This is a genomic window from Flavitalea sp., from assembly GCF_035489435.1.
Taxonomy (GTDB): domain Bacteria; phylum Bacteroidota; class Bacteroidia; order Chitinophagales; family Chitinophagaceae; genus DATHKG01.
Window position 1 is genome coordinate 1 of record NZ_DATHKG010000151.1, and the last position, 57671, is coordinate 57671.

44 protein-coding genes (1 of these 44 running past the window's edge) are annotated in these 57671 nt (G+C 41.7%); 20 read left to right on the forward strand and 24 right to left on the reverse strand.

The features are described 5' to 3' along the window. The 8 genes from VK664_RS23265 to VK664_RS23300 form a co-directional block, all read left to right on the forward strand. Positions 1-1678 (forward strand): SusC/RagA family TonB-linked outer membrane protein (locus VK664_RS23265; protein ID WP_461401109.1); only part of this gene is annotated, 1678 nt, incomplete at its 5' end. 12 nt (positions 1679-1690) lie between these two features. Further along, a complete protein-coding gene (locus VK664_RS23270) occupies positions 1691-3436 on the forward strand; it encodes a RagB/SusD family nutrient uptake outer membrane protein (protein WP_461401110.1) in 1746 nt (581 codons plus the stop codon). 51 nt (positions 3437-3487) lie between these two features. Next, complete coding sequence (locus tag VK664_RS23275) at positions 3488-4426, forward strand: sugar phosphate isomerase/epimerase family protein (RefSeq protein ID WP_461401111.1); 939 nt, start codon at positions 3488-3490, stop codon at positions 4424-4426. 51 nt (positions 4427-4477) lie between these two features. Beyond that, positions 4478-6025 (forward strand): TolB family protein, encoded by a 1548-nt coding sequence (locus VK664_RS23280; protein WP_461401112.1) that lies wholly within the window; start codon positions 4478-4480, stop codon positions 6023-6025. Positions 6026-6067: 42 nt separating this feature from the next. Next, positions 6068-7249: a Gfo/Idh/MocA family protein gene (locus tag VK664_RS23285; protein WP_461401113.1), complete on the forward strand. Its 1182-nt coding sequence runs from the start codon at positions 6068-6070 to the stop codon at positions 7247-7249. A 57-nt stretch (positions 7250-7306) separates the two neighbouring features. Then, on the forward strand, positions 7307-8644 hold the full coding sequence (locus tag VK664_RS23290; RefSeq protein ID WP_461401114.1) for an MFS transporter: 1338 nt from the start codon (positions 7307-7309) through the stop codon (positions 8642-8644). A 2-nt stretch (positions 8645-8646) separates the two neighbouring features. Beyond that, positions 8647-10389 (forward strand): GMC oxidoreductase, encoded by a 1743-nt coding sequence (locus VK664_RS23295; protein WP_461401115.1) that lies wholly within the window; start codon positions 8647-8649, stop codon positions 10387-10389. A 13-nt stretch (positions 10390-10402) separates the two neighbouring features. Further along, positions 10403-10954, forward strand: coding sequence for a gluconate 2-dehydrogenase subunit 3 family protein (locus tag VK664_RS23300; protein WP_461401116.1), 552 nt, complete (start codon positions 10403-10405; stop codon positions 10952-10954). 619 nt (positions 10955-11573) lie between these two features. On the opposite strand, the gene VK664_RS23305 is transcribed toward VK664_RS23300, so the two are convergent. Further along, a complete protein-coding gene (locus tag VK664_RS23305; protein ID WP_461401117.1) occupies positions 11574-11933 on the reverse strand; it encodes an iron chaperone in 360 nt (119 codons plus the stop codon). Positions 11934-12067: 134 nt separating this feature from the next. Beyond that, entirely contained in the window at positions 12068-13036 is a 969-nt protein-coding gene (locus VK664_RS23310; protein ID WP_461401118.1) for an alpha/beta fold hydrolase, read from the reverse strand. A gap of 325 nt (positions 13037-13361) precedes the next feature. On the opposite strand from VK664_RS23310, the gene VK664_RS23315 reads away from it, so the two are divergent. From VK664_RS23315 to VK664_RS23340, 6 genes are all read left to right on the forward strand, one after another. Continuing rightward, on the forward strand, positions 13362-13970 hold the full coding sequence (locus VK664_RS23315; protein ID WP_461401119.1) for an RNA polymerase sigma-70 factor: 609 nt from the start codon (positions 13362-13364) through the stop codon (positions 13968-13970). Positions 13971-14437: 467 nt separating this feature from the next. Beyond that, positions 14438-15484 carry a FecR family protein gene (locus VK664_RS23320; RefSeq protein ID WP_461401120.1) on the forward strand — a complete coding sequence of 349 codons (1047 nt, stop codon included), beginning with the start codon at positions 14438-14440 and terminating at the stop codon, positions 15482-15484. A 63-nt stretch (positions 15485-15547) separates the two neighbouring features. Then, positions 15548-19048, forward strand: a complete 3501-nt coding sequence (locus VK664_RS23325) for a TonB-dependent receptor (protein ID WP_461401121.1) — start codon at positions 15548-15550, stop codon at positions 19046-19048. 5 nt (positions 19049-19053) lie between these two features. Continuing rightward, entirely contained in the window at positions 19054-21111 is a 2058-nt protein-coding gene (locus VK664_RS23330; RefSeq protein ID WP_461401122.1) for a RagB/SusD family nutrient uptake outer membrane protein, read from the forward strand. Positions 21112-21186: 75 nt separating this feature from the next. Next, positions 21187-21993 carry a DUF3823 domain-containing protein gene (locus VK664_RS23335; protein ID WP_461401123.1) on the forward strand — a complete coding sequence of 269 codons (807 nt, stop codon included), beginning with the start codon at positions 21187-21189 and terminating at the stop codon, positions 21991-21993. Positions 21994-22087: 94 nt separating this feature from the next. Beyond that, positions 22088-24277: a hypothetical protein gene (locus VK664_RS23340; RefSeq protein WP_461401124.1), complete on the forward strand. Its 2190-nt coding sequence runs from the start codon at positions 22088-22090 to the stop codon at positions 24275-24277. 22 nt (positions 24278-24299) lie between these two features. Here the strand turns inward: VK664_RS23340 and VK664_RS23345 are convergent, their stop codons facing one another. The 6 genes from VK664_RS23345 to VK664_RS23370 all read right to left on the reverse strand — a co-directional run bounded on the left by VK664_RS23345 (position 24300) and on the right by VK664_RS23370 (position 28264). Next, entirely contained in the window at positions 24300-25229 is a 930-nt protein-coding gene (locus tag VK664_RS23345) for a DUF3828 domain-containing protein (RefSeq protein ID WP_461401125.1), read from the reverse strand. Positions 25230-25720: 491 nt separating this feature from the next. Next, entirely contained in the window at positions 25721-26296 is a 576-nt protein-coding gene (locus VK664_RS23350) for a DUF4256 domain-containing protein (RefSeq protein WP_461401126.1), read from the reverse strand. Between the two features lie 59 nt (positions 26297-26355). Then, a complete protein-coding gene (locus VK664_RS23355) occupies positions 26356-26934 on the reverse strand; it encodes a YdeI/OmpD-associated family protein (protein WP_461401127.1) in 579 nt (192 codons plus the stop codon). A gap of 134 nt (positions 26935-27068) precedes the next feature. Beyond that, positions 27069-27461: a DoxX family protein gene (locus tag VK664_RS23360; protein ID WP_461401128.1), complete on the reverse strand. Its 393-nt coding sequence runs from the start codon at positions 27459-27461 to the stop codon at positions 27069-27071. Positions 27462-27467: 6 nt separating this feature from the next. Further along, a complete protein-coding gene (locus VK664_RS23365) occupies positions 27468-27935 on the reverse strand; it encodes an SRPBCC domain-containing protein (protein WP_461401129.1) in 468 nt (155 codons plus the stop codon). A 5-nt stretch (positions 27936-27940) separates the two neighbouring features. Next, complete coding sequence (locus VK664_RS23370; RefSeq protein ID WP_461401130.1) at positions 27941-28264, reverse strand: ArsR/SmtB family transcription factor; 324 nt, start codon at positions 28262-28264, stop codon at positions 27941-27943. Between the two features lie 180 nt (positions 28265-28444). Between VK664_RS23370 and VK664_RS23375 the strand changes: the two genes are divergently transcribed. The 5 genes from VK664_RS23375 (at position 28445) to VK664_RS23395 (ending at position 35358) form a co-directional block, all read left to right on the forward strand. After that, the gene (locus tag VK664_RS23375) at positions 28445-29455 is read left to right on the forward strand and encodes a methyltransferase (protein WP_461401131.1); all 1011 of its coding nucleotides are present in this window, start codon (positions 28445-28447) and stop codon (positions 29453-29455) included. 147 nt (positions 29456-29602) lie between these two features. After that, positions 29603-29917, forward strand: coding sequence for a hypothetical protein (locus tag VK664_RS23380; RefSeq protein ID WP_461401132.1), 315 nt, complete (start codon positions 29603-29605; stop codon positions 29915-29917). Between the two features lie 109 nt (positions 29918-30026). Continuing rightward, on the forward strand, positions 30027-32414 hold the full coding sequence (locus tag VK664_RS23385) for a TonB-dependent receptor (protein WP_461401133.1): 2388 nt from the start codon (positions 30027-30029) through the stop codon (positions 32412-32414). Beyond that, positions 32411-33646: a sialidase family protein gene (locus tag VK664_RS23390; protein WP_461401134.1), complete on the forward strand. Its 1236-nt coding sequence runs from the start codon at positions 32411-32413 to the stop codon at positions 33644-33646. Before VK664_RS23385 ends, VK664_RS23390 begins: the two co-directional genes overlap by 4 nt. Positions 33647-33783: 137 nt before the next feature. Then, the gene (locus VK664_RS23395) at positions 33784-35358 is read left to right on the forward strand and encodes a peptide ligase PGM1-related protein (RefSeq protein ID WP_461401135.1); all 1575 of its coding nucleotides are present in this window, start codon (positions 33784-33786) and stop codon (positions 35356-35358) included. A gap of 60 nt (positions 35359-35418) precedes the next feature. On the opposite strand, the gene VK664_RS23400 is transcribed toward VK664_RS23395, so the two are convergent. After that, complete coding sequence (locus tag VK664_RS23400; RefSeq protein WP_461401136.1) at positions 35419-37359, reverse strand: adenylate/guanylate cyclase domain-containing protein; 1941 nt, start codon at positions 37357-37359, stop codon at positions 35419-35421. A 79-nt stretch (positions 37360-37438) separates the two neighbouring features. Then, complete coding sequence (locus tag VK664_RS23405) at positions 37439-43741, reverse strand: MBG domain-containing protein (RefSeq protein ID WP_461401137.1); 6303 nt, start codon at positions 43739-43741, stop codon at positions 37439-37441. Between the two features lie 640 nt (positions 43742-44381). On the opposite strand from VK664_RS23405, the gene VK664_RS23410 reads away from it, so the two are divergent. Next, a complete protein-coding gene (locus VK664_RS23410) occupies positions 44382-44639 on the forward strand; it encodes a hypothetical protein (protein ID WP_461401138.1) in 258 nt (85 codons plus the stop codon). 125 nt (positions 44640-44764) lie between these two features. On the opposite strand, the gene VK664_RS23415 is transcribed toward VK664_RS23410, so the two are convergent. The 14 genes from VK664_RS23415 to VK664_RS23480 all read right to left on the reverse strand — a co-directional run. Continuing rightward, positions 44765-46753 carry an ATP-binding protein gene (locus tag VK664_RS23415; protein WP_461401139.1) on the reverse strand — a complete coding sequence of 663 codons (1989 nt, stop codon included), beginning with the start codon at positions 46751-46753 and terminating at the stop codon, positions 44765-44767. Positions 46754-46756: 3 nt separating this feature from the next. After that, positions 46757-47476 (reverse strand): LytR/AlgR family response regulator transcription factor, encoded by a 720-nt coding sequence (locus tag VK664_RS23420; protein WP_461401140.1) that lies wholly within the window; start codon positions 47474-47476, stop codon positions 46757-46759. A 137-nt stretch (positions 47477-47613) separates the two neighbouring features. Beyond that, positions 47614-47916, reverse strand: a complete 303-nt coding sequence (locus VK664_RS23425; RefSeq protein ID WP_461401141.1) for a PAAR domain-containing protein — start codon at positions 47914-47916, stop codon at positions 47614-47616. 14 nt (positions 47917-47930) lie between these two features. Further along, positions 47931-49109, reverse strand: coding sequence for a hypothetical protein (locus tag VK664_RS23430; protein ID WP_461401142.1), 1179 nt, complete (start codon positions 49107-49109; stop codon positions 47931-47933). An 11-nt stretch (positions 49110-49120) separates the two neighbouring features. Further along, on the reverse strand, positions 49121-50056 hold the full coding sequence (locus VK664_RS23435) for a hypothetical protein (RefSeq protein WP_461401143.1): 936 nt from the start codon (positions 50054-50056) through the stop codon (positions 49121-49123). Continuing rightward, the gene (locus tag VK664_RS23440; protein ID WP_461401144.1) at positions 50053-51912 is read right to left on the reverse strand and encodes a hypothetical protein; all 1860 of its coding nucleotides are present in this window, start codon (positions 51910-51912) and stop codon (positions 50053-50055) included. The genes VK664_RS23435 and VK664_RS23440 overlap by 4 nt, the downstream gene beginning before the upstream one ends. A gap of 14 nt (positions 51913-51926) precedes the next feature. Continuing rightward, positions 51927-52436, reverse strand: coding sequence for a hypothetical protein (locus VK664_RS23445; RefSeq protein ID WP_461401145.1), 510 nt, complete (start codon positions 52434-52436; stop codon positions 51927-51929). A gap of 46 nt (positions 52437-52482) precedes the next feature. Continuing rightward, positions 52483-52878 carry a type VI secretion system tube protein TssD gene (tssD, locus tag VK664_RS23450; RefSeq protein ID WP_461401146.1) on the reverse strand — a complete coding sequence of 132 codons (396 nt, stop codon included), beginning with the start codon at positions 52876-52878 and terminating at the stop codon, positions 52483-52485. Positions 52879-52917: 39 nt separating this feature from the next. Further along, the gene (gene tssD, locus VK664_RS23455) at positions 52918-53322 is read right to left on the reverse strand and encodes a type VI secretion system tube protein TssD (protein ID WP_461401147.1); all 405 of its coding nucleotides are present in this window, start codon (positions 53320-53322) and stop codon (positions 52918-52920) included. A gap of 28 nt (positions 53323-53350) precedes the next feature. Further along, on the reverse strand, positions 53351-55135 hold the full coding sequence (locus tag VK664_RS23460; protein WP_461401148.1) for a type VI secretion system Vgr family protein: 1785 nt from the start codon (positions 55133-55135) through the stop codon (positions 53351-53353). A gap of 18 nt (positions 55136-55153) precedes the next feature. Next, positions 55154-55624, reverse strand: a complete 471-nt coding sequence (gene tssD, locus VK664_RS23465; RefSeq protein ID WP_461401149.1) for a type VI secretion system tube protein TssD — start codon at positions 55622-55624, stop codon at positions 55154-55156. A gap of 18 nt (positions 55625-55642) precedes the next feature. Continuing rightward, positions 55643-56020: a type VI secretion system tube protein TssD gene (gene tssD, locus VK664_RS23470; RefSeq protein ID WP_461401150.1), complete on the reverse strand. Its 378-nt coding sequence runs from the start codon at positions 56018-56020 to the stop codon at positions 55643-55645. An 11-nt stretch (positions 56021-56031) separates the two neighbouring features. Further along, a complete protein-coding gene (locus VK664_RS23475; protein ID WP_461401151.1) occupies positions 56032-57405 on the reverse strand; it encodes a DUF5458 family protein in 1374 nt (457 codons plus the stop codon). Positions 57406-57425: 20 nt separating this feature from the next. After that, positions 57426-57671: the 3' portion of a hypothetical protein gene (locus VK664_RS23480; RefSeq protein ID WP_461401152.1), read on the reverse strand. It continues 201 nt past the right edge of the window; only the last 246 of its 447 coding nucleotides appear in the window; its start codon lies beyond the right edge, outside the window; its stop codon occupies positions 57426-57428.

Sequence of the window (57671 nt, forward strand, 5' to 3'; positions counted from 1 at the left end):
CACAAGCTTCTATGTTAACAACATAGATAAAACAGCACAATCCATGCAGCAGGGTACGAAATGGATTTTTGACAACACGCTTAACTACCAGTTTTCTCTGAACAAGCAACATAACTTTGATGTGTTGATAGGGACCTCGGCAGAAAAATCAGGCATTGGCGAGTCACTCAGTGCTGATAATGGCAACTCTCTCTTCTCAGGGTTTGATTACGCTTATCTTGTAAACAATAAAACGATAGATCCTTCCTATACCCACGTAAGCGGCGCGCCCCTTGAAGCGAACCGCATCCTGTCTGGCTTTGGACGAGTTACTTATGATTATAAGCAGACTTATTTACTGACCGGTGTTTTCAGGGCAGATGGTTCTTCTAATTTTGCACCTGGAAAACGTGTCGGATATTTTCCCTCTATTTCTGCAGGCTGGGTAATGTCGAATGAAAACTTTATGAGCGGGCAAGGATGGTTAAATTTCTTAAAGCTTCGTGCAAGTTGGGGCACAAACGGCAATCAGTCAATAACGCCTTTCCAATACCTGTCTACCGTTTCATTTACCAATGCACCGTTCTTCAGGTACAGCGACAGAACAAGGTTTGATAATGGCGGATATCCAAATATTCTACCCAATCCGGATGTAACCTGGGAAACTTCGGTACAAACCGATATAGGAATTGATGCCCGGTTTTTTAACAACAGGCTCGGTCTTACATTAGACTGGTACGATAAACTCACCAAAGATTGGTTGGTTCAGGCACCTGTATTAGCGACCGATGGCACTGGCGCACCCTTCATTAATGGTGGAGACGTACAAAACAGGGGATATGAAATCGCCTTAACATGGAACGACAACGTCGGAAAATTTAATTATGGCTTGTCAGCGAATTTTGCTCAACAAAAAAACAAAGTCACCAGTATCGCTAACCGCGAGGGTATAATACATGGTGCGAATGGCACCCTGGATTCTGATCAAAAGGAAGCTTATCGGGCAGAGGTGGGACAGCCCATTGGATATTTCTGGGGGCTCCGGTCCAACGGCATCTTTCAGAATACCCAGGAAGTGATCGATTATAAAAACAAGTCTGGCACAGTTATTCAGCCTGGCGCCAAACCGGGGGACATACGTTATGTGGATCAGAATGAGGATGGTGTGATAGATCAGCGCGATAACATAAAACTCGGTGATCCCAATCCTGATTTTATTTTCGGATTTGCATTAAACTTCGCATATAAAGGTTTCGACCTGAGTGCTATCGCCAATGGTGTTGCAGGCAACCAGGTGATCTGGAATTACTTTAACAATGGTAACCATGGAACTTTTAATTGGACTACCGCGGCATTAGGCAGGTGGCATGGCGAAGGTACTTCCAATACGATGCCCAAAATAAATATCGGCAGTACCCAAGACATCAACTTGTCTGATCGGTTTGTAGCCGATGCCAGCTTTTTGCGGATGAGCAACCTCACATTAGGTTATGATCTGAAAACCATGTTTAAGAGCTTACCATTGCAACAGCTTCGTATATACGCTTCTGCTCAAAACTTGTTTACAATAACATCTTACGGGGGTTTTAATCCTGAAGTGGGAAGTGGCGGCGTTACCGGTAACTGGGCAGGCGGGGTTGATTCATCACCATACCCGGTGGCCCGTACCATTCTTTTTGGAGCTTCCATTAAATTTTAAAAACGTATCAACATGAAAAAAATATTTATCATTATAGCAATCGCTTCATGCAGCTTTGGCATGAGTTGCAAAAAGTTCCTTGATACTCAGGACTTAACTGAAAAAACAAATGCATCTTTTCCACTCACGGCAAAAGACTATGACCAGGCAATCGCAGCAGTGTATTCTGCACAAAGGGACTGCTATTTCGACCAGATAAATAGTTTTATTGGCATCTCGTCTTATATGGACGATGATTATGTTGCAAACGGCAGGTCCTTATTTGATGATCCTATGATAAGGGCTTTTGAAAGATACCAGGTAAAAAATCTGGATCAGTACATTATTCCCTGGCAAAATTATTACAAAGGAATATTCAGAGCCAACTTTGTACTTGAAAGCATTGAGAAGAATGGGGCGGCCTTATCTGAAGCTCAAAAGGCAAGTTACAAGGGACAGGCTTACTATTTAAGGGCAGCGTTGTATTTTGATATTTGTCGGTTGTTTGGCGGTGTGCCGTTAAAAATGTCGACAGAATCCAGCAACCAACCGAGAGCATCTGCCGATTCATGCTTTGCCTTAATAGCAAATGATCTCAAAAATGCGATTGAATTATTGCCAGCGGTGAAATTTCAACAAGTCAATAAGTCCACTGAACTATTTAATGCCGGTAAATATGCGGCAGAAGCGATGATGGGCAGAGTTTATCTTTTTTATACCGGCACTTACGGAAAAAGCGAATTGCCTTTATTCGAGGGAAATTCAATTTCTAAAGCAAAAGCACTTGAGTACCAGGAAGATGTTATTGCCAACAGTGGGTATGGCCTGGTGGATGATTTCCGAAACCTCTGGTTGTATGCTTATGCCAAAGCTGATTATAAGTTTGCGCTTGATAATAACCTGAACTGGGTTGGCGAAAAAGGTAATAATAACGAAGCCCTATATACGATTTCATTTTCAGCTCTTGGAACCAATAATCAGTGGGATCGTTTTCAACACAGTGTAAGTATGTCGGTACCCGGTATTTATCCTTTCGGTGCCGGAAGTGGTATGAGTGCGGTCAATCCAAAAGTGTATGCCGAGTGGGATAATGCCGACCTTAGAAAGGCAGGTTCGATCTGGAATGTAATGGATTTTGCAACTGAAGGTATTGCCTTTAGCAGCACACCAGCGGCCAATTCCGGCAAATTTTATTTCAACTCCCAGTCTAATGTGGAAGAAACCGGTTTCATACAAAAGAAGTACGCCCAGATTTACGTAAAGGTGAATGGCGTAAGAACCGCTGCTAACACCGTCATTAACGGGGTCGCCACAAAAAATGGTACAGGTGATGCATTTGTAGGTCAGTACATCATGCGTTTTTCAGATGTGTTGCTGATGGCGGCGGAACTGGGCAGTGTCAATGCACAGGTTTATTTTGATAGAGTGAGGTCGCGTGCCTATCTTAAAAATTCAGGAAATACTCCGCTTATGGCAACGCCTTATTTTAAACCAGTAACACTTGAAAATATCCAGGACGAACGAAGGCACGAATTTGCGTTTGAGGGTATCCGTTGGTATGATTTACTGAGGTGGAAAATCGTAGACCATCAAATTGCAAAATATAAAACTGTAATACCGGTTTATAAATTCGGAGTTTTAGAAAATATTACGATCAATTACAGGCCAGAGACCAAGGGCTTACTGCCGATTCCGCAATCAGAAATAAACTTAAGCAACGGCGTGCTGAAACAGAACGATGGATGGGGCGCAACTGAAGGAATATATTCGGGTTTATGAGTATTGCCAACGAAACGATATAGTTAAATACACAAATAAAAAAATATGAAAATGGCTAAACGATTCATTCTTGTCATACAGGCAGCATTTTTAATAATAAGTTGCCCGGCAATATCTTTTGCGCAAAATTCCACAAGTCCGAAGTTAGGTGCTAATATCAAACTTGCATTAAACGCTTTTTCCTTTAACGACCTGTTAACCGGCAACCGCCAGCCTGGTAACAAACCAGCTTTAACATTAATGGAATTGGTTGACTGGTGTGCGGCTCAAAACATTCCGGCCATCGACGTAACCGGGTACTATTTTCCCGGCTACCCCGAGGTACCAACAGATGAATATATTTATGACCTCAAACGCAAAGCTTTTAAGCTTGGCGTGGACATCAGTGGTACAGGCATCAGAAATAATTTCGCGTCTCCTGATCCCGCAGCCAGGGCTGCGGATGTGGAAAGAGCAAAAAAGTGGATCATTGTCGCTGAAAAGCTTGGTGCTCCGGTACTGAGGTTATTTGCAGGTGAAATACCGAAAGGATATGAAGATAAATGGGAAGAAGTGGCTGGCTGGATGATCGCCTGTTATAAAGAATGCGCTGCTTTTGGAGCCCAACATGGCGTTATTATCGGCATTCAAAACCATGGCGATATGCTGAAGACTGCAGAGCAATGCCTATATGTGGTTAAGGCTGTTAACTCACCATGGGCCGGTATTATTCTCGACACGGGAAATTTTAAAGTAACAGATCCGTATAAAGACATTGCAGCAGTTATACCTTATACTGTGAACTGGCAGGTTAAAGAAAGCGTATTCGGACTCGGCAGTCCTGTTAAGACCGACCTTCCACGGCTGATGAAAATTTTAAAAACCAGTGGCTACCGCGGTTATATCCCTGTCGAGACTCTTTTTGTTAAGGATAAACCGTACGATCCATATGCACTTGTAACGGCTTTATTAAAGGAAATTACTATTGCTAAGAATGCCGAATTTAAGTAAGCGTACAATCAACCCGGTGCAGAAAAATATACACCTGAAAATGGATCTATTATGAAGTTCTTTTTTGTTTTAATGCTCATCTGCTGTTGTTCAACCGTTTTCTCACAAAACCCTGTCGGTGTTTTTGATAATCATGCTGATATTGGTCATCCAAAAAAAACAGGTTCTGCACAATATGATCAGGCGACACAAACATACGATATCAAAGGTGGTGGCTCCAATATCTGGTTCAACCGCGACGAGTTTCATTTTCTTTATAAGAAAATAAAAGGAGATTTTATTCTTACTGCAGACTTTGAATTCACAGGCGATACGTCAAACTCTGTAGGGCATCGAAAAATTGGATGGATGGTGCGTGAGTCAACCGACGAAGGCGCAGCCAGCATGAATGCCGTGATACATATCGATGGACATTTTGCATTGCAATGGCGAACATACCGTGGCATGTTTATGCGCGATCCGGAAGATGAGTTTTATTACACCAAAAAAGGCGGACAAACCATACAGCTGGAACGCATCGGAAATACCATGTCCATGTACGTTGCACACTGGGGCGAACCATTACAGTTTGTTGGCAGCCATGAAATGAAAGAAATGAGAGATAGTGTGCTGGCAGGTTTATTCATCTGCTCGCATGATTCAAATAAGGTGGTGGATGCAAAGGTCTGGAACGTACGTATCGACAAACCAGTTCCCAGTGCTTATCATCCAATGCCAACTGTACAGCGATATCTGAAACCAATGATCGGCGAACTCGGGTCAAGGTTAGAAACGATGAATGTGTTTGACGGTAAAAGAACAGTTATCCGCGAATCGAAAGGCAGATTTGAAGCACCGAACTGGATGCCCGATGGTAAAAAATTGCTGTACAACGAGGGTGGTTCGTTATTTACCATCCCGGTAGATGGCGGCACCCCCGAAAAGGTGAGTACCGGCTCCATCGATAAGAACAATAACGATCACGGGATTTCTTTTGATGGCAAGATGCTTGCTATCAGCAGTGCCAGCGAAGGCGTTGGTTCCAGGGTGTATGTGCTGCCGTTGCAGGGAGGTACCCCCAAACAGGTAACGTCACAAGCGCCATCATACTGGCATGGATGGGCGCCAGGCGGAAAAGAAGTTGCGGTTGTTGGTCAGCGTAATGGCAGCAAAATCTACAATCTGTATAAAGTAAACGTAAATACGGGAACGGAAACCGCCTTAACCAACAATACCAAAGGACATGTAGACGGATGTGAATATTCTCCTGATGGCAAATTCATTTATTATAATGCCAGTGAAACCGGTACCATGCAAATCTGGCGGATGAAGCCCGACGGCTCAGCTAAAGAGCAACTTACTTATGATGAATACCATAACTGGTTTCCGCATATATCGCCTGATGGCAAATGGATCGCATTCATTTCCTTTCCGACAGATATAGAACCCGTTTCGCATCCGTCGTATAAAAAGGTGATGCTTCGGTTAATGCCGACAGCAGGCGGAGCACCGAGGGTCATTGCATTTCTTTATGGAGGGCAAGGAACAATTAATGTAAATTCATGGTCTCCCGACAGCAGGTCAATTGCTTTTGTAAGCAATTCCGAAAAGGCTGAATAGCTTACTCACCGGGCTACTCACGTCATTTAAACAGGTTTGATTATGGACAAGAAAGTTATCAGGGCAGGCATTGTAGGATCAGGATTTGCCGCGCGTTTTCACTACGGTGCCTTGCAACATGTTTTCAGCGCGAAAGTTGAATTAATGGGTGTGTATTCGGTTACCAGATCAAAGTTGCTGGAATTTTCAGAAGCAAGAAACCTCACCGCATACGACAATCTTGATGCCTTAATAGCAGATTCAGATGTAATACATGTTTGTACTCCAACCATTACACATGAGCCAATAGTTATAGCTGCCCTCAGGCAAAATAAACATGTTATAATTGAAAAGCCGCTTACTGGATATTTTGGCGATGGCAGCGATCAATTTAACGGCGACACTTTTTCGCGTGAAGAAGGATTAAGACATGCGCTCGAAAGCATACAAAGAATGCTTGCTGCTGAAAAGGCGGGCGGAGGTAAAATAATGTATGCAGAGAACTGGGTATATGCGCCAGCCATTCAGAAAGAACGGGAGTTGCTGGAGAAATCAAAGGCGCAGATTCTATGGATGCACGGCGAACAATCGCACTCTGGCTCTCATTCGCTGGCTTATGGACAATGGAAGTTATCAGGCGGAGGTTCAATGATAGGAAAAGGATGCCATCCGTTGTCGGTCGCGCTTTATTTTAAACAGGTTGAAGGGCGGGCCCGCGATGGTAAGCCCATCAGGCCAAAAACAATAACTGCACGCACGCATGTTATAACAAGAATGCCAGGATATAACAATCAAGGGTACCTGCAAACAACTTACAAAGATATTGAAGACTTTGCCCTGATGCATATTGAATTCGAAGATGGGACCATAGCAAGTTTGTTCGCAAGTGAACTGGTGCTTGGAGGAGTTAATAACTGGATTGAAGTGAATACAAATAATCACAGAACAAAATGCCAGATGAGTCAGAACGATGCGATGAAAACATATACACCTGATGAAAAACATTTCAAAGAAGTATACGTAGTGGAAAAAACAGAAACCAAACAGGGATGGTCATTCATTTCTCCGGATGAAGGGTGGTTCCATGGTTATCAGCACGAAATGAATGCATTTTATAGATCTGCGGCAGACGACGAACCCATAGAAAGTAACAGCAGCCTTGCTGCAGACACAATAGCCACTATTTATGCAGGCTATGTTTCAAGTGAAAGAAAAGGAGTTGAAGTACCAGTTACACTTTTATAAAAAAAAAGCCTCTTGTAAGCAGTTATGATAGCTACCGCAAATAAACCAGTTTTAGATTTGCAAACGACAATTGGCAATTACAGGTGGACAATTTGTTCGCTCGTGTTTTTTGCTACAACCATCAACTATCTTGACAGGCAGGTAATCAGCCTGCTTAAACCAACACTCGAAAAAGAATTTTCCTGGAAAGAGTCAGACTATTCCAACATCGTTGTCGCCTTCCAGTTTGCTTATGCCCTGGGCATGATTGGCGCAGGGCGACTCATAGATAAGGTCGGAACAAAGATTGGTTATGCTGTTACCCTGATCTTATGGAGCATTGCCAGTATTCTACATGCATTTGCTACCGGGGCTGTCAGCTTTATGATATATCGTGCATTCCTGGGTGTTACTGAGGCTGGTAATTTTCCGGCTGCCTTCAAAACGGTGGCAGAATGGTTCCCAAGAAAGGAAAGAGCCCTGGCCGGCGGTATTTTTAATTCAGGAACCAATGTCGGAGCTATCATCGCGCCCATTGTTGTGCCATACATTGCCATTCACTATAGTTGGAAAATTGCGTTTATTGCCATAGGTGCGATCGGTTTTATTTGGTTAGCTTTTTGGTTCCTGTTGTATGAAATTCCTGCAAAGCATAAGAAACTTTCAAAGGCTGAATTTAATTATATTAATAGCGACATAACTCCCGGCGATTCAGTTATTGGCGAAGAACAACCAAAAATTTCGTGGACTGCCTTGTTAAGGTTTAAACAAACATGGGCATTTGTTGCAGGCAAATTTTTAACGGACGGAGTATGGTGGTTTTTCTTATTTTGGTTGCCCGCTTTTCTTGCATCAGAATATAAGTTAGTTGGTATGCAGGTGAGTTTGCCCATCGCATTCGTTTATACCCTGGCAGGGGTAGCCAGCATATTTGGTGGATGGCTGCCCGCCTGGTTTGTTGAAAACAAGCGCTGGGATATTGTAAAGGCAAGAAAAACTTCTATGCTCATCTATGCCTTTTTCCCATTGCTGGTGATGGTGTCACAGGCTGCGGGAAGTTTTGGAATGTGGTATGCTGTTATTATCATCGGTATCGCTGCTTCTGCACACCAGGCATGGTCCGCCAACCTGTTTACTACCGTCTCAGATATGTTTCCTAAAAGTTCGGTTGCGTCGGTTGTCGGTATCGGCGGCATGGCAGGCGCTTTAGGTGGGATGGGCGTTGCTAAAATTGCCGGCCTGTTGTTTGATCATTATAAAAATCTTGGTCATATTCAAACCGGGTATTACTTGTTGTTCCTGTACTGCGGATTAGCATACCTCGTTGCATGGTTTATAATGTTCAGGATATTGGTGCCTGATATGAAACCTGTTATTGCAGGCAATCACGAAACAAAAAAAAGTAAAAGTATTTGATCATGGGTAATCAAAACGATTCTACAGGCAAAAGCTCACTACTGAAAGGGAATATATCAGCTGATTTCGACGCCATTGTAATAGGTTCGGGTATCAGCGGTGGCTGGGCAGTCAAAGAATTGACTGAAAAAGGTCTTAAAACTTTACTGGTAGAACGCGGAAGAAATGTAGTGCACCTGAAAGATTATCCCACTACTAACTATAACCCCTGGGATCTTCCACACAGGGGCGCTGTTCCTCTGGTATTACAGGAAGAATATAACACCGTTCGCAACCATTATTCATTTAAGGAAGATACTATACAATTTTTTTTAAAGGATGCGCAACAGGAGTATGTTGCTGATAAACCGTTCGACTGGATCAGGGGCAACCAGGTAGGCGGCCGGTCTTTATTGTGGGCAAGGTTTACGCAACGATGGAGTGATTTCGATTTTGAAGGACCGTTGCGGGATGGATTTGCGGTTGACTGGCCGATAAGGTACAAGGACATAGCACCATGGTACAGCTATGTAGAAAAGTTCGCAGGCATCAGTGGCAACCGGGATGGGCTCGATACGCTGCCTGATGGAGAATTTTTGCCGGCTTTTGAGATGACCTGTATTGAAAAACACTTTAAGGAAAAAATGGATCAACGTTATAAAGACAGGCATGTGATCGTGGGCCGCTCTGCTAACCTGACTCAACCCCAGCCAATCCATTTTGAACAGGGCCGGGGGAAATGTCAGAATCGTGACCTGTGTAGCCGGGGTTGTCCCTTTGGTGGATATTTCAGCAGCAACTCTTCCACTATTCCCTGGGCACAAAAAACAGGTAATCTCACCTTACTCACAGACAGTGTTGTGCAGTCCGTTTTGTTCGATGAACGCTTAAATAAAGCAACAGGTATAAGGGTAATCGATACCAAAACAAAACAGCAAACTGAATATACCGCAAAGATAATTTTTGTAAACGCCGGCGCTATCAATACCAACCTTCTACTTCTAAATTCTACTTCAGGTCGTTTCCCTAACGGGCTGGGAAATGATAATGGAATATTGGGCACACATATAGGATTTCATAATTACCGCGGCCGCGTGGAAGGAACTTATGATGGATTGAAAGAATTTACAACCGATGGCAGACGCCCGGGATCGGGATACATGCCACGTTTCAGAAATGTTTATAAACAGGAAACAGATTTTTTACGGGGTTATTCAGTTTCGATTCATTCCAACAGGTCGCAAAAAACCAACCAGGAAGGAATCGGTAAGGCACTTAAAACGCAATTGGAAACTCCTGCGACATTAGGTAACTGGTCAATAGCTGTTCAAATGATGGGAGAAACAATACCCAAAAAAGAGAACCAGGTAAAGCTGGATGATACCAAAAAAGATGTAAATGGCTTGCCTGTACTACATATATCTGTTGACTACGACGACAATGATATAAAAATGCTGGAAGACTTTCATGAGCAGTTTTCTGTGATGTTTAAAGAGGCCGGCTTTGACAATATCAAAACAACCGACAACCACCGCAGACCCGGTAATGAAAATCATGAAATGGGAGGCGTCAGAATGGGTCATGACGCCGCCACTTCTCTACTGAATAAATGGAACCAATTACACCATTGTAAAAATGTTTTTGTTACGGATGGTGGTTGCATGACGTCAACGTCAACACAAAACCCATCACTCACCTATATGGCTCTCACTGCCAGGGCGGTTGATTATGCTGTTACCCATTTAAAGAACGGTGAGATAAAATGATCAAATACCTGCTATGAATACAACACGCCGGAATGCGATAAAGCAATGTTTCATAATTACCGTTGGTACGGCCTTGGTGCCTGCTTGTATGCAGGACAAAACAAAGCCGTCCATCGTTTTAAAGAATGTAAACCTGCAAGGTAAAGAAGAGGAACTGTTGGCGGAGATCAGTGAAACCATTATACCTCCCACTGCAACGCCTGGTGCAATAAACGCGCTGGTTCCAATTTTTATACTGCGAGTGGTGGATGACTTATATACCCCAGAGGAACAACAACAGTTTGTGAAAGGAATGAAAGCATTTGACAAATTTGCCAGAGATAAACTGGAAATATCTTTTATTGCTGCCGGCCTCCCACAAAGAGAAGAATTGTTAACTGGTATCCTGGATAGTAATGGTAAAGATATACCGGAAAACATTAAGTCTTTTTTAAAAACAATGAAGAAGCTCACGGTGCAGGGTTATATGAGTTCCAAACACTATCTCACAAAAGTAAGAGTATATGAATTGGTCCCGGGCAGGTTTCACGGTTGCATTCCTGTGGCTACGTCAATAAGAAAATAACCTAGCCCTCTCTTCCTTTTCATATTTCCTCTGAATTCCTTCCCGTAAATTACCATTCAAAATGATATTACTTTTCCTCGAAATAGTTTGAAGCGATGCAAAGGGAATAATACTGACAATGAACGAACCCTTGAGTTCGTATTTGTTGGCAGTGCCCGTAAAATCTACATCTTCCTCACATGAAGTAAAAAAATAAGAATCAACCTTTATCACTTACTGTATTGGAAAGCAATGTTTGCCTGACATTGATCTATCACAGGATCTGTTATGCAGTTTTGTTTATTTCTGTTTATAAGTGGAGTCCATTGTTTCCTTTATTACCGCAATTGTAGCTCATTCAGTTCCTTTATTTCTTGCGAGTTTAGTGGTAAGCCCACAAGACAATGTATCTGCCCCGGAAAACATTTACTCCAGACTTTTTACGCAGGAAGGCATTCCTGCGATGATACCTGCGGAGATGTGCTATTTAGGTTGGCAGATTCGCTGGATAAGTTAATTAAGCTCGCGGAGCCTGAAATACCAGATGCCTGATATATAAATGTATACCGGCATAATCTAAAAAGCCATAAGGAAATAGCTCTTGATGGCTTTTGTCATTAAATGAGGTTATTCATGATCATCAGCCTTTATTTTCTTTCTTCCTGAACTCAATGATTCGTTTTATCAGATCTGTTGGTAAAGGTATGTTGTTAGGAATTTGAATAGCCGATTTGCTCACCTTATACCCATTCAGGTCTTTTTCAAAAGTCTTAAGAAAAGTCTCGCTATAAGGATGCGAAAGTGATATATGTTTTGCATAAGCTGAATAGTAGATCAGGTAGCCATGATATTTGAAACAGGGAATCTGGTAGCTGATGGTTTCCTCTACATCAGGTACTACCTTGTGTATAATATTGCGAATAGCCTGCATCCTTTCCTGGGCTTCTATTGGCTGTGCATCATGATATTCCTGAATTGTTTTGTAATCTGTTTTTGCCATGTTATTATTGTTTTGGTAAGTTTTGAATTGAAGTGGAGCCTGAAATGCCCGATGCGTGATTTTTCAAAAGATGCCGGCTTAATGCTAAGAAGCCATCAAGAGCTATTTCCTGATGGCTTTTTCCTGCCCGCGTTCTAAAATGCAGGTGGTGCCGCATTGAGATCGGAATCCAGGAAATCAGTGATCATGGGTATCAGCCAATCGGTTCGCTGCATCATACCGATATGAGTCGTACCCGGTATAATGGCCAGCCGGGATTGAGGCAGGCCATGTAAATCGCCCATTTTTCCGCCTCCTTTCGCACGAAATAACTCCAGTGCGTGCTCGTATCGTAAACCGTCAGCATCGCCAATTGCCATGAATATCGGGGCTTTAATGTTTTTTACATCCTTCGACCAATCATATGGCTTCAGGTCTATACTGATAACTTTTTTCACAAATTCAGGGAAATGGGCCGGATCGTTTCCCAGACTATCGTATTGTTTTTGTACAGGTGTGCCCTTAAACATATCTGGTGTGAAAGTGGCAAAACTGGCTTCTACATCGGGCCACCACCCATCGTGAGCATAGGCACCTGATAACACCACGAGCCTGCGTACCTGCTCAGGATGGCGCACAGCTACCTGGAATGCTACACCACCTCCCATGCTATATCCCAATATATCAGCACTATCTATTTTGAGATGCTTAAGCAGACCCGATACATCATCAGCCATCCCTTCATAACTAATTTCGCGGGATATATCCCTGGTGCGGCCGTGCCCTTGCATTTCAGCAACTATTATTTTCCGGTCTTTGGCCAGGAGAGGGATGATATGCGACCAATTTAAAGGTATATTCATATAAGAGCCATGCAGCAGTACGAGGGGTTTGCCATTGCCGTAGACCTCATAGTACATTTTAAGACCGTTTACGTTTGCATAGCCGCTGTCTGTAGCTTTTGTCTTCTGGCTGAAAATGCTGTCCCCGGAAGCAGCTGAAGCTGCCTGGTTTTCTTTCGGTTGAGGTTGGCAGGATGTCATTGACGCTCCAACGATTATCGCTCCAACGATTACCACTATAACGATGACAACCCGGAAAAAGGTCATAATACGCGTGTTCATGTCCTATCGATTTGTTTTAATACAAAGCTCGGCAACAATGCTTTGTCACTCACAGGGCGTATGCGACAATTAACGGGCTACGGGCGACATACTTTGATCAGCCCTGTGGCATTCTCTACCCGGCGGTAGGTATAAATTTAAAGTTTGCACATAGAATTTTCAAACTTACCTAAACTCCCAACCGGCCTGTCATCCATCAAAATCCACCTGGATTTTACAATCCAATTCACCCGGGTGCAAAAATAAATTTCATATGTAGGTACATTTTTGTAGGGAACTTTCTCAATTTTACTGTCCTATTACCACAACGCTTGTATAACTGTATATGAAAAGAGCCTTGCCCGGAAAGATGGATGCAGCCGTAATCGGCCAACTACAATGGCAGATCGGGAAAAACAGCCAGAAGGCCTTAAAGGAACTCTACGGCCTGTTTTTTACCCGACTCTTTAATTTTGCCCTTTTATATGTTCATACAAAGGAGGTCGCGGAAGAACTGGTGAACGATATAATGGTCAAGATCTGGAGTAACCGAAAAACCATCAGTGATATCCGCAATCTCGAAACTTATCTGTTCGTGGCAGTACGAAATCACGCTTTCAACTATCTCTCCTCTTACTCCAGTTATCATATAGCTATAGAATCAGAAGGATCCCAGGCAAGGGTTATAAATATGACTGACCCTTCAAAAGATTTGGAATGGAAGGAGATTTCTTTTCAACTCGAAAAAGCTGTTGACACACTTCCCGATCAGTGCCGCACTGTTTTCAAACTGATCAGGGAAGAAGGTTTCAGGTATAAACAGGTTGCAGAAATTCTGAACATTTCTCCGCGCACAGTGGAAACTCAATTGTTCCGCGCTATCAAAAAACTCGACAAAATAATTCAAACATACCAGGCAAAATGCACCACTAAAACGGGCAAAACAAAACTTTAAATTGTCGAATCGCCAATTGAACATTTTGTAAGATCGCATACCGAACATTGCGAAAATTAATTCAAGAGCAATGTTAGCTATCAGAGTCGTTCGCCTGCCTTCATAATTGCATAACATTCGCTTAACCAAGTACGTTAAGTCGCAATCAAATTTATTTCACCGGCTTCATCAACTTGATTGAACTGAATTTCAAGTATTCAAACATCGCCTCTGTATATCAACCATCTTAATTTTTCGATAAGCTATACCAGCTATCCGATAAGTTCTACCTACTATCCGATAAGCTCTGCCTACTATCAATAAATCAATTTACCAATTACAACAACAAATAGCAACACACTCACCACTCACCACTAACTCATCACTCATCACTCATAACTCATCACTCATCACTAATAATTATCTAAACAGTGTAAGTAATAAACCTCGTTCTCCTGTCTTAATAAAAGTCAACGTTAATTTTTCAAATGAGCAATAACCGTTTCTTAGAATTGATAAGTCGAAAGCTCAGCGGCGAAGCAACAACCGAAGAACTCGGGGAGATCGAAGAAATTTTATCAGCCGACGCTGAAGCTTCTGCAAGATTTAAATTACTTCATCAATATTGGAACCAACGCACCAACGCCAACCAACTTTCTGTTGAAGAAGCTTTTGAAAAACTGAAAGCCAAACTGGATGCACCGATAAACGAAACACCTGAAAAATCAAACAGACCTGATAAGAATTTATTGTTTGGTGTGGCCGCTGCGGCTTCTGTTATCCTGATAACGGGCTCGTTGCTGTTCATAAAAAAAAATACCGGCAAAGATGAATCAACAGTTCAACAATCAGCACTCATCGAAAAAAAGAATATAAAAGGAGTTAAAAGCACTATGGCGTTACCTGATGGAACAAAGATCTGGCTCAACGCTGATACTAAGATCCAGTATCCGAAAAAGTTCAGTGGCAGTACAAGGGAAGTATACCTGAGCGGAGAGGCTTTTTTTGAAGTGGCTAAAAATCCCGGGAAGCCATTCATTATTCATCTTGCTAACGGAACAGTGAAAGTGCTGGGTACTTCATTCAACATCAGGGCTTACGAGAATGAAAAATTTATAGAAACATCTGTTGCTACTGGCAAGGTTGCCTTCATTCCAAAACCTGCAATTGGCAGAAAGCAAGACACTGTTTTTTTAACCGGGGATAAAAAACTGCGTTACTTATTTACGAAAGAACAAGCGATTGTGGAATCTACCATCAGCAAGGAAGACATGGCATGGATAGGTGGAAAATTGGTATTCAGGGGGATGTCCTTTGATGAAATCGGTGTGGAACTGGAAAGAACTTTTGGAAAGAAAATAGTTTTCCTCTCTGAAAGTGCACGCCAGTTCCGTCTTACAGGGTCTTTCCAAAATAATTCTCTGGAGGAGATTCTCTTTTATCTGAGTAAATCGACGGAATTCAGCTATAAGATCAATAATGAGGAAGTGTTGATCAGTGACGGTTCAAAAGAACTTCCCCAGCGAGTACCCTAGCGAGGATATTAAGAGGCTATTTATAAGAAGCTATTTAATTAAATGCTTAAATCAATTTCTTTTATGAAAAGAATACCTGCTGCTTTGCTGTGCGGCATCGCCAGATGTACAGCAATTTTTTTCCTGCCGCTGCTAACTACCTGGTCAGCACAGGCCCAACTGGCATATTCTTCCCCTCCCAAAGTTTTTGTTGAGAATCATCAGATCGATATGAAAATAACGCTGCGGGTACGAAATGAAAAACTTGGTTCAGTACTTGAGAAGATCGAAAATCAAAGCAATTATGTGTTTGTATTTTCAAATGATGAAGTCAATGTGAACCGGAAAGTAACACTCGATGTAAAGCAGAAGATTTTACCAGATGTTTTGAAAGAATTACTTTCTCCTCTTGGCGCCACTTATGAAATTCTGGATGATAAGATCATTCTGAAGCAGGTAAAAACATCAAACACTTTACCCACAGGCAGTAATCAGCAAATAAATAATGCACCAGGCGTTGTTGCTGCTGTCAGGGCTGATACAGTAATTAACGGGAAAGTTGTCGGTACCGATGGTTCTCCGTTAAGCAATGCAAGTGTGAGTCTTAAAGGAACTTCGGTTGGAACTACCACCAATGAACAGGGCGAGTTCGTTTTAAGTATCCCTGAAGGAATGGGCAACGGCACCCTGGTGATCTCAACAGTTGGCTATGCAACGCTGGAAACGAAGCTTGATAGCAAAACTCAATATATCGTGAAGATGGTATCCCAATCAAAAGATCTGGGTGAAGTAGTAGTAGTGGGATATGGCACTCAAAGGAAAGCTAATCTTACAGGTGCGGTATCTTCAATCAAAGGCGAAGACATTATCACTACTAAGAACGAGAACGTACAAAACATGATCACCGGAAAAATTCCAGGCGTTCGCGTTACTCAAAGAACATCTGAACCTGGCTCCTTCAATAATAACTTCGACATTCGCGCCATGGGAACACCGCTCGTAGTGATCGATGGTATCCCCCGTACCGCTGATGATTTTCAACGTCTCGATCCAAATGACATTGAAAATATTTCTGTATTGAAAGACGCTTCTGCTGCAATTTATGGGGTACGTGCTGCGAATGGTGTTGTGTTGGTGACTACAAAAAGAGGCGCAGGTAACAAACTCGAATTGAATTATTCCGGTACTTATGGATGGCAGATCCCATCTGGCTTACCGGCAACCGTTAATGCGGAAGAATATATGACCCTCCGTAATGAGCAGGCCATGCACAATGTGAACGGCGGATCTCCTATATTTAATGATCAGCAATTTGAAGATTACAGATCAGGAAAAAAACAGAGTACAGATTGGTACCCTTTGGTATTCTCTGATCATGCTCCGCAAACAATGCACAATCTCAATGCATCAGGAGGCAATGACAAAACCAATTATTATATTGGCCTTGGTTACGAATACCAGGAGAGCTTCTTTAAATCAAACGATCTGAACTATGAGAAGTATAACGTTCGTTCAAATATCACTACGAAACTTGCGGATCGTCTCACCCTCGATCTTAACCTGAGTGGTGTTACTGATCAGCAGGATCGTCCATTCCAGGATTCATGGTGGATCGTTCGAAGCTTCTGGAGACAAGGTCCCCAGATTCCGGCTTATGCAAACAATGATCCCACCAAGCCTTACCATGGATTAATTGAAGGCGATAACCCTGTATCATTTATGGATGCAGATTTAACCGGTTGGAAGAAATACAATAAGAAATTCTTTCAATCATCTGCCAGCCTGAAATACGATATACCCGGAGTTACAGGATTGTCTATAAAAGGACTGTTCAGCTACGACTATTTTGTATCAAACGCAGATTTGTACCAGAGAGAGTATATCCAATACAGATATGACGAAGCTTCACAAAGCTATCCTAAGTTTACCCGTCAGTCCCCCAACAGAATTCGCAGGGAATCATACTTCAAACAACAAACGCTGGGGCAGGTTTCTCTGAATTATGATACAAGAATAAAAAAACATTCTATCAATGCCCTTGTGCTAGGGGAAGCGCAAAAAAGAAATGGCGATAACTTCTTCGCACAAAGAGACATGGTGCTGCAGCTACCTTATATTTTTGCAGGTATAGCTGAAGGACAACTGGCTACCATGAATTCGGATTCCAGTGCACTCTATGAATCCACCAACATGGCATTGGTTGGAAAACTGAACTATAACTTCAACAATAAGTATCTGGCTGAATTCCTGTTCCGTTACGATGGTTCATCAAGGTTTGCTCCCGGATCACAGTGGGGCTTCTTCCCGGCGGCATCTATAGGTTGGAGAGTTTCAGAAGAAAGTTTCTTCAGAAATATTGACGCGTTTTCATTCATCACCAATTTGAAATTCCGTGGCTCTTACGGCAAAACCGGTGATGACCAGGCCTCAAGCTATCAGTTTATTTCTGGTTATAACTACCCAACCAGTACAGACAGGCGAAATTTTACCGGCGGTTACCTTTTTGATGGCAGCTTTAATGCAAGCGCCGATCACAAAGGTTTTCCTAATCCGAACATCACCTGGTTTACCGCTAAAACATTTGATTTAGGCCTTGACATTGAACTATGGAATGGGCTTCTGGGGTTAAGTGCGGACTATTTCAGCCGCCACCGTGAAGGCCTTCTGACTCAGAGAGCCGGGGGTATTCCTACAGTAGTAGGGGCTGCTTTACCATTTGAGAATATCAACAGCGACCGCACCTATGGATTCGATATGGAGGTCACGCACAGAAACCGCCTGGGTAATCTCAGTTACAATGCCAAAGCAATATTTTCTTTGGCACGTGTTAAACGTTTGTATGTAGAGCGTGGGGCAATCGGTAGCTCATGGAGTAACTGGAAGAACAATCAGAACGATCGTTTACAGGGTGTTCACAATGGTCTTGAAGGTGCAGGACAGTTTACTTCATGGGAAGACATTTATAACAATCCATTCTATATCGGTAGGGGAACTCTTATCGGCGACTATAAATATGAAGACTGGAACGGTGACGGTGAGATCAATGGAAATGATGTCCATCCGATTCATTACAACCAATTCCCCTGGATGAACTTCAGCTTTATGTTTGATGCTGCTTACAAAGGTTTTGACATAAACTTTTTATTCCAGGGTTCGGCGATGGGTTCACTTATTTATGGTGAACAACTTCGCATACCGCTGTGGGGTAACGGGGAGTCGGGAGCGATGGAGCAGTTTATGGACAGATGGCATCCTGCAGATCCCAAAGCAGATCCGTATAGTCCTTCAACTCAATGGGTACCTGGCCGTTTTGCCAACACAGGCATAACACCGGACGAAAACTCTTCGTTCAATGTGGAGGACGGCGCATATCTGCGTTTGAAATCTATTGAGCTTGGTTACACAATTTCAACTGATATACTGAAGAAGATTAAAATGAAAAACTTCCGCGTTTTTGTGAACGCATATAACCTGGTAACCTTTACCAAGGTGAAGTTTGTGGACCCTGAGCATCCGCTTGACAACTTTGGATACCTGTATCCATTGAATAAAACTGTATCTGTGGGATTAAATATTAAACTCTGATTGTCATGAAATTCAAACATTCTATATTTATTATAATCTCCCTTAGCAGCATCTTTATATCCTGCAAAAAATATCTTGACGTACCCCCCATGAACGTGGTGCAGGACAAAGATCTTTTTTCAAGCGCAGCGGGTCTCACTGTGTACATGTCGCGGCTTTACAGCCAGATGCCATTTGAAGACTTCAAATATTCACCCGGGCGACAATTTTTTGATGACTGGTTAGTATCTCCCGGAGCTAACGAAGGTGCTTCCATCGGTCGTGATGCTGGTGAAGCGATGACATCGGAAGGATTTTTCCGTAATGGTGCTTATTGGGTCCGTGCCTACAACCTGCTTCGGGATGCAAATAGACTGATCGAAATTTTGCCTGAATACAAAGCCAATTTTACGGCAGATGAATATAAGCACTTCATCGGCGAAGGTTATTTTACGAGAGCAATGGTGTTCTACTCGCTTGCAAAGCGCTATGGTGGAATCCCATTGGTTAAGTCTGTACTTAACTATCCGGAAATGCCTGCTGCTCAACTTGAGGTGGCACGTTCAACAGAAGAGGAAACCTGGAACCAGGTGTTAGCAGATTATGACTCAGCCATCGTAATGCTTAACGCTACAAGCCCTAAAAGAGGTTATGCCAACAAATTTGTTGCTTATGGATTTAAATCTGAAGCAATGTTGTTTGCAGGTTCTGTAGCTAAATACAATAAGATTACAGGCTTTGGCGACAAATCAAAAGTTCGCGTTATTGGATTCGACCCTGGTACCGCCGCTGCAGCTTCTGCAAAATATTTCAAAGAAGCGTATACTGCTGCACGTGAGGTGATCAAGAGTAATAAATACTCACTGTATAAAAAGAAATGGTCCCCTGTTGATAAAGAAGGTCAATACCAGAACATGGTAGATATGTTTTCAGATCCCTCAAGTGTTGAGAATATTTATATAAAAGAATACAAATTCCCTGACCTGGCACATGGATATGATGCTTACAATATCCCACGTCAGCTGATGGGAGGGAATGGTTATTCAGCTGGTAACTGTCCAACGCTGGATTTTGTGGAGTTGTTTGATGGGTTCAATAAAAATCCTGATGGTACCATCAAAGTGCTTGATAATTCCGGCAAGTACCTGATGTTTGATAAGATCACTGACCTTTTTGCCAATGCTGAGCCCCGTCTTCGTGCATATGTTATCCTTCCCGGCGATGTATTCAAGGGAGAGGTGATTGAGATCCGGAGAGGAATTTATACAGGCGATGCTGCTGGCGGTATAACTCCCCTGAGAGTGGTTAATGGTGGCTTACCTAATTACACAGTTTCAGGTCCTGTTAACTATAACCAGGTGGATGCATATACAGCGAAAGGTGCATTTACCAGTGGAAAAAAATTATTCCTTTCGCAGAGTGGTACAACACACGAAGTTGTGCCGATTCCCGGCGGAGGTAATATGAATGCGAGTGGCAAGAGTGGTCCTTTCACGGCGGATAATACAGCTGCTATGACAGGATTTGTGGTTCGTAAATGGCTCAATCCAAATATGTCCCAGGCATTGGTATTGGAAGCACGCTCCGAACAGCATTTTGTGTTGTTGCGTTATGCCGAAATACTGCTGAACGCCGCAGAAGCTGCCAATGAATTATTGTCTGCCGGCCAGACCATCTCCGGCGAAAATCTGCAGCAGACTGCGTTCGAGTCGATCAGGGACATCCGTGAAAGAGCAGGTGCCAGTCCTTTAATTGGTGCAGGTGAAGTGGTTGGATCCAACGGTCTCACTATTATCCGCAAGGAACGCAGAAAGGAGCTTGCTTTCGAAAATAAGGTCCTTTGGGATATCAGGCGCTGGAGAACCCAACACTCAGATATGTTAAATGGATTCACCCAATCAGATGGTGCATTCTACAAAGGTCTGTATCCTTTCTATTCTACCACAACAGGTAAGTATTTCTTCGATGCCGGGTTGGAGGAAAGCAGAAAACGTTTCCGCATCATTGAACAGGAATATTACCTGGCAATACCAGCCGCTGAAGTTGCCAAGAGCCCTGTTATTGATCAGCAGCCAGGTCGTTAACTTCTAAAGAAAGAAACTACATTATCAAATTGAAAAAAGTAAGAAATGAAACGGAGCAAATCAAAAAATATACTGATGAAAAAGATATTCAACGGCATATTAATATTAATTGCTGTTACCGGGTTCTCTTCCTGTGAGAAGGATAATTACGAGCTGCCTGCAGAGACTCTCAAAGGAAGGGTAGTTGATGCTGCTACGGGGGAGCCGGTCTTAACAGATCAGGGTGCTGAAGGTACCCGTATAAGGCTGCGTGAGCTGAGTTGGAAAGAGACACCTGTTCCGGATAATTTTGATTTCTTCTGTATGAAGGAAGGTAATTTTCAAAATACCAAAGTTTTTGCAGGAAACTACAATGTAAGAGTGGACGGTGCATTTATTCCTATGGTAAGAAGAAAGGCTAACGGAGATACTATTGCAAATGAATCAATCAATACAGATATTAAAGGTATTACTGAGATTGAGTTTAAAGTTCAGCCTTTTCTGAAAGTTGAATGGGTTGGTGACCCGGTAATCGCTGGCGGCAAGATCATCGCCAGGGTAAGGGTTACAAGAGCTGTCAGTCCCGCCGAATTCAAATCGAAGATCGAACCTATGGGTGGTTACAGTGATAATATGCAGAATGTAACAGATTTGCGCTTATTTGTAAGCCAGGTACCTTTTGTTGGCTATCGCGAATGGGACAATAGGTACTCCACAGAAATAGGTTATACCGGAAATGCATTTGACGCATTGTTAGGGCAGACTATCACTATCACTTCAAATGGTAGCATTCCGGCTGGAAGCACCGTCTTTATCCGTGCAGCTGCGAGAATTAATTATGCAACAGAAAATATCCGTCGTCACAATTATAATGCAGCTATGAGAGTAGATTTGCCAAAATAATTGTTCGCAGTAATTGGTTTGAATAAATCCCAATTTGTAGCGGAATTATAAAATTGTATATTTTTTTGCAGAACAATTATCTCAAAATTCCAAGATGATAAGAAAAGCATTCGTTCCCTTTTTATTGTTAGTTTCTGCCGTTGCGATTGCGCAGAAAGCTGATACGGCCCGTACAAAGCTTAAAGAAAAAACCGCCTTTCAGACGAGTAGTCCCTGGCGTCCTGAAATTGATGTCCGGTCAGATATAGCAATTGTTTACGGCGCAAACGATCGCGCGAATATGACATTTGAAGAGCGGGTAAAATCATGGAGAGACCGGAATTATCAAACTCATTTCATGACGGGGATTTCCTGGGGTGATTACAAAGATTATTACCTGGGAAAATGGGATGGAAAAAACCACCTTGATGTAGCGCAGATGGAACAGAATGGCAAAGAGATCATGCACGGCAATCAAAACCCTTATGTTGTGCCGATACCCTCATATGTCGAATACATGAAAACGGCTGTTATCAAAAAAGTAATTGATGCAGGCATTACTCATATTCATTTGGAGGAACCTGAAATGTGGGCAAGGGGAGGCTATAGTGTACTCTTCAAAGAGGAATGGCAGAAATACTATGGTTTTCCATGGAGGGCACAACACGAATCGCCGGAGAATACCTATCTGAGTAACAAGTTGAAATACCAGATGTATTATAACACCATAAAAGATGTATCTATTTATGCAAAGGAATATGGCAAAAGCAAGGGCCTTGATGTGAAAGTTTATATTCCTACACACTCGCTTGTGAATTATTCAGCATGGAAAATTGTAAGTCCTGAAGCGAGCCTCGCTTCTTTGCCAAGTATTGATGGTTATATAGCACAGGTATGGACAGGCACTTCCCGCGAACCTACCTATTTTGATGGGCTGGAAAAAGAACGTGTTTTTGAAAATGCTTTTCTCGAATACGGTTCAATGGTTTCAATGACCACGCCCACAAAAAGAAAATTATTTTTCTTAACCGATCCGATCGAAGACTGGCCCAGGGATTGGGCCGATTATAAAAAGAACTACCAGGCCACGTTCACGGCAAAACTTCTTTATCCCATGGTTGCTGATTATGAAGTGATGCCATGGCCGGAGCGTATCTATACAAGGCCATATAAACTGGCGAACAGCGAAGAAAGAGTGTTGATCCCGAGATACTATTCCACCCAGATGCAGGTAATGGTAAACGTTTTGAACGAGATGCCTGTTACAAATGAGCGTGTCACAGGATCTGCGGGGATAGGAGTGCTAATGGCAAATTCCCTGATGTTTCAGCGCTTTCCTACACACAACGGTTTCGAGGATCCACAGTTCTCTAACTTCTATGGTCAAACGTTTCCACTGCTGAAATTAGGAGTACCTGTTGAAACGGTGCATATCGAAAATCTTTCTTATCCTGCAACCCTGAAAGACATCAAAGTGTTGGTGATGAGTTATTCGAATATGAAACCCTTGTCTTCTGATTCTCATCAGTATCTTGTTGACTGGGTAAAAAAAGGAGGTGTGCTGGTTTATTGCGGACGTGATGACGATCCTTATCAAACCGTGATGGAATGGTGGAATACAAAAGGAAATAATTATAAAGCTCCCTCAGCGCATTTGTTCGAGCTTCTCAAAATAAAACCGCCAGCTTCCGGGGATCAGCGGGTAGCAGTTGTAAAAGGTGCTGTATATATTATTCGTCAGCACCCAAAAGAATTTGTAATGGAATCCAAAGGAGGTGGACGTTTTGTTGAACTCATAAAACAAGCCTACGAAAAAGATGCAAAAGCAGGCAAACTCATCTTCAAAAATTCTTTTTTTCTAAAGAGAGGACCTTATGACATCGTTTCCGTAATGGATGAAAGTATTAGCAAGGAACCGTATACTGTGAATGAGCCGGTGATCGATCTTTTCGATCCGCAATTACCGGTGTTGACAAAGAAAACGATTGCCCCGGGAGAGCAGGCGCTACTCTATAACCTTGGAAGAGTCAGGAATAAAAAACAGCCACAGGTTTTGGCTGCTGCTTCAAGAGTGTATGAAGAGTCGGTAAAATCGAATGAATATTCGTTTCTTTCAAAAAGTCCGGTCAATACAACAAACAGTATGCGTATCCTTTTGCCGAAAGCTCCTACAGAAACGGTGCTGACAGATTCAAAAGGGGAGAAGCTGACTGATGTGAAAACATCATGGGATGCGGCATCAGGTACTTATTATCTGAGTTTTGAAAATAGTCCTGAAGGAACAAGGGTGTATTTGAAATGGTAGCGAATGCTGCGGTTGCGTTCGATCATTTAACAGGTAGAACAGGTGTTGAATGGATAAGAGCAATTTTCCATTTGCCTTGCTCTCTACGGAATACAACACTTTCATTCCAAACCTTGTTTGTTGTCTGGCCTTCTTCAATGATAACGGATTTTAAACCGTAAACGGCATAGGCCAGGTCCCCTGTTATGCTTACATGTTTGAAATTGAAATAATCTTTGCGATCAATTTTCCGGTGGTTATTCTTACTGTAATGCGCTCTTTCCATTTCCATGTTCCATATTTCACCGTTTTCTACCAGTAGGTAATCAATTGTGCAGTTAGCTACATGTGTTTCAATGTCCCAGTTACCCATTGTTGCATAATCATTTTCCAACAGTTGTATAATAGCAGTGGAATCCTTTGTTATCTGCGCCCGTTTCTGAACTTCCCTTTCATCCATAATTACCTGGTTCCCGATAAGCCATTTTCCATTTTCTTTTGAGATGACAAGAGTAATATGAATTTTTCGTGTATTCAGTAAGATACCTCTTATTCGTTGTGCTTCCAGTTCCTCGTATTGGTGCGCCACTGCTACATCGGGGCGAATAAAGGTAATTTCAGGTTTGTCTTCCCGGATCTTAACCGATTCTTTATAGCCGGGATCATCGTATAAGCCCTGAAGGAATGTTATAATGGAATCCGGACCCGTGATGCGCACGCCGAAAGCATTCAACCATTGTGCATTCGGTGCATAATTCAAACGGTGAATTTCAGCATTGCGTTCCTGCATAGCCCGGGACCTTCTGGCCATTACAGCCAGCACCCCCGCAGTATCGTAAACAGCTGGTGTTTTATCCTTACTTATTGCTTTTATATCCGGGTCTGTCTTTTTTTGTTGAGCAGATACTTCTGTCGTATTACACAGAAAGAAAAGCAGGGTGATTGTAATGACTGATAAGAATGTATTCATCATTTTTAATTATTTGTGAGTTTTTTGCAGGAAGAAATAGCCATCGACTGTGCTGTGCCGAAAAGCCATTTGTCCAACCGGCCACATCATCCGGAATAACCAGCCAAACAGCGACGGCTCCTTTTTTTACTAAATTGAAGTGGGAAATCCGGCTTTAAACAAAAATGAAGGAAAGTGGTTAGGGGGAACGGCAATATAATTTACAAATAAATATTAAGTAACGGGCAATGCTTAATTATTGAAGTGAAAAACCTGATTATGGTCATTTTTCTAAGGTATAGGCACCAAGAGCTAATTATGAGCATAAGTCAAAACCCGCCAAAATGAAACTGGGTTTTCGTTCTCGTCCCTTCTCCAGGTAGTTACTATTAGCCTACGATATCGTAAAAGCTCAGGGTGGTGAGATAAACGTGGTGACGAAACAAGGAAGGAGCTGAGTTAATAATGCAATTACCTATTAGTTAAAGGCGTGGGATGCGGGCAGGCGTTAAAACTTAGACCCTTAGCGAACCACGGAACGCCCTGGCGGCATAATATGATTCCGCACCATTGTGATACAGGAACACCTGGTCGTAGCGGCGATCACAAAACAGTGCGCCACCAAGCTTCCTGATTTCAGCTGGAGTCTGTACCCAACTCGATGTTTTCAGGTCGAAATTTCCAAGTTGCTGCAACTCCCGGTACTCCTGCTCCGTTAAAATTTCAATGCCCATGTCGGCAGCCATATTCGAAGCGCTATCTTTCGGTTTATTTTCCTTTCTTGACTCCAGTGCCTCACCATCATAACAAATACTTCTGCGGCCGTTTGGACTTTCAGCTGAACAATCATAAAATATGTACTCGCCCGATTTTTTATCATAACCAACTACATCAGGCTCACCACCGGAAATTTCCATTTCATCAAGAGACCATAGTTTTTCAGGATTGGCTTCCAGCTTAGCTTCTACTTCAGCCCATTTAAGACTTTTATGGCGGCTCATATGTTTGTCAAAACGGGCCTTCAATACTTTAAGTAGTTCTTCACCTTGTTCTTGTGATAACTTCTGTTTACGGCTTTTAACGTTTTTCATGAAAGCATTTTTATAATTATTTCAAACATTTAATTATTCGAAAACTGAATCATAAATCTTTAATCATTTAATCCTTTTCCACTCAGGATTTGCTGCGTATATTTTTCCACTCTTGCTTCCCGTGTTTTGGATTGTTTAGGTGTAGAAAAATGGAGCTTGTATGCTCTTTGCCTGCCTGGGGTTAGTGCTTCAAAAGCTGCTTTCAGACCAGGCATCTCTTTGAGCTTCTTTTTGAATTCCTCGGGCATGGTGAATTCTGCAGTCTTTTTTAATGTTACTTTCAAACCGGCCTTTTCTACTTCAATGGCTTCATAGATATAAGCTTTGATGTTGGTTTTCATCCTGGATATCTCGCGAACATTGGTGAATCGTATCTGTCGCGCTGCCTGCACATTCTTCGTTTGCTGGATCAGGATACCATCGGGATCATTTAATAAGGCTCCTTTGAAAAACAAGAGTGCACAATATTCTTTGAATACATGTATCAAAACAATATTACTTTTCCCAAACGTATAACATGGAACTCCCCATTTCAATTCTTCATTGAGCCCACAGTCAAGAACAATAGTTCTTAATTTGACGAGTTCTTCCTGCCACTTTTTTGCTTTATTAAAATAGAAATCAACTTTAGGATTCATTTTTTTATCATTAGTATATTAATCGTCAATTGTCATGCCTGCTATTTTGTTTGCGATGATTCTATTAGTTTGTCATCATTCTATTAATTATCAATATTCTATTGAAATTATTAATAAGCTGAACTATTAAATTATTAATTAACTGAAAGACTGGCTACAATTATTTTTCTGTCCGCAGGCCTGAAATACCAGGATACTACAGTCAAAATTAACAATAGCAATGGTGGGAATATCTCGTTTATAGGATCGCCCATTGCAATATGCGAATACAGTGCTCCCGACATCATAAAGAAGAACCCGGCATAAGCCCATTCCTTTAGTAAAGGAAACCTGGGAATAAGAACTGCCACAACCCCCAGGATTTTACAAACACCCAGAAATGGTAGCAGATACTCCGGATAGCCCATCTTGATAATAAAACCTGTTTCCTCTTTCATTTTTAATAACTGTACGATGCCGGTTGAAATCATTCCCAAGGCAAGCCAGATAGTAGCAATCCAATAGATGATTTTATTTCTTTTTTTCATGGCGTTTTATTTTAATTTACTAACTACATCCTGCAAACGGTTATGTGCCATATTAATACCCTGGGCAAAGGGCAACTGCAGCATCTGGTCTCTGAGCTCAACTGATTTATAAACTATATGCATGGTGAGTTTGCTGGTTTCTTCAGTAAGTTTTTCAAATTGAAGGAACTCCAGCTGAACATCGAAAGGTGTATTCTCCATTTCAAAAGTGCGGATGATTTTATGATCCGGCACAAACTCATGGATTACGCCATTAGTCCTTAACACCACGTTTCCCTTAGAATCTGATGTTTCAAATTGCCAGCTGCCATGCTTTTTATTTTCGAGTTTTAATACTTTTGTTCCCATCCACTGCTCAACAAATTCCGGTTCCTCATATGCTTTGAACAGTAATTCCAGCGGCAAATCAAATTCTCTCGTAATCACCAATTCCTGCTTGCCGTCTTCAGCATTTATTTTTGTTTTTCTTTCCATGGCAATTATTTTTTTGTTTTGTATTGTTTCATAATTGTTTCCAGTTTATTAAACCTGTCATCCCACATTTTGCGGAATGGCTCAATGAAGTCAGCTACTTCTTTCATTTGTTTTGCATTTATATGATAGTAAATCTCTCTCCCGTTTTGCTCTTGTTTTAGCAATTCACACTCGGTGAGTATTTGAAGGTGTTTTGAAACAGTGGGCCTGGCGGTGTCAAAATTTGAAGCTATTGCACCCGCTGTCATGGATTGTGAAGCAACCAACAGAAGAATAGCCCTTCTTGTCGGATCTGCTATGGCTTGAAACACATCACGTCTTAAATTCATTATGTAGCTATTTGACTACAAATATATATGTAGTTATATGACTACGCAAATTTTTTTCTGGTTTTTTTTGGGGTCCTGGAAAAAGACCAGGCTGGAAACGAGGTTGTAATCAATTACAAATTGTTATATTTATTAAGATATTTTAACCCCCTGCTTCATCCCCTAAACAACCCCTTAAACATGGAAAATAATCTTCCTCCCAGGCTGGTCTTGAATCAAATGCTGTTTGGATTTGTCATGACCAAAGCAATACATGTAGCCGCGAAACTTAATATAGCCGACATTATAGCTTCAAAAGGTCCAATGACCGGTGCAGAATTAGCAAAACAATCTGGTGCAAACGAAGAATCGGTTTCCCGTTTGTTGCGTGCATTGGCAAGTACCGGGATTTTTAGTATCGATGAAAGCGGGAAATATTCGCTGACCCCACTTGCGGAATCTCTTAAAGAAGATGGGCCTGAATCTATCAAGGCAATGGCCCTGGTTTTAGGCGATATGTTATATAAAGGCTACGATGAATTATTATTTTCAGTGAAAACGGGAGAAGGTGGATTCACGAAAGCGCTCGGTGTGCCTGTGTTTCAATATCTGACTAATAATCCTGAAACAGGAAAACTATTTGATCGTATGATGACAGATATCCATGGGGGAGAAACGCAACCCATGGTCGACACCTATGATTTTTCAGCCTTCAATACCGTCGTTGACATCGGTGGTGGTAATGGCGAAGTGATTTCAGCAATTCTTAATAAAAACGCTGCTGTAAAAGGGATTTTGTTTGACTTGCCTGAAGTAATAGATCGTGCCCGAAACAATATGTCTGCAAGCGGTGTGAGCGATCGATGCCAATTGGTTTCGGGTAATTTTTTCGATTCGGTAGTTAAAGGAGGTGACGCTTATATCATGCGACATATCCTGCATGACTGGCGTGATGACGATGCTATTACTATTTTAACGAATTGCAGAAAATCGATGAATGCTGGTGGGAAGGTATTGGTGGTTGAAGCGATTATCCAGGAAGGTAATGAGCCAAGTCCGTTTAAATTGCTTGATCTTACTATGCTCCTTATTGGTGGAAAAGAACGTACCCGCAGCCAGTTCGAAAATATTTTTTTGAAAGCTGGTCTGAAATTGAATCGGATTGTCCCCTTTCAACATGATCTGTCGGTGGTTGAAGGAGTAGCGGTGTAAAAACAATAAACTTTTGACTACAGAATATTAACCAGGAAATTTCGTTTTTTATCGACCTGGCTGGTGTAGCTTTGATCTGATTTCTGTATGTTGAGATTTGTGTTATCCATAATCCTTTTAATTGCCTTCGCGATTCAAACCTTTCACATGGGAGGTTTCGTGGTTGATTATTATCTGAACACCTCATCTTATTCAAAAAACTGCGAAAATAAGGCGAAACCCATACTAAAATGTAATGGTAAATGCCAGCTGGCGAAGAAAATCCTGGAAAAACAAAAACAAGAAGAACAAACACCGGAACAAAAACTGGAAAATAAGTACCAGGTTATCTGCTTTAAGTCTTATTTCGCAATACTTCCTTCTCAAAATGTCGATTTCTCGGCCGGATATCCTCAATATCCCGTAGCCGTACTCCCCTCAGTTCTGGTAATGGGAATTTTTCGTCCTCCCTGCCTGGTATGATCAATCTATGCTTCAAATAAACCAGTTCGTCACTTTGCACGTATTGTAAGGTTATGCACTGAATTAATTTGGATCCTTGTTATCATTTCACACCAACTCAACCAAGAGTATGTCAAAGTTCAATGGCATTGCCTTCATGGCAATCCTTTTAATATTTGCGCAACAGGGGCTTGCGCAGTCCGGTCTTGCCCAGTCCGTCCCTGGCAAGCCCGGCCTTGCCCAGGGTGGAGTGCGAGGCAAAATCCTGGATGCAGGAACAAAAGAGCCTGTACCCGGTGCCACCATCCATTGCTCACACCAGGGATGTCAGGATATTTCAGTGTCAGGTTTCAATGGTGATTTTGAATTAAAATGCACTCATTGCGAATCTGTTTCTGTTACTTCCATTGGTTACGCAACTCAGAACATTCCCGTTTCGCCTCATAAAAATATAGTTTCATTAGTCTCTTCACAGTCCATGCTTCAACAGGTTGTTGTTTCTGCCAACCGGGGCGAAGGTGTTAAGCGCTCATTAGCACCCGTCGCGATCGCTACTTTGAGTAGCAAAACTATCCAGGATAATAAGCCGACAACCCTGGACCAGGTACTGAACAAAGTAAGTGGAGTAAATATGGTTAATCTTGGGAATGAGCAGCACCAGATGAGTATTCGTCAGCCTATGACTACAAAAAGCCTGTTCTTATATCTCGAAGATGGAATCCCCATCAGAACCACAGGCTTATACAATCACAATGCTTTACTCGAAATAAACATGGCTTCTGTGAAAAGTATCGAAGTGATCAAGGGGCCATCTTCTTCATTATACGGAAGCGAGGCTATCGGCGGCGTTGTCAATTTAATTACAGCTGCGCCAACAGTGGTTCCTGTTTTAAAGTTGTCTTTACAAGGGAATAATATTGGTTATAAACGGGCAGATTTGTTTACCAGTATGAGTAAAGGGAAATGGGGTTTTGTTGTTAGCGGATATCATGCCGATAAAAGCAATGGTTATCTGGAATACAGTGATTTTCACAAAAGCACATTTACTGCAAGAGTGGATTATCATTTTTCCGAAAAGACAAGTCTCTCAAATGGTATAACCTGGCTAAAATATTACAGCGATATATCAGGGGGAATAGATAGTGCCATGTTCGCATCCAGGAGCTTTAAAAACCTTCAAACCTTTACCTATAGAAAAGTAGATGCATTCAGATATCACTCTACATTAACCCATAAATGGAACGACCGAAGCAGAACGACCTTAACAGCGTTATACCGTGATAATGCAATTGGTCAAAATCCGGCTTACCGGGTGAAAGATGATTACAGGAAGCAGGGAAATATTTTTGTAGGACAAAAAGATGTTGCGCATGGAGAAATCAATGAAAGCAGCTTCAAAAGCTATTCTTTTATTGCTCAGCATAAGCAACAGATTAAATGGAAGAATGCTACGTTTATTGGAGGTGTAAATGTTGATCTTAGTCCATCAACATTCGATGCAAATTACATCAAAATAAAAAAGGATACTACAACTAAAAAGTATGTAAGCTATCAAAACACTGACAGCTCACTCACCGATTATTCTACAAAGCTGAATAACTATGCAGCTTTCGCAAACTTTGAATTCAGTCCCACCGAAAAATTGAGGGTTGTTGCTTCCTTAAGATACGATCTGTTTCATTATGATTTTGACAATCATCTGACGCCATCTTCCTTTAGCGGATCTCCGGATATGGTAAATAATTTCGAACGTCTCAGTCCTAAAGTTGGATTTACATATAATTTTTCAGAACGGACCGGGGTCTATGTAAATTATAGCGAGGGTTTTGTTCCACCCCAGGTTTCTGAACTATATACAGGTGTAAAAGTTCCCAATATTGAACCATCCGTTTTCTATAATTACGAAGCCGGTGGGTGGGCGGAACTGATCAAAAATAAGTTGAGTGTCGACCTGAGTATTTACAACCTTAAAGGAACAAATGAAATCGTTTCCGTCAAGTTAGACAATGGTTCGTTCGCAAATCAAAATGCTGGTGAAACCTCGCACAAAGGGATAGAGTTTGGATTGATGGCAACACCATCAAAAGAAATTTCTTTCCGGGTTAGCGGTGCCTATAGCGAACATCGTTTTGTGGAGTTCGTCGAAAAAGGAACTAAATACAACGGCAATCAAATGAACAATGCTCCAAACTGGATGTACAATTCAGAAATATGGTATAAACCAGGTTTCGTAAAAGGTCTGAGAATAGGTGCAGAATTACAGCATATTGGTAGTTACTATGTGGACCCTCAGAATACAGCTAAATACAAAGGATATAATGTTTTAAACCTAAGGGCAGGCTATCAGTTTAAAGGACTGGAACTATGGATAAATGTTCTTAATGCAACTGATAATTATTATTCCTATATAACTACCAAAAGTTCTTTTGGATATAGTTATCAATTGGCCGATCCCCGAAACTTCAACTTTGGATTATCTTATGAATTCGGTAGCCTGCTTAAAACCAATAAAAAATGAATCGACTTTTTATAACTACTTTTTGTATCGCAACAATTTTTATTGCTCTTATTTTATCTGCGTGTGGCGGCGATAAAAAATCTGTAAAACCATTTGCATCGAATGAAATGTTGGCGGATACGTTGCCCGGCCAATGCCCTTACCTGACTAAGGATAATAAAGGTAATACCGTGCTTTCCTGGGTAAGGATGATCAATGATTCATCCGCTGTTTTTTGTTATGCAGTATCTCCCGATGGCAAAACTTTCGGAAGTCCGATTGTAATTCCAGGCAGTGAAGACATTGAGCCCCACGGGGAAAACTTACCAAAAATTATTTTCAAAGAATCCGGTGAAGTGATTGCACTTTGGGGCACAAAAAGTACCAGCACAAAAAATAAATTCGCAGGTATGGTCTCATACACCCAATCTTTTGATGGAGGCAATACCTGGAACGCTGAAATAAAATCATTGGTGCCAGATACATCGGCAAACGATCAGCGCTATTATGATGTCGCACTGCTGCCAAATGGTGAGGTGGGTGTTATTTGGTTGGATAACAGGAAAACTAATGGTAAAGAAGGATCAGCTTTATTTTTTGCAACTACTAAAGGCAAAAAAGGTTTTGTCGGAGAAAGAAGAATTGCTGAATCCTGTTGCCAGTGTTGTCGCACTGATCTTTTTGTAGACAGCAAAGGTGGTATTCATACATTGTACAGGGGAGTGATTAATGATAGTATCAGGGATATGGTTCATGCAGTATCTGTAGATGGTGGAAAAACATTTTCTGAACCCAAACGGATAAGTGATGATAACTGGGTGATAAATGGTTGTCCCCACACAGGACCCTCGATGACGGAAAATAAAGAGGGACTACAATTTGCATGGTTTACGGGTGGAAAAAATAAGGGTTCTTATTATGCAAGTTCAAAGGACAATGGCATAAGTTATTCACCCCGAAACCCGGTGAGCGAGCTTGGTTCCCATCCCCAGTTAACCAGTTTCAAAAGCGGCCGGTTAGCTATTGTCTGGGATGAGATGGTAGATATCGGCAATAAATCAATCAAAAAAATTGGGATTCAAACCAGGGCAGCAGATGGGAAAAACATGGCGGCGAAATTTATTACAACAGATACGCTATCAGCGAGCTTTCCTGTAATCACAACAATAAATGAAACAAGCGCTTTAGTTGCTTATTCTCAAATGAAAGGGCGCCATAACTATATAACCTATCAACTGGTTTCCAACCAATAGCTTCCTGCGATTGAACTTTTTTATTGTCAACGGTATTTTTATAACTTACAGAAAGAATTTCCAGGAATACAGCAGAGCCGCGAATACCCGGCAGGAATGGCGCAACCCTTCTTCATTCTATCAGTAAAATATGTTCAATGCACAACCCAATGGTAGAAACCAGGAATCAATCCGTTTCAGAAAATGGTTTTGCCGGCTTTCCGGAAGTCGGATCAGAAGCTGAAATAATGATCTTCAGAAAATTGCAGGAGAAGCTTTGCCGGCAATTTGAGCATATATTCCCCGATAAGCTGGCGCCTAAAACGGTAGTGGTTATTCCGTCGCTTACTATGGATGAAGAAATACTCTCCAAAGTCAGCGGAATCAATCATTATGAGGAAAGGATGCTTTGCCTCCTGATGCTGTTGCGCATGCCGAGGACCAATGTAATCTATGTCACAAGCCAGACCATTGATCCCGTCATTATAGATTATTACCTGCATATGCTTCCGGGTATGACCGGTTATCATGCCCTTCGCAGACTGACCTTGTTAAGTTGCCATGATTCGTCTTCAAAATCGTTGACCCGCAAAATTCTTGACAGGCCAAGATTATTAAAACGCATTCATGATCTGATTTCGGGGGACAGGGATACTCATATGGCATGTTTTAATGTGACTGCTTATGAACGGACCTTAGCCACCAGGTTACAAATTCCCATTTTTGGGTGTGATCCTGACCTTGCTGATTTAGGGAACAAAAGTAACAGCCGAAAAATTTTCAGGGAATGTGGTTTATTAGTTCCACCTGGTTTCGAAGACCTGGGCTCTGAAGAAGATATAATTGTTTCTTTAAGCCAGTTAAAAAAACAGTATCCCCGGATTCGTAAAGCCGTAGTTAAAGTTAATGATGGGTTTTCCGGAGAAGGTAATGCCATTTTTTCTTTTTCCGGAATTGAAAACGCAACTGATATAAAAGAATGGGTTAGCAGAAATATTCGCGAAAAACTCAAAATGGTGGCAGTTGATATTTCTTATGATTTGTTCATTATTAAATTGCGGCAGATGGGAGGAATAGTTGAAGCCTTTATTGATGGTGAAAGAAAGGAATCACCATCCGTGCAATGCAGGATAACCCCGACGGGTATCAGTGAAATACTTTCTACGCATGACCAGGAATTAGGCGGCGAAAGCGGGCAGGTTTATATTGGTGCACAATTCCCGGCCGCAGAGGATTACGCCGTGGAGATAGGGCAGATGGGAAAGCGGGTCTCAGATGTTTTGCGGGAAAGGGGTGTGCTCGGCAGATTTGCTGTTGATTTTATTTCCGTAAAAGAAAACGATGGTTGGAAGCACTATGCTATCGAGATCAACCTGAGAAAAGGTGGGACTACGCATCCTTTTCTCATGCTTCAATTTTTAACCAATGGAACATATAATGCTGATGACGGAAAATATTATATATCCAAAGGAAATCTTACCAGGTATTATTTCACTTCAGATAATTTAAAGAGCGATAAATATATAGGTCTTACACCACATGACCTGATTGATATCGCAATGATGAACGATCTGCATTTTGATGGTACAATACAGGAAGGTGTAATGTTTCATCTGATAGGCGCGCTGTCGCAATACGGGAAACTGGGAGTTGTTTGCGTAGGCAGCACACCTGAACGCGCAAGAGAATATTATACAAAAATTATTGCTGTGCTCGATAATGAGTGTAAATAAAAAACACAATCAGGTCCGTAAATAAAAACCGCAAATTAGATCCGCAGTAAAATCCAGGTTTTATTGCAAATGTAAATACATCTCCTTGTCATCAACACGCGCTATATGTGCATCAGGCACTGATCTCTCGTACTCTATATAATACATATCCAGTTCGCCGAGGTTCTTTGCATAGATCTTTCCGCGATGGCTGCATTCAAAGCGATGCTTGATAATTTCATGAGTATATGCTGAGATGTTCACCCTGCCCGGTGTACCATTGCTTTCCATGCGGCTTGCGATGTTAACAGTGCTACCCCAGATATCATAGGCATATTTCTTTTTGCCAACCACACCGGCAACAACAGGTCCTGTATGTACTCCGATCCTGATTTCCCATGCTTCAAGTCCTTTTTCCTGCCTGGTTGAATTGTGCTGCTCTACAAAATGCTGTATTTCCATAGCAGCTTTGATCATTTTGTAAGCATGATCCGGATCTGGCGAAGGCATATTTCCGGCACACATATAAGAGTCACCTATGGTCTTGATTTTTTCAAGATCATATTTTTCCATGATGTTGTCAAAAGCCATAAAACATTCATTCAGCTCTTCAACCACATCTTCAGGGGATAATTTATCAGCGATTGAAGTGAAACCTTTGAAATCTGTGAACAGAACAGTCACTTCCTCAAAATGCCTCGGTAATGATTTGCCGCTTGTCTGTAACTCGGAAGCTACTTCTTTAGGCAGAATATTCAGCAACAGCTGTTCGATCTGATCCTTTTGTTTGTCAAGGACCTTATTGACTTTTACTTTTTGTAAATAGTTGCGGTAAATGATAAATGCAATTATAAGTATTAAGCCCAATCCAATCTGTACACCCATACGGGCCGCCTTCTCAGATTTTATTTTTGCATCCTGCAAAACAATTTCACCTTCTTTTTTCTCGAGTTCGAAGTCGAACTGCAGTTGGTTTAATTTCTTTTTTGTATCGAGATTCCAAAGTGTGTCTTTGATATCGCTATACAAGGTCCTGTACAAATAAGCATTAGCAAAATCATTCTGTTTCTGATAGGCAGCCGACATATCTTTATACAAATCCTTTAATTCAATTTTCACGTCATCCATCTGCTGTGCAAGATCTCTTGCCTGGCTGTAATATTCTATTGCAAGCGAAGTCTTATTTTGTTTCTCATAAACATCTGCAATTCCTCCCAGAGTGCGCATTATTTGCAGCTTGTCGTCTTCTTTTTCCGCAATGGATAAAGCTTTATTGTGATTTTCAAGAGCCAGATCATATTTGCCTAGTTTCATATATATTTTCCCTATACCATTGTAAGCAAATGCGGCATCGGGCGTATTTTCTGCGGCTCTTAACGCTTTCCTGAAATACTCAAAAGCTTTATCATAATCGTAGTTGACAAAATATATCTCTCCAATGTTACCCACAACGCCGATGTATTCTTTCTTAAATCTGCTTCCCTCCAACCATGGAATGGCTTTTAGAAGGTAGTTGATGGCAGCAGGGTCTTCCTTATTGTGATAGATCCCACCGACATTTCCGAGTGCTGTTGCAATCCTTAAAGTATCACCGGCTTTCTCAGCAAGCTTTAAAGATTTTAGCATGTATTCGAGCGCCTTGTCATCTGCACCCTGGGTAAGATAAATGGCCCCGATGTTATTTAGCATATTTGAGATACCAATATCCTCACCAATTTTTTCAAAGATCTCCAACGACTCGCTCCAGAAAGGCAGGGTTTCTGCATACATCCCTTTCATGTAGTACACCATTCCGATATTCTTTAATGCCATTGCTTCCCCTTTGGGATATTGTAATTCGTGGGCAATTTCCTTCGCCTGCAAGGCCAGGCCAATGGCTTTGGCAGAATCGCTGCCGACAAGCGTTTTACTTTCCGCGTTTAAAGCATTAACAGTTGTTGTATCCTTGTTCAGTTCCTTTTGTCCATAAGATGCAGAACCGGATACTAAAATCACCAGCAAAAAAAAGATTCTGATATTCATGGTAGCACACTTTACTTAACAAATGGAATTGCTGTATTGAAACAGGAGAAACAGAGAGCAAACCTGTTTCTCCTGTTTTTTAAATTTTTATAAATTTAAATGTTTTGGTTCCTGCCGCCGTCCTTGCTTCGATTATATGTATGCCATTTGATAGCCCTGATACATTTATTTCATAGATGCCTTCACTAATTTTCCTCAAAGGTGCAGCTTTCGGTTTACCCAATCCATCATAAATCCGGATATCCCTGACATTCTGCAAATCACCTTTAACCTGCAACCTGAGTACAGAAGAAGCCGGATTAGGATAAATCATGTCAATCCTTGCTTTAGCTTCTGCTGGTTTTTCGGTTACTACTTTTGCTGCTACTACAGTTTTCGGGGCGCTCTTTAAATTGACGGCTTCATTAACCGTCAGGGTACCATCCTTGTACACTATCCGGTAATTCGAATTGAAGTAGCAACCACCGATAACTATTGGATAATCACCAGGCGGAGACTCGATTGAAGCGGTAGTACGTGGCGTAACGGCACCTGAAGATTCATCACCGGGAGTTAATACAATAACCACTGCTATTGCATCCGTTGCATCCTGGTCGTGGAAGAGATGACCAAATTGATAGCAGGAGAACCAGTAAGATGATTGTTGGGTAATATAATAAACACCAGGTCTTGTTGGGGCCGTAAATGTTTGATTAATTAATCCTGCATGTGGTTCTGTGCCTGAAACGTCAGAACAAATATCAAAGATATTTCCAGTGAACTGATCATTCGCCATGCCGATATAGCTTTGAGTTATACAACCAGGGCAATATTGAACATAACCAGGAATAAAATCGGAGAAATAAACCTGGTTCCAGGTAGCGGTTAAAGTCAGCTCTTCACCAGGCGTTGCATGATAAACATTGGACGTTGCATTAACTAATACGTTGGTATAAGTTGTACGTCTTTCCACCTGGTCAATAACCTTGGTTGTTGGCGGGAATACAACCGGTTGACATACGTCAGACTCGGTCTCATTATATGCAAACCCATTATAAGTGACTGTTAACGGTGGATTAACTTCCCCTGGATTTTTTGTTTTGTTTTCAGCGGTTACGGACAATGGTTTCTTTGTGATCAGCACCACTGAGGCGCCATAGGTTACCTCAAAGTTCTCATTCACAAAAGCGCCCGGGAACAAATTATGGTAGCCTGCTTCCAGCCCTGTAATCATATTCATTGAGAACATGCCGCCAACATCACCGGCCTGGAGATTGATATCGTCTTCATCAACCACTACCATGGTTTTTGTATTGTTATTTGCACCACCTACGTCAAAGTTATTGACAAGCGCCTGCAACTGGCCATTAACTAATGCCTTCAGCTGGCCGTTCGGATATACCCACTCTTCACCGTTGACGATTGCTTTTAATTGGCCGTTTGCTATCGTGTAGCTATTAACTTCAGCCAGCTGTCCATTCACGATAGCTTTCAATTGTCCATTTGTAAATGGTTCGAATTGTCCGTTGACCAGTGCCTTCAGTTGTCCATTTGCGAAAATCGCAAAAGTTAATTCACCATTCACGAGTGCCATTAGCTGTCCATTTACCATAGCCAGCAGCTGACCATTGACCAGGGCTTGTAACTGACCATTTGCGATGGGAATATAAGATCCATTCACCAGTGCTTTCAATTGACCATTTGCAAATTGCTTTACGCTTTGAACTGAGACTCCGGATCCATTTACCAAAGCTTTCAACTGGCCATTAACCAGTGCAAGTAACTGACCATTCACATAAGCTACCTGCTGACCGTTAACCAACGCCTGCAATTGTCCATTCACTATCGTAAAGCTTGTAGTTGGAACATCTGTTACTTCGCCATTCACCAATGCTTTCAGCTGGCCATTTACCAGCGCCTTTAGCTGCCCGTTCACCAACGCTTTTAGCTGGCCGTTTGCAAGCTGAAGATCCTCGGCAACTTCCAGTTCGCCGTTTTCTAAAACCATCAGCTGCCCATTTACTATTGCGAGGAGCTGACCATTTGTTAATGGTCCGATCTCTCCGTTTACGATTGCCATTAATTGGCCGTTAATCAATGGCGTGAGTTGCCCGTTAACCAAAGCTTTTAACTGCCCATTCACCAGGGCCAACAGCTGTCCATTTACAATTGCCTGGAGCTGACCATTTACAAGCGACATTTCCTCGCCATTCACCAGGGCTTTTAATTGTCCGTTTGCTATTGACAGATCAACCGTAACCTCTTGCCCATTCACTATAGCCAGTAGTTGTGCGTTTGGAACTACTTCCCAGACACCGTTTACAAGTGCGAGTAACTGACCATTTAGGAAAGATATATCCGTTACATCAACAGTTACATTATTAACCAATGCTTTGAGCTGTCCGTTTACCAATGCCTTCAACTGGCCATTCACCATCGCCAACAACTGGCCATTTACCATCGGTTGAAGGTCGCCACCGGGAACCGCAGCCTCAGCTTTTCCACTTGTTAATGCTTTTACATTCAGCAATGCCCTGGCATTTTGATTTGCCAAAGCTTCTACCATAATAGATTTTGCTGAATCCGTTTTGTAATTCAACAATGACTGCGCAGAAACGTCAACAATAAATCGTTGTTCACCAATTTGTGAAACATCAAGGTTATTTACAAGTGCCCTCAACTGGCCATTTTCCACAACAAATTTCCTGGCATTGCGTACAGACTGGAAGCTTGCCATAGCGCTGACATTGCTAAGATCTAACGGCGCAGCCAGTGGATTAATAGCTTTAACCCCATTAAGAACAATCAGGCCGTTATCTGCCAGGTATTTTCTATGAAGTGATTTAACTTCTTCGAGGAGCTGAGGAGAATTAACTCCATTCTGATCCAGGTCGTAGGTGTACTCAATGCCAGTTAGATCGTCACCATATTTAATGACTTTATCCTTCGGAGTAATTTTCAAAGTCATTCTTTCTACTGTCAGGGTGCCTGGCGCAAAAATAAAAGTGTACTGGGCATTAAGTGGATCGTTGGCTGGCAATAGTGTGGCGCGCTCAACGGTAATTGCATATGCCCGGGGACTGCTTAGCGGCAAAGCGTTAGTGGCAAACACCAGGTTGTCCAGCTTCAGATCGGCAAGTGAAAGGCTTGTCTGGCTGATGTCTGAAGTGTCTGAACCAATCACTACCGAAACACCTGGATGGAAAGCGGGATTTTCCTGGCCATACCTGCGGCTTTTATTCTCCGGACGCACTATTACTTTAACTCCTGCGCTGAAAAATTGCAGTGATTCGGATTTGCCACCATCTAGTCCGCTTGGACTTTTAGGAGGGCTATATAGTTGGAATGTGGGATCCTGGCCGTTAGGTATAGCCGGGACAGTAGCCGTAGCTGTGCCAATACCGGTGGCTGGATTTATAGAAATTGTTGTCGGAACCGGCGAATTGTTCACATAGATCTGTGTGTTAGCTGCGAGGTACCTGCCGGTTATCTTTACCATAAATGGCTGAGTACCGTTTTGAGCACCTGGGTTAACTGCTGTCAGTGTTGAGATTATTGGACGCCCATTAGCTATTTTAACCATAGCAGAATCAGCCTGCACATAGCCATAGCCTCCTTCAAAAGAAAAATTACCAGGCAGATAAGAGAATTTTCCGGCAGATGAAATTAATTGCTGACGGATTTCGTATGGCGTTACCGTGGTTTGCAGATTGAATTTTTTGCGTCCCTCCATAAGTAATGCCGCTACTGCAGCAACATGTGGCGCCGCAGCAGAGGTTCCAAAAAAGTTCGGATGTATGTCCCCGTCATTAAATGGTTGTCCCCCAAGATTCACAGATGTGTTTACACCATTGGGACCGATCAGATCAGGTTTATTCCGGGTACTGAATGTATTGTTCCTCAGCGTAACAGTTCCACCTCTTGATGAGAAAGAAGCTACGCCTGGCCAGACTGGTGTGAAAGGAGGAACATTTCCATAGAGCATGGCACCTACTGAAATCGCACTATCGGAATTTGCATGACCTACAACAGTAGAGGTGCCGGTTTTATAATCCAGGATTGTAGGCTCACCGCGGAATATTACATACTTAAACCTCACATTAGACGTGCCCGCTGCTCTTACAATCATCAATTTGGCATTGGTTGTGTCTTTTACTGTAAAAGCACAAATTTCAAAGGGATCACCAAAAAGGTTGCTTCGGTTAAATCCGAACAATTGGAATCCATTTGCACTCACCAGGTAAAGATCCAGATCTGTTTGAACACCATTTGTACTGCCCAAAGATTTAAATTCATCACTCCATTGTAAAGCGATGGTATAAGAGCCGGGTTTAAGATTTATGGTTTGATAGAGGTCAGCTGCATTGGCTCCGAACCTGTGAATCTGTCCGGTAGGCATTACGGAAGTATTGGTAACACCATTAAAAACCGATTCGTAAGATTTGTCTCCAAAATTACCTGCAGAAGTAAAATAGGTAACTCCCTGGGATACGACCTCGTTCACTGCCCGGGCGACTACGCCATCTCTTTGAAATGGTTCTGTTATATAAGTCAGATCATCAACAATTATATCGCAGCGGCCACCTGGGAGGCTTGGTGAAGCCAGTTTTTGAATGGCAGCAGCAAAATGGCCCGCACTCAGAAATCCTGTATGAAATGCAAGTTTTGCCTTTGGAGCAACATCATGTACAATTTGCAACATTGCCCTTCCTTCATCATTACCACGTTGTGCCAGGTCCTCTACCACCTGCACCGGATCCGGATTTTCACCAGGTTGTCCATTTGATTTTACCCCGGGAAGATCGCCCTCGTTAACATCAGTCTGCGCACCTGCTTTTGCATCATAACTATCTGAAATCACACCGATTTTTATATTACTACCCGTCAACCCAAATCTATCCCTTACACTATTTGAACGCATGGTCATATCACCCTGGCTGTTTATAAATCCAGTATTGCTGATGGGGGGATATAATGGACGAACATATTCAATCCGCGTATTGCCAGCGAGCTGGCTAATTTTGTTAACAGGAAAATCGCCCGTTATTGTTTGAAGATGCGGGCCATTATCTATTATACCGGTCATGCCCAGGGTCACCAGTTGTCCTTTCAATGTATTGTCATTAGGCTGCTTGCTGATTACTTCTATCTTCACATTGCCGGTGCCATCCAGGATAAACATTTCATTATCCGGGATCGCTGAAATAGCTGCGGTATTTTGAGTGAGTGAAATCAATTCTGCTCCTATCTTATTATTGGCGGCGGCTACTTTTCCATTTGGTGGAGGAGGATAATAGGGATCTATGTAACCGGGTCCCGTACCAACTGCTGTAGCCTGGTAAACGAGTTTGAGATTTTGATCCAACTCTATTCTTTTAGCACTCCATAATGCTCCTAATACATGGGGTGTGTTAAAGGGGTTCAAACTTTTAAATTCTATCCCACCATTCGGAGCCCAGATATTACCTAACCAGACATAACTGTTGTTCGGTATCAACACGGGACCTATAATACTGAAGGCCTTTCCGCTATTAGTGGATCCGGTACCATGGATTTCAGTATAGATACGGGAAGGAAAATTTCCGTTTACAGTTTTAACTGAAAGTCTTCCCCATTTCGCGTCTTTTATTATAAAGATGTTGATAGAACCTGTGGCGGTATTTTTAAAATCATATACAAGTTTATTGGAGTTGAGTTTATTATCGACTTCCTCAAAGATGTAATTTCCCGGACCGTTAAATGTGAGCGTCTTATCACCTGTCAGTGCAAGTTTGCGATATTTTCCGGGAGAAATAGTTTGTGTATTGGTTATGTTAGTCGTACCCGCCTGGTTATCGAATGCTGTATTATTCGGCATTGCAGGCATCACTGGCAGGGCAACTAAATTGTCAATTCCTCCCGTGGGTACTGGTCCCGAATAATTGGTTGCGGTAGGTGATGGCACAGATACCTGGCCGGTTACGGAGGTTGCAAGGGAACTTCCGAGACTCTTTAGCACTATCTTTCCCTGGGCAGTAAGATTGCCTGTAATAATAACTCTATAGTCAGCTGAGATTACATTGCCGTTATAATTAGGTGCCTTTTTAGCTGCGAAAACATTACCGGTAATTTTTCCAAGATTGCCGAGAGAAATAATATTGCCACTATAGATATTTCCTGATATACTAAAAAGGTTATTGGCATCAATCAAGTGATTGCTTCCTACGTTACCCTGGATGGAAACGGCATTACCAATAAAAACTCCTTGAGAACTATTATAAGAATTAGGTGAAGCACTACCTCCCCAGACAGCAAAATCTTTGATTCTTAATTCGATGGGTGTTTGACCCTGGCTAATTGTTGCAAAAAAAGAGAACAACAAAAGAAAAGAACAATTTTGAATTGCCTGGAAGAACCATCTCATCTTGAAGCAGTTTAAAAATAAAAGAATTTATCTCATTGACCGTTTCACTGACCCACGACGGATTATTATCCGGCACAGTATAGCAGGAAACTTCCATTAACCTGAGCAAAATGGAGTAACAGATTCTTTCTTGAAATGTATCAGAGTGAAATGTAACTTATCAGAAAACTAACCTAAGTTTCATATAGCGGGAATCAGCTAAACATAACTACCCCAGGGCTAAACTGACGCACTGGGCTTGTATTGGGAAGATGGGCAAAGGGGTATTTAATTAGCTTATTATGCAATTTAATAATAATAAATCAGCAATGGCCAATAATAATTGAGGCTCCAGGGGATATATTCCCGCCCAAAAAATGAAATTTGACTTCGATCAATAAATTATCAATGCACACTTTGAGCGATTGTAACGTTAATGGACATATTTGATCCCGGACCTGCCGGAGGCGGGTTAGTTTAATGTCAACGCTTTTTTGGATCATGGCGAAACTTGAAAAAATAAAAATGAACCTAAGAAAGAGTTCATTTAAGATTTGTAGCTTTAGAATCTACTGTATCCAGGCCTACCTCGGAACTCATTAATCCTCCTTTTTGCTTCTTACTCTACGGACGCGTTTTTTTAACCTCTAAAATTTTACACATGAGCAAACCATTTCTCGTGTTGTTCCTTCTGCCCATATTCGCAGCAGGACAGGAAAAAACCGTTATTAGCTTCAACCGTGTTTTTGTAAAAACAGACAAAGTGCAGGCATTCGAAAAGTCATTGGCTGCACATGCACAAAAGTATCACAAAGGAGATGTCAGCTGGAGGGTCAACTTCATTGAATCAGGGCCAAACTCCGGTGGCTACCTGATAGTGGAAGGCCCCACTACCAAATGGTTTCGGCACCTGGAGTAATTATACAACGTTTTCAAGAAATGCTATCGATCACTCGGGGAGCGAAATGATAACTTATCGAAAGGAATTAAGCTCTAATTAATTTATCAACGGCCTTTGCATCGCAAGGGCCGTTGATAAATTAACTATGAATAGGACAAAACAAAAGTTGTACTGGTACCAGGTTTCGATTCGATCGAAATTTGGTATTGAATGGCTTTGGCGAGATCCCTGATCAGATGAAACCCAAACCCGGTTTTGGCATTGAATCCACTACCTTCATAATAAAGCGATTTCACCTGCTCCTCATTTATTCCCGGTCCATTATCTGTTATGGATAGAATAGTTTGCGCATTCTCTTTCCTGGCCTTCCATTCAATTACACCGCCAGGTGTATTCTTCAGCGCTTTAATGGCATTGGATGTAAGGTTTTGCATGATTACTTTCAGATAATTTTCATCGCCGGAAACCATGAGTGCTTCAGGATTATCAAACCGGATATTGAGCTGCGATGTTTGAGGGAAAAACTTTTGCAGGTAATCAAATAATTCACTGACCTGTACCATTTTTATGTCAGGTTTGAAATTTTCCATCTGTTCTTTACTCCAGAGCAACATAGTTTCCATGGTTTGCAATAATTCTTCCGTAGACTTGCTGATCTGTTGCTGATAGGCAGCTTTCTCGTCAGCTGCGAGCAGCTCCGGCTCATTTTTTAAGAGGTGCAAAAAATTGATCAGGCTGGCGATAGGACTTCTGAGATCGTGACTGAGGATACCAAAAAATTTCACTTTTACTTTGTTTGCCTCATCCAGTTGATTGTTTAAAACCATCAGGGTCGTGTTCGATTTTTTACGCATTCGGCTTTGCCAGAACAATAATCCTCCGATTATTCCTAATAAAGCCAGACCCACAATCAATCCAAGCTGTGTTCTATGCTGACTGGCTAATTCCAGTTTGCTGATAGCAATTTCTTTATCCTTTAAGGCGATATTGTGTTTGCCTTCTATGCCGGCCAGTTCATTTTTTTTGTCCTGGGAAAAAAGGGAATCGTTGATGGAATAATAGGTTTTATAATGTCCCAATGCGGCTTTATAATTGCCTCTTGCCTCCTCCAGATCAGCCAGATTATTAGAAATAACTGCCAGGTATTCAGTATTGCCTGTTTCTTTACAGAGCTGCACTCCGCGTTTTAAATAGAATTCGGCATTATCTATCAATTCTTTTTTTTGAGCGGAGGCACTATGCATTGCAAGATCGTAATACGTTGTTCCCAGATTCCCCAAGTTGCCAATGGACATATAGGATGTCGCTCCGATTTCATCCATTATCTTCTGGGCCTTCAACATGGTCTCTATTGCCTTTTTATAATTTGGATATTCCAGCGGGCCAAGGTTGCCCAATACCTGCGCCACGCCAGATGGATTTTCCATCTCTTCATATACTTTTAACGCCCTCGCCATATAACGCCTGGCCTCAACCGTATCTTTGATTTCAATTTGGATTATCCCGATCTGCATCAGGGCTTTTCCAATATTGTCTGGAGTATTGGAAAGTTCTGCGTATTTCAGAGTCATCCGGGCATATTCCAGACTCTTAATGTAATTCTTCTGTGCGGCGAAACTGGCCGTTAAATTGGTTCCGACCAGGGCGATTTGTTCATTACTTTTAATTTCCTGAGCAATGGCCAGTGCCTTAAAAAAATAATCCAGGGCAAGGGAAAAGTTGGATTCCCGCTGATAACTCCTGCCTATATTATTCAGGTTGTTAATCATGTTAAATGAAGAGTTCAATTCCTTATTTAAAACATAACTCTTCTCAAAGTGAACTCTTGACTGGATATTGTTGCCGGTATCCCCGATGATCAATCCCAGATCATTCTCGAGATTGGCAATTCCTTTTTTCCAGTTCATTTTTTCTGCGATCACTAATGCCTTTTCAGAATATTCAATCCCTTTTTTTTGATTAACGTATAAATAAGCTTGTGCCAGCCGGCCAAGGGTTCTCACCTTACCGGAGTCGTCTTTCAATGTGTTCAGATCCATCAGCAACGAATCAATTCGGGACTGACCCTTTGTCTGGGCAAAAAGCCCGGTCTGCAAAAGACTAAAAGAGAAAATAAAAAGAATGAATTTCATATATTATTGAATTAGCAAAGTATCCACAATCTCCTTATAACTTCTGCCAACAGGCAGAAGGACATCATTAGCCATTACCGCTTTGGAAGTAATTTTACGGATATAATGTTTCTGCACAGCATAACTCCTGTGGATCCGGATAAAAGATTGAAAAGCCTTTTCTTTCAATAGGGTTCCCAATGGCGTCAAAACACAATATTTTCTTTCCTTTGTAAAAATGCCTGTATAGTCTTTGAGCGCTTCCAGGTAAATAATATCATAGAACTGAATTCTGATGTGATCGTGTCCGTCCTTAATGAACAAACTTTCCTCATTTAACGAATGATCTAATAATTCAGCTTTATAATGTATATCCAGAAAATACTGAAGTCTGTCCATGGAAATATCAAAGCGGTCGGATTTGAGAGGTTTTGTTAAAAAATCCAGTGCATTAACTTCAAAACTTTGCACTGCATATTCAGGGTATGCAGTAATGAAAACACAGGCAGGCACTTTTTTGAGTTGAGCCCTCAGATCAAGACCGCTAAATTCCGGCATGTCAATATCCAAAAAAAGAACATCGGGGAGTGACTTTTCCGCAGCTTCTATAGCGGGACCGGCAGAATCAAAAAGACCTGCTATTTTAATAAATGAATACCTGCGGACAAAAGATGCCGTAGTAAGACGATCGATCTCATTGTCATCCACGATGAAACATTTGTATTCTTTTTTCCCAGGGTTCATGACCAGTCTTTTAAATCCCGATCAATATAGCGTTTTTAGCGATCATCCTATAACATCATTGACATTATAGGCGACTCTGTATTCATGATCAACAGTCAAACTGATTTAATTAAATCAGGTGGAGATCAGAGAGATAATTATCCACCTATCAGCACAGTAGGAAATCCTGCAATAATGGTTCCTCCATGGACCGTTTGATCGCCCATCCGGACGGCAGGCTTATTTCCAATCAAAACTGTTTTTGATCCCATCGCAATTATATCCGGAGGTCCCACGCAAACACAAATATCTCCCGCAACAGCCGCAGGCATTCCTCCGATTAAAACGGTCGGATAACCAGGTCCGGTAACCGGTCCACCTACATGAGGTATCGGTGGAAGGCCAGGTGTAAGCATGGGACAAACATGCATATCTCCGATTCTTGCCGCGGGACTGCTCATAAATAATATTTTAATCAGGTTAATGGACTCCAGCGGTTATTCGATTTTTGAATGGGGTTTTGGGTGGTAGCTTTTGTTTCCTTCACTTCCTGCTCGATCACAAAAATGCTCTGTCCTTTCTTTTTGCCGATAAATTCCAACTGCGCGAGCTTCTGAAAAATCAGGACATAAGCCAGGTAGCACCGGTTAATTTCATCTAACAGCGATCCGTAATCGTAGTGGTTATAATTTAGTTGCAAAACACGCAGGGTTTGATTTTCCAACGTGCCGGCAGTCGTTTCTGTCCATTCTGCAAAATAATTCAGCATTTCCTCGCGGTCTTTTTCGGCAAAACATTGCAACATGGTATGCACAAATTGAATATTTTCCAGTAAAGAGACACATAAATAAACGGGAGCAGATTTTCCCAGAATCCACTGGTATCCGATTTTTTGTTTCACCAATTGTTCCAGCATTTTTTCACTGATTTTTTGAATATTATTCGCCAGAACATTTGGCTGCTGCGATTGCGTTTTTGAATTTATTTTTTGAACCACTTTCAAACACGATAATTCCCAACTATCTAAAGATTGGCGGAATTTTGTAAACCAGTCAGCCAGAATGGGCAAACTGCTTACTGAAGTGCACGGCGGAATAAAATCAGTGCTAAATTGTAATTCGCCATTTTGATAAGTGATCCTGCCAATTATGAGGCTGCCGGACAATTGAGTCGTATTTAATTGTTCACCTGGCAATAAATCCAACCGTATTTCCGGTTTTGTAAAAGGATGACGGGGAGGGTTTTCTTCCATTATGGGCGTGCCGGCAGGCAAGCGCTCAAACGGATTTATAGTAACAAGTATAAATAGCTGCTGGGCTTGCAATAACTGGAGATTATACCTGGCCGAAATTTCTTTAAAATTTATACTCAGCTTGTGAATATCTTCAGATCCAATCTGAATTCTGCTTCCATTTGGAGTAATAGCATTGCATGATTTGAGTTCTATAGTGATCAATTGAGCCGAATCGAAAAAGACAGATAAATCCAAAGAACCTTCAACCGGTAAAATACCGAAATTATAATCGGTCAGGTGCAAAGCTGAAACATCCCTGCCTAGTTTTTCAGTATAAAAACCGGTTTGCTCAAAATGTTTCCTGGAAATTTTCATTCCGTCTATCCAGTTCACGGGTAAGTGTTTAATATCTCCAGGCATACATGCGTGCTTTAAATAATGGTTGTATAATTTAATCTTCCTTGAAAAACCGAATCGTCTTCAATTAAAAATGTAGTGGAGTCTTTTGTAAACTCAGTTTCAAAAATAATTTCCGAATCCAATGGCATAAATAAATCGCAGAGAAATTCGTGCAGAATTATTTTTTTTCCGGCCGGCATATAATCTAACAGATTACTTAAGTCAGATACAAAAATAATTATCGTAAATGCAGATCGAAGATCCCATAAACACCCACCTAAAATACTGTCCACACTCAATTGCATATTGCCCAGAACGGGAGTTTCATTTATTCCATGCTCTCGCGGGACCGTTTCCCTGATCTCAACCGGATCTCCGGTAATACTCTCAAAAATAAAGGGCAGGAGGTCCTTTCTTCCGGCTAATTTATTAATAACCGGCATCAGTAAACCGAGTTTGCTTTTCTGAAGATCATCCAGGAATTCCGGCAGATCCCACAGATAATTAAAAATATCTCCCGGTAATACATGATTGGTTTCAAACAGGAACTTCCGTTCTTCCATTTCCAGCTTTATCCGCTGGTTATAAAATTCGTGTTCTATTGGTTGAAAAAACCGGCGGATGTGTTTTTCGAGATCACGTTGCTCTTTGATCTCCTGTATGGCTTCATGCTTATCTGAGAAATTGTTTGTTTCTGATACCTGGTGAAAGAGGTCTTCAGGAAGCTGGTCGTAAATCCCCTCCCTGTTAACAACAAAACGCAGTTTTTTCTTTCTGCTGCTGTCATATCCTACTTCGCCGCTGCTCTCGATATCGAAATGATAATTTCTTTTAAACAGGCTTTCACTCTCGATCACAACATCGTCCATACTCAGGTCTTCGGTTAGCAGATCTGTAAGAATAACTTCAAAACGAATATCTGATTGAAGCGCCTGTAAAAGACCTGAAAATTCTTTATAGTCTATCATGAAGCAACCAGGTTTAGCCGGTAAGGAATATTATTGACAGATTGTTTTTCCAGCGAAAGGGTCAGATCCCTCAGGCGCTCAATCCATTCTTCCGGTTCCAGGCTCCCTGGTTCGGGCGTTATTTCAATTTGCATGCAACGGATAAAACCTTCCATTGGATGGCTTCCTGCAACAAATATTTTTTTGTAATCGATGGCGCGGGCCATTTTACCCAGTTCTGTACGCATAAACGATTTCAGATCTTCCAGGGTCACTATCCGGTTATGCGATAACAGTGATTTTTTATACTGGTCAACCTTTTCAGCATCGCTGAATTTATCCCTTCCTCCATAGGTGGAGGAAATGAAAAAAATGGTATTTGACAATACATTGCTGCTTTTATAAGAAATCAGTTTAGATCCAAGAGGTATTTTATTGGCGAGTTCACCATTGCAGCTCCAGAACTCAATCATTATATTGCCATTTAGTTGTTTCGGTTTTATTGCCAGGTAAGGAAAAGGGGACTGGTTCTTATTAAGCATTTTTACTTTGTCTTCAATACGTGCCAATACCTGGTTTAATTCACGAATATGATGGATCAGGAAGTCCTCGCCCATCGACGAAAAAAATGAACTTTCTTCCCGGATCAGTTCAGTGAGGTGAACCAGCGTTTCATAAGAATTTCGTTCATCAAAACGATTAACCCCATAACGAAGGGTGTAGGTTTCTGGCATAAGTCCTGAAGGATTGGCGAATGGCACCAACTTAACCGGTTGTCCCTGACTGTTAGTCACTTCCCTGACCGATAAAAAGCTACCGTCCGTTTCAAGCGGAACAATATTCAGGTACTGAACAAGCTTATAAGTGAATTTATTGAGTTTTCGGTTTATGACCGGAATGGCATTTATACTTACAAATACCGTATCCAATGCTTCAACAGGTATAACAGGGGGGAAATGAATCTCAATCCACAACAAAGGCTCTTTTAATGCCTGCAAATCTTTTTTATCAAAGAGCTGGTCAAAAGCCCTGGGATAGGGCCTCCTTTCTATTTTCAGATCATCGAAACTTTCTGTTGAGGATAAACTGATGAAATGGCGGTTATATAATTCAATTACCCGCGCCTCTATTTTTTGCATCGGATCAAATTCGCTTTGGAGAATACTGACCGGTTCGGAAATCTCATCATTGACGGGCACTCCCCCGTGCCTGGTTAGCGTGTTTGATTCCAATAGCCATTCGGTATAAGGCAGGTATTGATACCAGTTATTACTTTCCGGCTGATTCATCCAGTTGAAAAAGAAGGACATCCCGTTCACTGAATTTATTTCTTCATTCAGATCCAATCCAATCCATACTACATGCTGAAGATCAACCCGTTTTTTTGAGGATGATGATACCTGCAATTTTTGGATACCATCTGTTATGCTATATAATTCACGCGCGGAAGCTATATATGATATATTACCGTCAAAAATTTTTGTATTGCTAACGGGAGAGAAAAAAAGTTCCGTTTTAAGATTATCCCTTTTCCTGTCATTGCCTGAAGGTTTATAAATAAACTGTTCTTCCTGATTTAAAACTGCTGTCGATTCTGAAGATCTGACCTGTATGACACCGTATGCAGGGTTTACATCGATCATGCCCGGATATAATAAGCGGGCGAGTCGCTCCATCATCCGGTTCTGGGTTTTCCCCATCTCTCCGGCAATTTTTTCAAATTCAACCGAGCAGGCTTCCATCAATAAATTCACCAGCGGATCGAAATCATCCATTTCAGATTCCGGAAAGCCCCAGCTCTCAGCGGCTCTTTTGAGCATGCGGTTGCGTACTCTCTCGCGGGTAAAATATTTCTGATTTAATTCTTCGGTTGCCATGATTTGAATGTATATTATTTTGGTTTTAAGGAAGATTCACCCAGAAAGTTCCAGGCTCCTTTCAACACTTCGCCGCTTAGGCCGGTGCCACCATTACTGGCTCCATATCCCAGTCCACCAACGCTCTGCGTATAAAAATAATAATCATCCGGATTTATGAAGGGATTCGCTGTAATATAAGTGAAGCTATAACCAACAATATAAATCCCACCTCCAAAGGATGATATTCTTCCGATCGCGCCGTTTAAATCGGTTGCGCTGAATGGATGTACGCCACATGTTAACCATGTATTGCTCATGGTTGACCACGGAGATGAAATGTCTCCATAATCCGTTGGGTTAAGTACGCCTGACATATTTCCGCCGATACCCATGCCAACGCCTGAAAAGCCGAAGAAAGCGGAGCCTCCGGCTGTCGCGCTGTGAAATACAAACAGGAAGTACCCTCCGGCTACCGCTGTGCCGCCTGCTATTTGTCCCAAACAACAGACTTGCCAGTCTGTCGTTTTTATTAGCCACTCCATTTTAAATGATTTAATTATGTAAAATATATTCTGAAAAAGGATGAACCTATTTCCATGTTTTCTCATGTGAGGCATCTCCAACCGTTACTTTTTTAGCGGAAATGTTCAGGGAAATGGTCATAGGCATACTGGAGCTGGCATTAAACGATTCTGAGTATCCAACACAATAGCCTTCCTCGAATTTGACTTCCTTTATCACACCTCCGCTACTGTCTGATCCGATAAAAGCAATGCTTCCGTCTTTCTTTCCACCAGGGTCCACCATCCAGTTGATGATACTGCTATCGTCTGATGCGGCGATCTGAAGAGAAATGGTTCCGCCCTGGACATCTGTGCTGGGTTGCCCCTGCGCGTTAGTTCCCTGTCCAAAGGAGTAAGAACAACTGAGAACGGAGAATTCATTTCCGTCAAGTTTGAACTTTGCTGATAGTGCTGATGGCATAATTGTAAGTTTTAAGATTTATTGATTAAAGATTAATTATTATCCGCCAATGATAAATGGTGATTGCCCGATAGAAATGTTCGAAGAGACAAGCTGGATCAACACCGTAGAATTTTGTGTTTTACTATCGATTCGCTGGTCAACGATCAAATTATAATGCACACATTGCGCTCTTCGGCAATCAATGGAGAGAAACCTTGAAGTTTCTCCCACAGCAAGAATGTCAACAACCGCATCCTTTTTTGAATTGTCTGCAAACCATTGTGCAAAAAACGACTCACTGTCAGTTTCTTCTTCCAGGTCAATCTCAAAAGAAACAACTCCTCCCTGGATTGAAGAGGTAACACTTCCATCTACAGCAGAGAAGGTCTTAAATGAATCAATTTTGAAATTAATTGGAGCAACGTTTTTACCTTCTACTGACATTAATGCTACGGTTGACATCTTATGTTGGTTTATTTGTTATCAATGGTTAATTAATTTTAACTATCCCCCCTTTAATCGTGGTCATCGCATCGCCATTCACCTCCGTATTGGCGCTGCTTAATTTAGCGCTCGCATTTGCCTTTATCTCAGCTGTTGCATCCGCTTCGATTGAAATGGAAGCGGCTTTTATCGTGGTTTTGTTATCTGCTTTCATTTCAATTTCCCTGGCCTCAAACGTGATCTTTTGTTTTGCTTTGATCGAAATATTTTCCTGAGCTTCTATATTTACTTTTCCATTTGTTTTTAATGTGATTGCACCATTCTCTTTAAATTCAATCAGGATAGCTGTATCTGCATTATTCACATTGGTTATCTGTATTTTGTTTTCACCCTGTTTGTCAGTTAACTCGATCAGGTTACCTGCCTTTGTATAAATAGTTTTTTCCTCATTATTTCCTTTCCGTGAACGCATACCATCTTTTTTAGGGTAGAGGCTCGTTATAACGAAAGGCAGTTCGGGCTTATCGAGTTCATACCCTATCACCACCTGGGCCTCTTTTTCAGGTATAAACTGCATTCCTTTACGGTCGTCTCCACCGGTATAAAAAGTTCCTACACGAATCCAATCTGAATCATGATCATTTCCCGGCCAGTTAAAAGCAACCTTTACGCGGCTCAGTTTATCCGGATCATTATTATCGGTAACCGTCGCCAGTTCCGGCTGTCCTGCCGGATGTTTTATCCAGGGATTTACTGGGGGGAACTTTGCTGTTTCAGGCACGGCCTTAAATATGTTCGAGTAATTTCCATTACTGTCGATGGAATGCGAAATCTCCGTGATCCTGTATTTACCAATTGATTCCTGGTTTCCCCGGCCACCTTTTTTCGGACTTGATGCACTTACATTGATCACAGTACCTACCGTTAGATCCGGATTTTCACCCCGCCCATGAAATACAATCAGGTTGCTTGCAACACCGCTGCGCCTGAATTTGATCAGTTCGTCTAACTCGTTCTGACTGCAGACTGGTTTATTGGCAGTCATCAGCGCTTCCTGGCTGAACAAATTTTCAGATTCATCCAGCGCAAATTTGCTGAACTGCCCCAATCCATCTACGTTCTGCCCGGATGATTTGCCTTTATAAGATTGGTCTTTCGTATAATCATAGGCCATCATCTTAAATTTCGCTGGCATCAGGCTGATCGACATATCAAAGGACTGATTTCCGTCAATGATAAAATCCACCTCCTTACTGTTACCTGTGCTGCCCAGCACGATCTGCTGACCATCATAATAAAGCCACTCTCCATATTCTGCCGCCAGGCGACTAATAAAATCAAAATTCGTCTCGTCGTACTGTACAACATAGGGAAGAAGATTCCTATTCTTCGGGTTCAGTTTTTTTTTGATCACATTTCCTGGGTAATCTGTTAATACAGTTTCAAATATCTGTTGTACTGATTTTTTTATGAATGTTCTTTTCAAAGAACAATCTTCGAGCAACATGGTCGTACTATAACCTTTAATGATAAAGACCTTTGAAAAGTCTGATAAATTAGAAAGTTTAATTTCTGTTACGATACCCTTAAATTGAAAATCAAATGGGGCTTTTTTGGAAACAGGTTCAAAAGATATTGAAAGGGTTTTCCCGCAGACATCTTTATGTGAATTCTGAAAAAAGAGCTCGCCTTTTTTTTCCAGCTCATTAAACGGAACTGTTAATTCAAAACGATGATGGCGAAACAAATCCTGGAATATGACAAGGTCTTTGAAACGCGATATTTTTTTTTCAGTTTCCAGTTCTATTTTCGTCCTAACCTGCTGCGCCATATTACTTAAAGCTGTTTTTTACCAGATATTATCATGATCAACTCCATCTATGGAAATTTTTTCGGCGGATATGGAACATTGCATCAGATAACTCATGCCAGACCGTTGCTGATAGTCAAGCACCTGATTATACATGTAGTTCTCCTCAACATCATCAAATACAGTAAAACGGTCCCATCGGTCAAGTTTAATCATACCCTCTGCATGAAAGCTTTCATGCATCTTTACGAGAAACCCGTTTTTGAATTCAATCTTTTTAAAAGACGAGTCGTCTATCGAGAAATTGATCGTTCCGTCTTTGGCTTGCCTGTCGCACATCCAGGAAGCGAAATCATCATCAGCGCTGCCTTCGATCAGCAAACTGATACTTCCTCCATTGACGCCGGAGGCGGGATTCCCATTCTGATCAAATTGCTGTTTGCATTTACAGAGACACTTGAGAACCTTAAATGATTTACCATCGAGGTCTAAATCTACTGTTGAGGCCATAATTTATTTTTACTTGTGTTAATCATCAGTTGAAAGTTTAACATTGCCGACATGGATTTCGGGTCCTGATATCCTTATGAAACAACTGGTTTCAGCAAATTCAGGGATAAACAGGTCGATCATCCCAAAGCAATTGCCACCCTTGAATTCAATCGTCTTCATTTTTCCCACTCCGTCTGATTGATAAACGGTTATGCTCCCGTCAACCTGCTTATCCGGATCGATCATCCATCCGGTTATCGTTGTATCTTTCACTGCATCAAGGGTTACATCCAGTGTCCAGGATGGACTGGAGTTGGGTTGTCCTTTCGGAGTCGTTTCCCGCACAACTGCGAGATAAAAATCTTTGACCGGAAAAACCTGGTTATCGATTGATAGTTCGACTTTGAATGCCATATAATTGAAGATTATTTATTCTGTTCGTATTCTGCGAGCCATTCTGCAGAATCCGGATCATCACCTTTATGTCCGTCCAGTTTAATCAGGAAGTTCTTTGCCGGGAAATAAGGCGTCATATGAATATCCAGGAAGATCCGGTCTTTTTGTTTCGGATCCTGTTCAAAACGGATCACTTTGAATTTTTCAATTAGTTTTCCTGGTCCGGTAATACTATCGAGGAATTTTACAATCTGTTTCTGAAGATCCATTCGGGTATTCACATTAAAATTCTCAAATGCGCGGCGGTTCAGGAAATCGATCAGCACTTTTATAACGTAGTCGAATACACGAACCACCGAATATGTTTGTAATCCGATATTATCGCCATTGAATAATGTTTTTGCTGAAAATGGCATCACTTTGCCATATTCATTGACCATGGGTACCAGCCCCAGTTTTTCCAGTTGGGCTATTTCGCTTTTCTTCAGTGGAAACTTTACTCCGTCTATTTCATTCAAAGCACCATATTTTCTGCCGGCGGCGACCTGGGACATCAGGGTGCCGTATACTTTTCCGGCAAGCGCGGTGGACGGTGGAACAAATAAATCTTCCTCTTCTCCAACATCCTGTTGCTTGCCTCTTCCTACAAGCCAGTTACAGGTCATCATTACATTGGACAGATAAGCGTCTCCGCCGGTAAGATTGGCAGATTCGAAAAGATCCAGCACATCATCCGCACCATCCAGGTGTTCGAAATCTGTTACCAGCATTACTTTATTCTTATGTGCTATGCGCGCCCATTTATCCACGGCTTTTTTAGATCCGAGATATCCAGGTAAGGCCAGGATGGAATAATTATCGCGCAGATCAAGACGGTCATAATTTTGAGTCAGTTCTTCTGAAACTGCGTCGATGAAAACGGTGTTGTCCAGATCGGAAAGTTGTTCCATGCCGGCATTCATTATGTAAACACCTTTTGCTTTATCCTGGTCGGTGTTCTTATAAAAGTTATTTACGGACCGGTATGTGCGTTCCAGTTCCCTGGTGGCCTCCAGCGCATTTTTCAGATTTTTATTTAGCAGGGTTTGAGCATTGTCTGCTTTCGCCTGCGCATTCTCCACCAGTTCGGCAACGGAATCAGAATCGGATAGCAGACTGGTAATATTTACCAGTCTTTGCTTTAAAGCAGAACGTTCTTCTTTTTTAGACTCTTCACTAAGGAAGATTTTTTTCCTGGCTTTTTTTTCAGGATTCAGGTTTTGTGCGCCATCAATAGTGGTTTCAACAATAGCGAAACCTCCATATTTTATAAGGGCGGCAGTTGCCTGTTCAACCGTAAGTGATTTAACTGATTCTCGTACTGCAGGGCTTGTTTCCTGTATTTGTTTTTCTTCGTTTGCCATGTGGATGTATTGAAAATGTTTTAGGCTGATTGTTCCATTTCATTGATGAGCGATTGAATGCAGGATAAGTAGGCTGATTTTGCTTCTTTATTTTCAAGCAATGTTCTCAGGATCTTATTTGTCTTTAACTGTTTTACGAATTTCTGCAGGTCTTCGCATTGATGACTTAACTCGTTCAGATAAGTACTTTGCCGGGTGATACCCTGTTTTCCAAAATTACCCAGAGATGAAAAATGCAATTGTTCGGTTCTGCCTGCACCGTCGGC

Bases quoted from the DNA above. Each gene is read 5' to 3' on its own strand.
- VK664_RS23270 (WP_461401110.1), top strand. From the start codon at position 1,691: ATGAAAAAAATATTTATCATTATAGCAATCGCTTCATGCAGCTTTGGC.
- VK664_RS23275 (WP_461401111.1), top strand. From the start codon at position 3,488: ATGGCTAAACGATTCATTCTTGTCATACAGGCAGCATTTTTAATAATA.
- VK664_RS23280 (WP_461401112.1), top strand. From the start codon at position 4,478: ATGAAGTTCTTTTTTGTTTTAATGCTCATCTGCTGTTGTTCAACCGTT.
- VK664_RS23285 (WP_461401113.1), top strand. From the start codon at position 6,068: ATGGACAAGAAAGTTATCAGGGCAGGCATTGTAGGATCAGGATTTGCC.
- VK664_RS23295 (WP_461401115.1), top strand. From the start codon at position 8,647: ATGGGTAATCAAAACGATTCTACAGGCAAAAGCTCACTACTGAAAGGG.
- VK664_RS23300 (WP_461401116.1), top strand. From the start codon at position 10,403: ATGAATACAACACGCCGGAATGCGATAAAGCAATGTTTCATAATTACC.
- VK664_RS23305 (WP_461401117.1), bottom strand. From the start codon at position 11,933: ATGGCAAAAACAGATTACAAAACAATTCAGGAATATCATGATGCACAG.
- VK664_RS23310 (WP_461401118.1), bottom strand. From the start codon at position 13,036: ATGAACACGCGTATTATGACCTTTTTCCGGGTTGTCATCGTTATAGTG.
- VK664_RS23315 (WP_461401119.1), top strand. From the start codon at position 13,362: ATGAAAAGAGCCTTGCCCGGAAAGATGGATGCAGCCGTAATCGGCCAA.
- VK664_RS23320 (WP_461401120.1), top strand. From the start codon at position 14,438: ATGAGCAATAACCGTTTCTTAGAATTGATAAGTCGAAAGCTCAGCGGC.
- VK664_RS23325 (WP_461401121.1), top strand. From the start codon at position 15,548: ATGAAAAGAATACCTGCTGCTTTGCTGTGCGGCATCGCCAGATGTACA.
- VK664_RS23330 (WP_461401122.1), top strand. From the start codon at position 19,054: ATGAAATTCAAACATTCTATATTTATTATAATCTCCCTTAGCAGCATC.
- VK664_RS23335 (WP_461401123.1), top strand. From the start codon at position 21,187: ATGAAAAAGATATTCAACGGCATATTAATATTAATTGCTGTTACCGGG.
- VK664_RS23340 (WP_461401124.1), top strand. From the start codon at position 22,088: ATGATAAGAAAAGCATTCGTTCCCTTTTTATTGTTAGTTTCTGCCGTT.
- VK664_RS23345 (WP_461401125.1), bottom strand. From the start codon at position 25,229: ATGATGAATACATTCTTATCAGTCATTACAATCACCCTGCTTTTCTTT.
- VK664_RS23350 (WP_461401126.1), bottom strand. From the start codon at position 26,296: ATGAAAAACGTTAAAAGCCGTAAACAGAAGTTATCACAAGAACAAGGT.
- VK664_RS23355 (WP_461401127.1), bottom strand. From the start codon at position 26,934: ATGAATCCTAAAGTTGATTTCTATTTTAATAAAGCAAAAAAGTGGCAG.
- VK664_RS23360 (WP_461401128.1), bottom strand. From the start codon at position 27,461: ATGAAAAAAAGAAATAAAATCATCTATTGGATTGCTACTATCTGGCTT.
- VK664_RS23365 (WP_461401129.1), bottom strand. From the start codon at position 27,935: ATGGAAAGAAAAACAAAAATAAATGCTGAAGACGGCAAGCAGGAATTG.
- VK664_RS23370 (WP_461401130.1), bottom strand. From the start codon at position 28,264: ATGAATTTAAGACGTGATGTGTTTCAAGCCATAGCAGATCCGACAAGA.
- VK664_RS23375 (WP_461401131.1), top strand. From the start codon at position 28,445: ATGGAAAATAATCTTCCTCCCAGGCTGGTCTTGAATCAAATGCTGTTT.
- VK664_RS23380 (WP_461401132.1), top strand. From the start codon at position 29,603: ATGGGAGGTTTCGTGGTTGATTATTATCTGAACACCTCATCTTATTCA.
- VK664_RS23385 (WP_461401133.1), top strand. From the start codon at position 30,027: ATGTCAAAGTTCAATGGCATTGCCTTCATGGCAATCCTTTTAATATTT.
- VK664_RS23390 (WP_461401134.1), top strand. From the start codon at position 32,411: ATGAATCGACTTTTTATAACTACTTTTTGTATCGCAACAATTTTTATT.
- VK664_RS23395 (WP_461401135.1), top strand. From the start codon at position 33,784: ATGCACAACCCAATGGTAGAAACCAGGAATCAATCCGTTTCAGAAAAT.
- VK664_RS23400 (WP_461401136.1), bottom strand. From the start codon at position 37,359: ATGAATATCAGAATCTTTTTTTTGCTGGTGATTTTAGTATCCGGTTCT.
- VK664_RS23405 (WP_461401137.1), bottom strand. From the start codon at position 43,741: ATGAGATGGTTCTTCCAGGCAATTCAAAATTGTTCTTTTCTTTTGTTG.
- VK664_RS23410 (WP_461401138.1), top strand. From the start codon at position 44,382: ATGAGCAAACCATTTCTCGTGTTGTTCCTTCTGCCCATATTCGCAGCA.
- VK664_RS23415 (WP_461401139.1), bottom strand. From the start codon at position 46,753: ATGAAATTCATTCTTTTTATTTTCTCTTTTAGTCTTTTGCAGACCGGG.
- VK664_RS23420 (WP_461401140.1), bottom strand. From the start codon at position 47,476: ATGAACCCTGGGAAAAAAGAATACAAATGTTTCATCGTGGATGACAAT.
- VK664_RS23425 (WP_461401141.1), bottom strand. From the start codon at position 47,916: ATGAGCAGTCCCGCGGCAAGAATCGGAGATATGCATGTTTGTCCCATG.
- VK664_RS23430 (WP_461401142.1), bottom strand. From the start codon at position 49,109: ATGCCTGGAGATATTAAACACTTACCCGTGAACTGGATAGACGGAATG.
- VK664_RS23435 (WP_461401143.1), bottom strand. From the start codon at position 50,056: ATGATAGACTATAAAGAATTTTCAGGTCTTTTACAGGCGCTTCAATCA.
- VK664_RS23440 (WP_461401144.1), bottom strand. From the start codon at position 51,912: ATGGCAACCGAAGAATTAAATCAGAAATATTTTACCCGCGAGAGAGTA.
- VK664_RS23445 (WP_461401145.1), bottom strand. From the start codon at position 52,436: ATGGAGTGGCTAATAAAAACGACAGACTGGCAAGTCTGTTGTTTGGGA.
- tssD (WP_461401146.1), bottom strand. From the start codon at position 52,878: ATGCCATCAGCACTATCAGCAAAGTTCAAACTTGACGGAAATGAATTC.
- tssD (WP_461401147.1), bottom strand. From the start codon at position 53,322: ATGTCAACCGTAGCATTAATGTCAGTAGAAGGTAAAAACGTTGCTCCA.
- VK664_RS23460 (WP_461401148.1), bottom strand. From the start codon at position 55,135: ATGGCGCAGCAGGTTAGGACGAAAATAGAACTGGAAACTGAAAAAAAA.
- tssD (WP_461401149.1), bottom strand. From the start codon at position 55,624: ATGGCCTCAACAGTAGATTTAGACCTCGATGGTAAATCATTTAAGGTT.
- tssD (WP_461401150.1), bottom strand. From the start codon at position 56,020: ATGGCATTCAAAGTCGAACTATCAATCGATAACCAGGTTTTTCCGGTC.
- VK664_RS23475 (WP_461401151.1), bottom strand. From the start codon at position 57,405: ATGGCAAACGAAGAAAAACAAATACAGGAAACAAGCCCTGCAGTACGA.